This is a genomic window from Tatumella terrea (assembly GCF_039523755.1).
GTDB classification, from domain to species: domain Bacteria; phylum Pseudomonadota; class Gammaproteobacteria; order Enterobacterales; family Enterobacteriaceae; genus Tatumella; species Tatumella terrea.
The window spans coordinates 403,700-461,370 of sequence record NZ_BAAAFX010000013.1 but is presented as its reverse complement, the minus strand read 5'-3'; the positions used below and the strand labels follow the sequence as shown (position 1 = coordinate 461,370).

Genomic DNA, 57,671 nt, shown 5'->3' with positions numbered 1-57,671 from the left:
ACAACGGTATTCAGTCCGAATCTTCATTTCCGGCCTTTACGGACCGGAATTCGCTGAAGATCGCCGTCATCCGGCGATCTTCAGCCCTCAGCGAACCCCGTCAGCAGTACTAGTGACTGACGACTTCAAACCCTTCAGGCGCACGTTCCAGTGCCAGACTCAGCACTTCTTCGATACGTTTAACCGGATGAATTTTCAGGTCGGCGATCACGTTATCCGGGATCTCTTCCAGGTCTCGCTTGTTTTCATCAGGGATCAGGACGGTTTTGATACCGCCGCGATGCGCTGCCAGCAGTTTTTCCTTCAGGCCACCGATAGGTAATACCTGACCCCGCAGCGTAATTTCTCCGGTCATCGCCACATCGGCACGCACCGGGTTCCCCGTCAGGCTGGAGACCAGCGCGGTACACATGGCAATACCTGCACTCGGGCCATCTTTCGGGGTTGCACCTTCCGGAACGTGGACGTGAATGTCCCTTTTCTCGTAGAAGTCACTGCTGATCCCCAGTGAATCGGCCCGGGCACGGACAACGGTCAGCGCCGCCTGGATAGATTCCTGCATCACCTCGCCCAGAGAACCGGTATAGGTCAGTTTACCTTTACCCGGCACACTGGCCGTTTCGATGGTCAGCAGATCACCGCCGACTTCGGTCCATGCCAGACCGGTGACCTGACCGATACGGTTTTCTTCGTCGGCACGTCCGTAATCAAAGCGTTGTACCCCGAGGAAATCCTTCAGGTTTTCGCTGTTGATGGTGATGTGTTTCTGGTTTTTATCCAGTAACAATGCTTTCACTGCTTTACGACACAGTTTAGACAGTTCACGTTCCAGGCTACGCACACCGGCTTCTCGGGTGTAATAGCGGATGATGCCCATCAGCGCACTGTCTTCCACCGTAATTTCTTTCGGCTTCAGTGCATTACGCTCAATCTGTTTCGGTAACAGGTGACGCTTAGCAATATTCAGCTTTTCGTCTTCGGTATAACCGGACAGACGGATCACTTCCATACGGTCCAGCAGTGGTGCCGGGATGTTCATGGAGTTTGAGGTCGCGACAAACATCACGTCGGACAAGTCATAATCCACTTCCAGGTAGTGATCGTTAAAGGCGATATTCTGTTCCGGGTCCAGCACTTCCAGCAACGCAGAGGCCGGGTCGCCACGCATATCAGACGACATTTTGTCAATTTCATCCAGCAGGAACAGCGGGTTTTTCACCCCGACTTTCGCCATTTTCTGGATGAGTTTGCCAGGCATTGAGCCAATGTACGTCCGGCGGTGTCCACGGATTTCTGCTTCATCACGAACGCCGCCCAGTGCCATACGCACATATTTACGACCGGTCGCTTTAGCAATGGACTGTCCCAGTGAGGTCTTACCGACCCCCGGAGGCCCTACCAGACAGAGGATAGGCCCCTTGATTTTATTCACACGGCTCTGGACCGCTAAATACTCAAGGATACGATCCTTCACACGCTCAAGACCGTAGTGGTCGGTATCCAGCGTCTCCTGCGCCTTACGCAGGTCTTTTTTGACCTTGCTTCGGCCGGTCCAGGGCACCTGAACCATCCAGTCGATATAACCACGCACCACTGTCGCTTCTGCAGACATCGGTGACATCATTTTCAGTTTCTGCAGCTCAGCTTCGGTTTTTTCTTTTGCCTCTTTCGGCATTCTGGCCGCATCAATTTTACGCTGCAGTGCTTCAAATTCGTCAGGAGCGTCGTCCATCTCGCCGAGTTCTTTCTGAATCGCCTTCATCTGCTCGTTCAGATAGTACTCGCGCTGGCTTTTTTCCATCTGTTTCTTGACGCGGTTACGGATGCGTTTCTCGACCTGCAGCAGGTCAATTTCAGACTCCATCATCGCCATCAGGTATTCGAGGCGCTCTGTGATGTCAGTCATCTCAAGCACAGACTGTTTATCTGCCAGTTTCAGCGGCATATGCGCTGCAATGGTATCCGCCAGACGCGCCGCATCATCGATATTGTTCAGCGATGTCAGCACTTCCGGTGGGATCTTCTTATTCAGTTTTATGTAGCCTTCAAACTGATTGACTGCGGTACGGACCAGGACTTCCTGCTCACGTTCTTCAATCTCTGCAGACGCCAGATAGTCTGCACGGGCTACAAAATGGTCACCGTCATCGGCGAGGGTGTCGATATGTGCACGCTGTAACCCTTCAACCAGTACCTTGACCGTACCATCAGGAAGTTTCAGCATTTGCAGGACAGAAGCAACAGTACCTACTGAAAAAAGATCACCGACGCCGGGTTCATCTGTCGTGGCTTCTTTCTGAGCCACCAGCAGGATCTTTTTATCGTTGTCCATCGCTGCTTCCAGACAGCGTATCGATTTCTCGCGCCCAACAAACAACGGAATAACCATGTGCGGATAAACCACCACATCGCGTAATGGCAATACGGGGATTTCAATGCGTTCGGAACGCTCAGAAGTCATAGAGCTCTCTCTTAGTTAATTTCCGCCAGGTAACAGGCTGCCACCCCATTCGTCTGACCAGGGTGCTAAAGGCCCAAAGATAATTGAGTATATGGGGATGTTGACACCACATTCAATGTCATAAATGCGAGAAAAATGAAAGGGGAAGCAATTTTCCCCTTTCATTCGTTACCGGACTGCCGGAATTGCTGAATTATTCGCCAGAAGCCTGTGCTTCCTGCGTGCTGTAGATCAGCATAGGTTCGGATTTGCCTTCAATGACAGAATCATCAATGACGACTTTTTCAATCCCTTCCATGGACGGTAAATCGTACATGGTATCCAGTAAAGCGGCTTCCACGATAGAGCGCAGACCACGGGCACCGGTTTTACGGGCCATGGCTTTTTTGGCAATCGCCGTCAGTGCTTCATCGCGGAACTCAAGCTCTGCACCCTCGAGGCTGAATAATGCCTGATACTGCTTGGTCAGGGCATTTTTCGGCTCACGCAGGATCTGGATCAGCGCTTCTTCACTCAGTTCATTCAGCGTCGCAACCACCGGCAGACGACCGATAAACTCAGGGATCAGACCGAATTTAATTAAGTCTTCAGGTTCAACCTGGGACAGTAATTCACCTTCAGTCGCTTTCTGAGACTTATCTTTGACCGTGGCGCCAAACCCGATACCGGAGCCGGTTTCGACACGCTGAGCAATCACTTTATCCAGGCCGGCGAACGCACCGCCACAGATAAACAGGATTTTAGAGGTATCGACCTGTAAAAATTCCTGCTGCGGATGTTTACGTCCTCCCTGAGGCGGAACGGCGGCGACTGTCCCTTCGATCAGTTTCAGTAAAGCCTGCTGAACCCCTTCACCGGAGACATCACGGGTGATTGACGGGTTATCCGATTTACGGGAAATTTTGTCAATTTCGTCGATGTAGACGATACCGCGTTGTGCTTTCTGCACATCATAATCACATTTCTGCAGCAGTTTCTGGATGATGTTTTCCACATCCTCACCCACATAACCGGCTTCGGTCAGGGTGGTGGCATCGGCCATGGTGAAAGGCACATCCAGTAAACGCGCCAGGGTTTCGGCCAGTAAGGTTTTACCGCTACCGGTCGGACCAATCAGCAGAATGTTACTCTTGCCCAGTTCAACGCCATTGCTGGTATCACCATTGCGCAGACGCTTGTAGTGGTTATATACCGCTACTGACAGAACTTTCTTGGCTTTTTCCTGGCCAATCACGTAATCATCGAGATGAACGCGTATTTCGCGCGGCGTAGGCAGGGCACTACGTTCACGATGCGGTGCAACTTCTTTGATTTCCTCGCGGATAATGTCGTTGCATAAATCGACGCATTCATCACAGATATACACTGACGGTCCGGCAATCAGTTTACGCACTTCATGCTGGCTCTTGCCGCAAAAAGAGCAGTACAGCAACTTACCTGAACCGTCTTTGCGCTTCTCTGTCATCAGTTAACCTCTTTATAGTTTCGGCTGCCCGCCAGGCCCCAGGGTCAGGCGAGCGACACCCGGCAAAACACTTCCGGCTACTTCAGACTGCACGTCTGACATTGAGTGCAGTGTAGCAAAAAGTTTTATTTACGTTGCGTCAGAATTGAGTCGACCAGCCCATACTCTACCGCTTCTGAGGCTGAGAGGAAACGGTCACGCTCTGTATCATCAATGATCTGTTCCAGCGGTTTGCCGGTATGTTTCGCCATCAATTCATTCATGCGCTGTTTCACTTTCAGGATTTCACGGGCATGGATTTCGATGTCCGATGCCTGTCCCTGGAATCCGCCTAACGGCTGGTGGATCATGACACGTGAATTTGGCAGACAGAAACGTTTCCCTTCTGCCCCCGCCGTCAACAGGAATGCCCCCATTGAACATGCCTGCCCCATACAAATGGTGCTCACATCAGGCTTGATAAACTGCATGGTGTCATAAATTGACATCCCTGCGGTGATCACGCCACCGGGTGAGTTGATGTACAGGTAGATATCTTTCTCAGGATTTTCAGCTTCCAGAAAAAGCATCTGCGCCACAATCAGGTTAGCCATGTGGTCTTCCACCTGGCCGGTCAGGAAAATCACTCGCTCTTTAAGTAAGCGGGAAAAAATGTCGTATGACCGCTCACCGCGCGAGGTCTGCTCAACCACCATTGGCACCAGGGCCATCTGTGATGCTGTCATTTCACGTTCGCCACTGTATGACATAACCGTCTCCTGAATAAAGTTCGTTGGTAACACTCTGTACCGATTTTACGTTAGGAAAGCTACGATTCCCACGAAGCCTGCCTCCTTCCGACAACGTCAGGACGGTTAATCAGCCAGTTTCTTCTCACACTCCCTCATATGTGGGGATAACTGCCAGTAATTCAAGCATAACAATCTTTTGAGGATTCGCGAAGATTATGCATGAGTCTGGCCGATAATCTGCCAGTAGATGATGGAAATATAAAGAAAAAGTATGCCTGCCTGCGGGAAGCTCGCTGTATAAGTAAAAAAGCCCGTGACCATCTGGCTCACGGGCTTCATTTCAGTACACTTCAGACACCACTTATGCTGTCTGAGCCTGGTTCATCAGGTCCTGGAAGCTGGCCGCTTTTTCGGTGACTTTCGCTTTTTCCAGCAGAACGTCTACCGCCTGCTCTTCCAGAGCAACATTACGCATGTTGTCCATCAGCTCTTTATTTTTGCCGTAGAACTCGATCACTTCCTGTGGATCTTCATACGCTGAAGCCATTTCTTCGATCAGGCCTTTAACACGCTCTTCGTCAGCTTTCAGTTCGCTGGTGCGGATAACTTCGCCCAGCAGTAAGCCAACAACAACGCGACGTTTTGCCTGCTCTTCGAACAGTTCACGCGGTAATTCCAGCGCCTGCGCTTCGTTACCACCAAAACGCTGTGCCGCCTGGCGACGCAGAACATCAATTTCGCTGTCGATCAGCGCAGCCGGAACATCGATGTCATTGGCTTTGATCAGGCCATCGATAGTCTGGGTTTTGATGTTGTTACGTACGGCATTTTTCAGTTCACGTTCCATGTTCTTACGAACTTCGGTACGCAGACCGGCAACCGATCCGTCAGCCACACCGAAACGTTTCACGAACTCTTCGGTGAATTCCGGCAGTTCGCGCTGTTCTACTTTTTTCAGAACAATCGCAAACTTCGCGTCTTTACCTTTCAGGTTCTCGGCGTGGTAATCTTCCGGGAACTTAACGTCGATGGTGAATTCTTCACCGGCTTTGTGACCGACCAGGCCGTCTTCGAAACCAGGGATCATACGACCCTGGCCCATGGCCAGTACGAAGTCAGACGATTTTCCGCCTTCAAACTCTTCACCGTCAACCGAACCCGTGAAGTCGATAGTGACACGGTCTTCAGCTGCCGCGGCTTCGCTGGTTTCTTTCCAGTCAGCCTGCTGCTTGCGCAGAGTGTCCAGCATGGTATCGACATCTTCGTCTTTCACTTCTACCTGAGGTTTTTCAACCTCGATAGCGTCCAGACCCTGCAGTTCGATTTCCGGGTAGACTTCAAACTCTACCGCGTAAGTGAAATCTTCACCCGCTTTGTACTCACCCGGGACATACTTAGGTGCGCCCGCCGGATTAATTTTTTCTTTGATGATCGCATCAATAAAGTTGCGGGACATCAGTTCGCCCAGCACGTCCTGACGCACGGAAGCACCGTAACGTTGTTCGATGATGTTGGCAGGTACTTTGCCTTTACGGAAACCATCGATGCGGACTTTCTTCGCTACATCAATCAGTTCTTTCTTCACCGCAGTCTCAATGCTGTCAGCAGCGACTGTGATGGTAATGCGACGGCCCAGGCCCTGTGTGGTTTCAACTGAAACTTGCATCTTGTTACCTCAAAAAATCACGTGCTCGGTCAACTTCAGACATCACGCATTAATGAATACGCACTATCTAACAACCGGGACGGCTTCCGTGAAGAATACTCCGTTCCCTGTTACCAGAAGCGTCCCGAAGACATTCCGGAAAAATAGACGCAGCATTATAGCGGCATCGGGGGAATGAGTCGAGGTGCCACATGCAGTGGATCAGGGCACTGACGCTGATTTTTGATCCGCTCCGGATTTTTTTCATAAAAAAAACGGCCGCAGGGCCGTTACAGAGAGAGTCACCCGGGACAGATTATGCCTGTAACCCGGCCCCGCGACAGTCAGGGGACGCGGGAACCGTATCCTGCAAGCCCTGCCATTCTGCGGTGGTATACGTATGCAGTGCGAGGGCATGGACCGGGCCTGCCAGTTCCTCAGATAAGACACTGTAGATTGCGCGATGCCGGGCCAGAAAACGCTGTCCCGCAAAGCGGTCAGTGACAATCACCACTTTAAAGTGGCTTTCTGAACCGGCAGGCACGTTGTGACGATAGCTTTCATCCTGAACATCGAGGTGGACAGGCTGAAATTCGTTGCGTAATTTGTCTTCTATTATTCCCCGAATCATCTCTGTTACTCCTGGCTTGCGAGCACGCTGCCCTTCATTATCAATACTAGTTTGTTTTTCAGAATCACGGCGCTATCTGTGCAAAAAAATTACGTGCTATTTAATAGACGATTAAGCATGATAGAGCGGTAACATCCGCGGACTATGGATGAGTTATCCGCTGAAATCCAGAGGCTTTTACAGATTCATCTGACAGCCTTCCCGGGTATGCTGCCCGGGTTCTGCCGGCACACCGTGTTGCGGGCTATCTTGTTTTTATCATGTGATGAGAAAATTTGTATGTTAAAACGCGTAATCTTCCCTCTGCTGGCAGTCTTTGCCCTTGCCGGCTGCGCTACCAGCAGTAATACCCTTGATGTCACCCCGAAAATGACATTACCTCAGCAAGACCCCAGCCTGATGGGCGTGACTATCAGCGTTAACGGGGCCGACCAACGTACCAGCCAGGCGCTGGCGCAGATTAACCGTGATAACCAGCTGGTTACCCTGACGCCGTCACGTGATTTACGTTTCCTGTTGCAGGAAGTGCTGGAAAAACAGATGACCGCGCGCGGTTATATGATTGGCCCGAACGGTGCGGTTGACCTGCAGATCGTCGTCAACAAACTCTATGCGAATGTCACTCAGGGGAACCTGCGTTACAGCATTACGACTAATGCGGACATCTCCATCACGGCTACGGCGAAAAATGGTAACCGTCAGGTCAAAACCTATCGTCAGACCTACAGTGTGGAAGGTGCCTTCAATGCCACGAACGAAAAGATCACTAATGCCGTCAATGCCACAATGAGCGATGTGATTTCTGATATGGCTCAGGACACCAGCATCAATGACTTCATTAAACAAAACTCCCGCTGAATGATATGATTGCTGCATGAATTTTCATCATGCAGCAGGGTGTCATGCGTTCAGACTATTTAAAGATTTTCAGCCAGCGAAACTTTACTGTTCTGCTATTACTGGGGTTTTCGTCAGGCTTACCGCTGGCCTTAACGTCCGGTACTCTTCAGGCCTGGATGACCGTTGAAAATATCGATCTGAAAACTATCGGTATTTTCTCTCTGGTCGGACAGGCCTACGTCTTTAAGTTTCTTTGGTCTCCCTTTCTGGATCGCTATGCTCCACCGGTACTGAGCCGTCGTCGCGGGTGGTTATTAATGGCGCAATGCGCCCTGATGATCACCATTGCCGCCATGGGCTTTATTCAGCCTGCCGGTCATCTGACCTGGCTTGCTTTACTGGCAGTGATCGTCGCCTTTTGCTCAGCCTCCCAGGACATCGTCTTTGATGCCTGGAAAACGGATGTCCTTCCGGAAGAGCAACGCGGCAGCGGTGCGGCGATTACGGTGCTCGGTTACCGGCTCGCCATGCTGGTGTCCGGTGGCTTAGCCCTCTGGCTGGCGGATCGTTTTCTCGGCTGGCATGCCACTTACTGGCTGATGGCTCTGCTGATGCTGCCCGGGATCCTCGGGACCCTGATGGCAAAAGAGCCGGAGACCACGGCGGTACGTCCGCTGACCCTCCGTGAGGCCGTGGTCGCCCCCCTGCTCGACTTTTTCGGCCGCAATAATGCCTGGCTGATGATCACCCTGATCATCCTTTATAAGCTCGGTGACGCGTTTGCGGGTGCGCTGAGTACCACATTTCTGATCCGTGGCCTGGGGTTCAGTGCCGGGGATGTCGGGCTGGTAAATAAAACGCTCGGGTTACTGGCAACCATCATCGGGGCGCTGTATGGCGGCGTGCTGATGCAGCGACTGACCCTGTTCCGCGCACTGATGTGGTTTGGTATCTTTCAGACGGTATCCAATCTGGCTTACTGGCTACTGAGTGTCACGCCGGTCCATCTGTGGAGCATGGCCGGCGCGGTCTTTATCGAAAACCTGTGCGGGGGCATGGGCACCGCCGCCTTTGTCGCCCTGCTGATGGCGTTATGTAACGCATCGTTTTCAGCCACCCAGTTCGCTTTGCTGTCGGCACTCTCGGCGGTAGGCCGGGTCTATGTGGGGCCGGCCGCCGGCTGGCTGGTCGAACTGTGGGGATGGCCGTTATTTTATGCCTTTACCGTTTTTGCCGGAGTACCGGGGCTGCTGCTGCTGCTCATCAGCCGTCACAGCCTCAACGGACTCACCCGGCAAACCTCTTTTCCGCGGCGAACCGCATTTCCCTCCGCTTATCGCCTGGCTTTCCGGGTGTTTCTTGCCGGTTGCCTGGTACTTTTGGGCTGGCTGTCTACACTTATGCTGTCAGCGTTCCATTGGCTACCCGCCGGCTTTCGGGATGCGCCCATTTTTGAAACAGGAATGGCCATTCTCTGCCTCGCCGTATTATTCGGAGTGATGCTCGATTGCCGGCAGATAAAAAAGTGACATTTAATGCGTAATCTGAAATGGGGTGGCACATTATTTTAATCCCCCCCGTTTCATAGCTGTTAACAACTGGCCAAATTATAGCCAGCACATTGCCGAAATAACCGGCTAAATAGTTAACAAAAGGTTAAATGTTAATTTTCTTATAACAGCCCGTGGCCGTTATAGCTATAAGGAATATTAGCGATAAGAATATTTCAGTCTGTTCGAATAGCGACTAACTGGTTGATGTATCTTAGCTTTTTAACTCCGGGTAAACTTTGTTAAATTTTACTGAGGGTAAGGATACATTCTGATGACACAACCTCAATTTGGTTTACAGTAAAGAAACCTTACCGTAAAATGCCACCACACTTAAACGACAATAAGCCCTTTGTCATTGAGGTCGTTAAATGAGACTCAGGAAATACAATAAATGTTTGGGGATTTTGTCACTTATCACCGGCGCAGTGTTACTCAGCGGATGTGATAGTGCCTTATTAAATCCCAAAGGTCAGATTGCAATGGAGCAACGTTCACTGATCATGACAGCCTTCGGCTTGATGTTAGTGGTGGTGATCCCTGTAATCTTTATGGCTATCGTGTTTGCCTGGAAATATCGGGCGTCGAATACGAACGCTAAATATTCACCTAACTGGTCGCACTCGAATAAAGTGGAAGCGGTGGTCTGGATCGTCCCTATCCTTATCATTCTCTTCCTGGGTGTGCTGACATGGAAATCAACTCACGCACTTGAACCCGCAAAACCTATCGCTTCAGAGGTAAAACCTGTCGAGATTGACGTCATTGCCCTGGACTGGAAATGGCTGTTTATCTACCCGGAACAAGGGATAGCCACGGTTAACCAGATTGCCTTCCCGGTCAATACGCCGGTCAGTTTCAGAATCACCTCGAACTCCGTGATGAACTCCTTCTTTATTCCTACCCTTGGCAGCCAGATCTACGCGATGGCAGGAATGCAGACCAAACTGCACCTGATTGCCAATCAGCCAGGAATTTTTGACGGTATTTCGTCTAACTTCAGCGGTCGTGGTTTCTCTGGTATGAAGTTCAAAGCCATTGCCACCAAAGACAACGCGGACTTCCAGCAATGGGTAGATAAGGTGAAGGCGTCGTCAAATACGCTGACCACCCTGGATCAATTCAACCAGCTGGCCGCACCGAGTGAGAATAATCCCGTGGAGTACTTCTCTACCGCGAATCCGCAACTTTTCAACGAGGTTGTCGATAAGTTCATGGCACATGACGGGAATATGACCATGTCTCAGCACGAAGGTATGGATATGAGCCATCAGGCTACCGCCGGAGCAGGGGAATAAACCATGTTAGGAAAATTAAGTTTAGCGGCGGTTCCATTAGACGTACCAATCGTCATGGTGACCTGCTCCGCTATTATCATTGTCGGTATCGCTATTCTGGCGGCTATCACTTACTTCGGTAAGTGGCAGTACCTGTGGTCTGAATGGATTACCTCTATCGACCATAAAAAGCTCGGTATCATGTACATTATCCTGGCGTTCGTCATGCTGTTGCGTGGTTTCGCCGATGCGATAATGATGCGTAGCCAGCAGGTACTGGCCTCGGCCGGCGAGGCGGGCTTCCTGCCGCCGCATCACTACGATCAGATCTTCACCGCGCACGGCGTGATTATGATCTTCTTCGTGGCGATGCCTTTTGTCGTCGGACTGATGAACATTGCCGTGCCCCTGCAAATTGGTGCGCGTGATGTCGCCTTCCCGTTCCTGAACAACCTCAGCTTCTGGTTTACCGCGATCGGTGTGATTCTGGTTAACCTGTCGCTCGGGGTCGGGGAATTTGCACAGACTGGCTGGCTGGCCTATCCGCCGCTTTCCGGGAGTGAATACAGTCCCGGGGTCGGGGTCGACTACTGGATCTGGAGTCTGCAGTTATCCGGTATCGGGACCACACTGACCGGGATCAACTTCTTCGTCACCATTCTGAAGATGCGTGCACCTGGCATGACGATGTTCAAAATGCCGATCTTTACCTGGGCATCGCTGTGTACCAACGTACTGATTATCGCTGCGTTCCCGGTACTGACCGTTACCCTGGCACTGCTGACACTTGACCGTTATCTGGGCTTCCATTTCTTCACTAATGAAATGGGCGGCAACATGATGATGTACGTCAACCTGATCTGGGTCTGGGGACATCCGGAAGTTTACATTCTGGTTCTGCCGGTCTTCGGGGTCTTCTCTGAAGTCACCGCGACGTTCTCCAAAAAGCGGATGTTTGGCTACACCTCCATGGTGTGGGCGACCGTGGCGATTACCGTATTGTCGTTTGTTGTCTGGCTCCACCACTTCTTCACCATGGGTGCCGGCGCCAACGTTAACGCCTTCTTCGGTATTATGACCATGATCATCGCGATTCCGACCGGGGTGAAAATCTTTAACTGGCTGTTCACCATGTATCAGGGACGCGTTCAGATGACCGCGCCGATGCTCTGGACCGTGGGTTTTATTATCACCTTCTCGGTGGGCGGAATGACCGGGGTGCTGCTGGCCGTACCGGGTGCTGACTTTGTGCTGCATAACAGCCTGTTCCTGATTGCTCACTTCCATAACGTGATTATCGGTGGTGTGGTATTCGGTTGTATGGCGGGTGTCACTTACTGGTTCCCGAAAGCGTTCGGCTTCACGCTGAATGAAACCTGGGGCAAACGTTCTTTCTGGTGCTGGATCATCGGTTTCTTCGTCGCCTTTATGCCGCTGTACGCGTTAGGCTTTATGGGGATGACCCGTCGTCTGAGCCAGAACATTGACCCGCAATTCCATCCGCTACTGGTGGTGGCTGCCTGTGGTGCCGGGATTATCGCGCTGGGTATTCTGTGTCAGCTGATTATGTTCTGGGTTTCTGTCCGTGACCGCGATCAAAACCGTGATCTGACCGGTGACCCGTGGGGTGCCCGTACACTGGAGTGGTCTATCTCCTCCCCTCCTCCGGCGTATAACTTTGCCGTGATCCCTGAAATCCATGAACGTGATGCGTTCTGGGAAATGAAGGAACGCGGTGAAGCGTACCAGCAGCCTGCGCACTATGAAGCCATTCATATGCCGAAAAATAGCGGTGTTCCGGCCATTATTGCGCTGTTTGCCACCGTTTTCGGTTTTGCCATGATCTGGTGGATTTGGTGGCTGGCGGGGGTTTCTTTCGTAGCCATTATTGCGCTGTGGATTGCTAAAAGCTTCGATGAAGACGTGGATTATTATGTCTCAGTCGAAGAGGTCGAACGGACTGAACGCAAACACTTTGAAGAACTCAGCAAAGCAGGTGTGAAATAATGTCTTCTCCAACTCTGTCCAAACAGCACGACGCCCATGCAGCGCATGGGCATCACGATGCAGGAGCCAATAAAGTCTTTGGCTTCTGGATCTACCTGATGAGTGACTGCATTATCTTTGCAACACTGTTTGCTACCTATGCGGTGATGGTTCATAACACCGCCGGGGGGCCTTCAGGTAAGGATTTCTTCGAACTGCCTTATGTTCTGGGTGAAACAGCGTTGCTGTTGTTTAGCTCAATAACCTACGGCTTCTCTGTCATCGCCATGAACAGAAACAGCAAAAATGCCGTGGTCGGCTGGCTGGTGCTGACTTTCCTGTTCGGTCTTGGCTTTATCGGTATGGAGATCAATGAGTTCCACCATCTGATTGCCGAAGGCTGGGGGCCACAACGCAGCGGCTTCCTGTCGGCCTTTTTCACTCTGGTCGGCACGCATGGTCTGCACGTGACCTGCGGGCTTATCTGGATGCTGGTCCTGATGTATCAGGTCGCCACCCGTGGGCTGAGTGCAGCTAACCGTACCCGTATCATGTGTCTGAGCCTGTTCTGGCACTTCCTGGATGTGGTTTGGATCTGTGTATTTACCATTGTCTATCTGATGGGGGCCATGTAATGAGTCATACCGTAAATGAACATGGCGCGTCTCACGGAAGTCTGAAGTCTTATATTACGGGCTTTATTCTTTCCATCATCCTGACGGGGATCCCGTTCTGGATGGTGATGGAGGGTAGCGCAGAAAAAAGCACGACGTTAGTGGTGGTCGTTCTTTGTGCGGTGGTTCAGGTGATCGTTCATCTTGTCTGTTTCCTGCATCTGGACCGTAAGTCAGAGGGGGGCTGGAACCTGGTGGCCATCGTCTTCTCGGCAATCATTATCCTGATTGTTGTGGTTGGCTCACTCTGGATCATGTGGAACCTTAATTACAACATGATGCCCCACTAAGAGTTATACGTAATGATTAAGCAATACCTGCAAGTGACAAAACCAGGAATTATTTTCGGAAATCTAATTTCTGTGGTTGGTGGGTTTTTACTGGCCTCCAAAGGCAGTATTAATTACACCTTATTCCTCACCTCCATGGTCGGCGTATCATTAGTGGTGGCATCAGGTTGTGTGTTTAACAACGTGATCGACCGGGATATCGACCGGAAAATGGAGAGAACAAAGAACAGGGTTCTTGTAAAAGGACTCATTTCCGCGAAAACCAGCCTGGTGTATGCGACCTTCCTGGGTATTGCTGGCTTTATGATGTTGTACTTTGGTGCCAATCCACTGGCCATGTGGTTGTCAGTGATTGGCTTCATCGTCTACGTCGGCATCTATAGCCTCTATATGAAGCGTCATTCAGTGTACGGCACGTTAATCGGTAGTCTTTCGGGGGCTGCGCCACCGGTGATCGGTTACTGTGCCGTATCGAATGAATTCGATGCCGGTGCCCTGATCCTGCTGGCTATCTTTAGCCTCTGGCAAATGCCGCATTCCTATGCCATTGCCATCTACCGGTTTAAGGATTACCAGGCGGCTAATATTCCGGTATTGCCGGTGGTGAAGGGGATCTCTGTCGCGAAACATCATATTACCATTTATATTCTGGCATTTATGATAGCCACGTTGATGCTCTCTCTGGGCGGATACGCGGGTTACAAGTATCTGGTGGTTGCTGCGGTGGTAAGTCTCTGGTGGCTCGGTATGGCCCTTTCGGGCTATAAGCGGACCAATGATGATCGCCTCTGGGCCAGGAAATTATTCGTCTTCTCCATTGTTGCCATTACCGCTCTCAGCGTCATGATGTCGGTCGATTTTATGACCCCGACGTCCAGAGACCTGCTGACTTACGTCTGGTAAGTCCCTCCCCTGTCAGAACTAAAAGGCGCGACATACGCGCCTTTTCTTTTTTTGTTACTTCTGTTTGTAAAGTATTATTTTACCGGGCTTGTTACGCACCTTACTATAGCGTCGGTCAATAAAAAGAGGTTTTGATGAACGATAATAAAATGACGTCGCTGGAACGGAGAGCTACATGGGGGCTTGGCACCGTCTTTTCGCTACGGATGCTGGGTATGTTTATGGTGCTGCCCGTATTAACGACCTATGGTATGGCCCTGCAGGGGGCTTCCGAAGCGCTGATTGGTTTAGCCATCGGCATCTATGGTTTAGCTCAGGCCGTATTCCAGATCCCGTTCGGTTTGCTGTCTGACCGTATAGGCCGTAAACCCTTAATCGTCGGAGGGCTGTTGTTATTTGTGCTGGGTAGCGTGATAGCTGCCTGTACGCAATCTATCTGGGGGATCATTCTCGGACGCGCCTTACAGGGCTCCGGAGCCATTGCCGCGGCAGTGATGGCGCTGCTGTCTGATCTGACCCGCGAGCAGAACCGTACCAAAGCGATGGCATTTATCGGGATCAGTTTTGGGGTGACCTTTGCGATTGCCATGGTTATTGGCCCGGTCGTCACCCATATTCTTGGCCTGCACGCGCTGTTCTGGATGATTGCGCTACTGGCGACCCTCGGCATATTTATCACGCTGGCCATTGTCCCTTCCGCCAAAGATCATGTGCTGAACCGTGAATCCGGGATGGTAAAAGGCAGCTTTAAAAAGGTACTGGCCAGCCCGCGGTTACTGAAGCTGAACTTCGGTATTCTCTGCTTACACATCCTGCTGATGTCCAGTTTTGTGGCCCTGCCCGGCCAGTTTGAAAACGCAGGATTCCCGGCCTCCCAGCACTGGAAAGTCTATTTCGTTACCATGCTGATTGCGTTTGTGGTGGTGATGCCTTTTGTCATCATTGCCGAAGTCAAACGCAGGATGAAAGCCGTGTTTATCAGTTGTGTGGCCTTGCTGGTCATTGCTGAAATTATTCTCTGGGGGGCTGGCACACACTTCTGGACCCTGGTCGTCGGTGTTCAGGTGTTCTTTATCGGTTTTAATCTGATGGAGGCCATTCTTCCCTCACTGATCAGTAAAGAATCCCCCGCGGGTTATAAAGGAACGGCGATGGGTGTCTATTCCACCAGCCAGTTTATCGGCGTGGCTATCGGGGGGAGCCTGGGGGGCTGGATCTTCGGCCATATGGATGCGCAAACCGTTTTCCTGGCCGGAACCCTGCTGGCGGTGGTCTGGCTGCTGGTCAGCCTGACCATGAAAGAGCCTCCGTATGTCAGCAGCCTGCGACTGGTCTCAGATCAACTGCGCCATACTCCGGGTCTGGAGCAAAAGTTATCTGCCGTTGAAGGGGTCTCCTCGGTCATGATGGTACCGGAAGAAAACAGCATCTATGTAAAAATTGACAGTAAAGTCACCAGCCGTGAGGCACTGGAAAGGATTATTGCGGAGTATCAGCCGCTGCAGGTGTAGTCCACACACGGTTATAAAAAACGCGGCTTCTGAAAGCCGCGTTTTTTTAGGGAGGGGTTAATCGCGGAAGTTTTTAAACTGGAAAGGCTGGCCCAGATTGCCGCCGCGAACCAGTGCCATCGCACCTTGCAGGTCATCGCGGGATTTTCCGGTCACCCGCAGTGACTCGCCCTGGATCTGCGTCTGGACTTTCAGCTTGCTGTCTTTGATCAGTTTTACGATTTTTTTGGCGACATCCGTTTCGATGCCCTTTTTCAGTTTCGCGTCCACTGACCAGCTTTTGCCGCTGTGTTCGATCTCGTCAGGCACTTCCAGTGCTGCACCTTCAATTCCGCGTTTCAGTAATTTTTCACGCAGAATATCCACCAGTTGTTTCACCTGAAAATCAGATTCCGAACTGATCTTAATGGTTTCATTTTTTTCGTTTAATTCAACCGCGGCTACCACGTTACGAAAATCAAAACGGGTAGATAATTCACGGCTGGCATTTTCTACCGCATTGCGCACTTCCTGAAGTTCAACTTCAGAAACAATATCGAAAGATGGCATATTCTCTTCTCCTGAGTCGGTTTTGCCATGCATAATACGCAGATCGACGCGGTAAAAAAATGCCTGAGTCCTGAAAACATCAGACCCGGCAACGAAAACCGGTATTTTTGTCGCCGGCTATCCGGGAGTTATTATGAAGATTACGGTACTGGGGTGTGGTGCCCTGGGACAACTCTGGGTGTCAGCTTTACACCGTCAGGGACACGAGGTTCAGGGGTGGCTGCGCAGCGCACAGCCGTCGATGACGGTCCATATCACCGCCCCTGACGGAGAGAGGCATCGTCACAGTTTTCCGGCCAATGACCCGCAATGGCTGGCAGACAGTGAGTTGCTGCTAGTCACGCTAAAAGCCGCGCAGATATCGTCTGCCGTCCTGCAAATACAGCCCCTGCTGCCACCGCACTGTACTATCGTGCTGATGCATAACGGGATGGGGGTCATCGATGAGTTGCCGCCCCTGCCGCAGACCATTCTGCGGGCGATTACGACACATTCCGCCTGGCGTCATCAGGGACGCGTTATCCATGTTGCCCACGGGGTCACCCATCTCGGGCCGGTTGCCTGCGATGAAAACCTCCTCAGTCCGCTGGCTGATCTGCTGCACGAGGCATTACCGGAAGTGGCCTGGCATAACGATATTCTGCCTGCCTGCTGGAATAAACTGGCCATCAATTGTGTGATCAATCCGCTCAGCATCAAATACGATTGCCCTAACGGTGAACTCCTGCAGTACAGCGGGGAAATTACCACGCTCTGTGAGGAGATCGCGACGGTGATGAACCGTGGAGGCATGCACGCCGATGCCCGGCAACTGCAGCAGAGTGTTACCCATGTTATGCAAAACAGTGCCGCTAACTATTCCTCCATGCTGCAGGATATCCGCACCGGACGTCGCACCGAAATAGACTATATCACCGGCTATCTGCTGAGGAAGGCCGTCGGGTATGGTATTGCTGTCCCCGCTAATCGCGAATTATATCAGAGAGTAAAAACAAAGGAGTCGGCCGATGGGCACCCAAAAATCAGTGCTGGTTTGTCTGGCGCATGGCAGTGAAGAAACTGAAGCCGTTACCGTTATCGATCTGCTGGTCAGGGCCGGCATTCATGTCACCACCGCCAGTGTCGAAAGCCAGGGTGACCTGCTGATCACCTGCTCCCGTGGCGTACGATTACAGTGCGATACCACACTGGTTTCGGTGGCGGATCAGCCTTTTGATGCGCTGGTTCTGCCCGGAGGTCAGCAAGGTGCGGAGACTTTCGGTGACAGTGTTCTGCTGCTGGAAACCCTCCGTCAGTACCGGACCACCGACCGGATTGTCGCCGCCATCTGCGCCGCACCGGCGCTGGTGCTGGCGGCCCATGAGCTTTTTCCGGACGGAAATATGACCGGGTTCCCGGGCCTGCGTGAAAGTATTCCGGAAAAACAGTGGATCGAACGCAGGGTCGTCTGGGACCCGCGGGTAAATCTGCTGACCAGTCAGGGGCCGGGGACCACATTCGATTTTGCGCTGAAACTGATTGATCTGCTGGCCGGTACTGACAAAGCCCGGGAGGTGGCTGAACCGCTGGTCCTGGCCCCGGGGATCTATAACTACCAGGAAAGCTGAAATAAAAAAGCCCGCGATAATTAACATTATCACGGGCTTTATCGTTTACCGGGCGTTAAGGACGATACACTTTCACATTCGTATAGCCCTGCTCATGCAGGTAAAGCGCCTGCAGGCGGCTCATTACCCCCCGATCACAGTACAGCAGCCAGGTACGACTCTGGTCAAGATCGGCAAACTGACTACCAAGCTTATAAAACGGCAGCGATTTGATCTCGACATTTCCCGCCTGCAGCGGGCTTTCTTCGTATTCATCGACCGACCGGATATCCAGGATACTGTCGTTTTCACCGAACGCATCTACCGTTTCAATCTCAACCACGTCGCGGGCCGCTTGTTCGGCGATCTCACGGATGTCCAGATTGTTGGCCTCTTCGACCACTTTTTCCAGTATGCCGAAATCGAAGTTTTCTTCTTCGGCCAGGATCTTACTCTTCAGCGCTTTCACTGTCGGACTTTTAGAGATCACCCCACAGTATTCCGGCATGGTACGGGCAAAATCTTCTGTGCCGATCTTACGCGCCACATCAATGATTTGCTCTTTATCATGAGAGATCAGCGGGCGCAGGATCAGGGTGTCACTGGCATTATCAATTAAGCGCAGATTGGTCAGTGTCTGGCTGGAGACCTGACCGAGAGCTTCACCGGTCACCAGCGCCTGCACACCATAGCGCTCTGCCACCATGGAAGCGGCACGGACCATCATACGCTTAAGCACAACGCCCATCTGGCCGTCTTCGATATTTTCGAGGATAGCACCGACCACCGGTTCAAAGTCGATGGCAACAAAGCGGACACGGTGCGAACGACCATACCGGGTCCAGAGATAATGAGCGACCTGACGGACACCAATCTCATGGGCCGCCCCACCGAGATTGAAGAAGCAGTAGTGCACACGGCATCCGCGACGCATCAGCATATAGCTGGATACCCCGGAGTCGAACCCGCCGGAAAGCAGCGATAAGACATCGTCCTGCGTCCCGATAGGGAAACCGCCGAGACCTTCATAGCGTTCGGTCACCAGCAACAGACGATCATCATCGATCTCCAGGTTAACCGTCACTTCCGGACAGGTTAACCGGACAGAGGCTGTCGGGATATGCTGGTTCAGTCCGCCGCCGACATAACGCTCAACATCCTGCGAGCTGAACTCTTGTTTGCCGCGGCGTTTCGCACGGACGCAGAATGTTTTACCTTCCAGTCGCTCACGGTTTAATGCCAGCGTCTGCTCAAAGATATCGTGCATATCGGTGTAAGTATGTTCTTCCACCGCCAGGATATGATGGATCCCGGGGATACGCGTCAGTTCTTCGGCAATGGCCGGTTTCAGCGCTTCATTTTTAGAACGGACGACAATGTGGTCCCAGTGACGAACAACTTTAATCTCTTCGTCGACGGTTTTCAGGATATTGCGAATATTTCCGTTGAGGATTTTAATAAAACGCAGCCGTACAGACTGGCTTTTAATCGTGATTTCCGGAAACAGTTTTATGATAAACTTCATGGTGGCACAGGCTTATTCAGGGAAAATAAGTGTTAATAACTTACACACTTAACTGTTAAAATCAGAGAATGGCGGACAGCGACAGGTGGTGTCCCGCATCCAGGATGCGAGAGTATATCATCTTTGTTGCGACTCTGCTTCTGCAACCTCTGCCACATTGATCATTTTGCTAATCGTTTGTGGTCAGCTACCATAAGTGATTACAATTGAATATATAAATCGTTGAGCCGGTGTCTACTATGCCTAAAAAAACCGAACCTTCTGTCAGCTTTGAGCAAGCGCTGCAGGAGCTGGAAAGCATTGTCCGTCGTCTGGAAGGGGGGGAATTGCCATTAGAAGAAGCCCTGAACGAGTTTGAAAAAGGCGTAAAGCTTGCCAAAACCGGCCAGCAAACATTACAGAAAGCCGAACAACGGGTACAGATCTTACTGAAACCGGATGAGACTGCCGAACTGAATGCCTTCACCCCGGACAGTCACTGATGGATTTGTCGACATTACTGGCCACCTATCGTGAGCGGGTGGATAACACATTAATCCGATTACTTAATGACCTGCCCTTTCAGAGTTCTCCTCTGGTGAATGCAATGGAGCACGGCGTACTGTTAGGCGGTAAGCGCATGCGTCCGTTTCTGGTCTATGCGACCGGTCATATGCTGGGAGTTCCGCTGCCGGTACTGGATGTCCCTGCCGCAGCCATTGAATGTATCCATGCCTACTCTCTGATTCATGATGATCTGCCCGCGATGGATGATGATGCATTACGGCGGGGGCAGCCCACCTGTCATATCGCGTTCGGTGAAGATACCGCTATTCTTGCCGGTGATGCCTTACAGACACTGGCCTTTACTGCCCTGAGTACTCATCCGATGCAGGGAGTCACTGCAGACGCCCGGCTGGCGATGATTTCTGAGCTCGCCGCAGCCAGTGGTGCTGCAGGTATGTGTGGCGGACAGGCGCTGGATTTAGCGGCTGAAGGTCAGTCCGTGGGACTGGACGCGCTTGAGACTATCCACCGCCATAAAACCGGGGCATTGATCCGTGCGGCGGTCAGACTCGGTGCCTGTTGCGCCGGGGAAAAAGGTCAGGCACTGCTGCCGGAACTTGACCGCTATGCCAGTGCTATCGGACTGGCTTTTCAGGTTCAGGATGACATCCTCGATGTTGTCGGCGATACCGAGGTGATCGGTAAACGCCAGGGGGCCGATATTGCCCTGGGAAAAAGCACCTACCCGGCCCTGCTTGGCCTGGAAGGCGCACGCGAAAAGGCCCGCCTGCTCTGCCAGGAAGCCACGGATGCATTGGATAAGCTCGCCGGAAAATCTTTCGATACCGCCTCATTACGGGCGCTGGCGGGCTATATAATTGAACGTGATAAATAACATCCATAATGAGTCACTGATGAGTTTTGATACCACCCAATACCCGACACTGGCGCTGGCAAGCACAGTGCAGGAATTACGTCTATTGCCAAAAGAGAAGCTCCCTGCCCTGTGCGGGGAGCTGCGTCAATACCTGCTCGACAGTGTCAGCCAGTCCAGCGGGCATTTTGCCTCCGGACTGGGGGTCGTCGAACTGACGGTCGCTCTGCACTATGTTTACAACACCCCGTTCGATCATCTGGTCTGGGATGTTGGTCATCAGGCCTATCCGCACAAGATCCTGACCGGCCGTCGTGATCGCATCGGTACTATCCGTCAGAAAAACGGGCTGCACCCGTTTCCGTGGCGCGATGAGAGTGAACACGACGTACTGAGTGTTGGTCATTCATCAACATCGATCAGTGCCGGACTGGGCATGGCGGTGGCCGCAGAAAAAGAAGCCGCAGGACGCCGCACCGTCTGTGTGATAGGTGACGGTGCCATCACCGCAGGTATGGCCTTTGAAGCCATGAACCATGCCGGCGATATCAAACCGGATATGCTGGTGATCCTGAATGATAACGATATGTCGATTTCAGAGAATGTCGGTGCACTGAATAACCGGGTGGCTCAGATCCTCTCCGGAAAAACCTATTCACGGTTGCGGGAAAGCGGCAAACGTGTGCTGACCGGCCTTCCGCCGATCAAAGAGCTGGTGAAACGTACCGAAGAACATCTGAAAGGGATGGTTTCCCCCGGCACCTTATTCGAGGAGCTTGGCTTTAATTATATCGGTCCGGTCGACGGTCATGATGTGCTGACACTGGTCAGTACCCTGACCAATATGCGTGAGCTGACCGGCCCGCAATTTCTGCATATTATTACCCGCAAAGGGAAAGGCTACGCGCCCGCGGAGCAGGACCCTATCGCCTGGCATGCGGTGCCCAAATTCGACCCGGCCAGCGGTGCTTTGCCTGAGAGCAAAGGCGGTATACCAACCTACTCCAAAATCTTCGGCGACTGGCTGTGTGAGATGGCTGCGCAGGATGATAAGCTGATGGGGATCACCCCTGCGATGCGCGAAGGGTCCGGAATGGTCCGTTTTTCCCGCGAATATCCGCAGCAATATTTTGATGTCGCCATTGCCGAACAGCATGCGGTGACCTTTGCCGCAGGGATGGCTATCGGCGGCTATAAACCGGTGGTGGCCATTTACTCGACCTTCCTGCAGCGCGCCTACGATCAGTTGATTCATGATGTGGCTATTCAGAAATTGCCGGTGCTGTTTGCCATTGACCGCGGAGGCATTGTCGGTGCCGACGGACAGACGCACCAGGGTGCCTTCGATATCGCCTTCCTGCGCTGTATTCCTGACCTGGTGATCATGACACCGAGTGATGAAAATGAGTGCCGGAATATGCTGTATACCGGTTATCACCATCAGCAGGGGCCAAGTGCCGTGCGCTATCCGCGTGGCAATGGTCGCGGGCTGGAAAGTGAGCCACTGCAACAGCTTCCGCTGGGTAAAGGCCTCGTGAAACGTCAGGGCGGGAAAATTGCTATTCTGAACTTCGGGACGTTATTGCCTGAAGCCGAAAGCGTGGCCGAAACCCTGAATGCTACCCTGGCCGATATGCGCTTCGTGAAACCTATGGATCAGGCTCTGGTGCTGGAACTGGCGGAAAGCCATGACATGCTGGTGACGCTGGAAGAAGGCACCATCAGTGGGGGGGCCGGTAGCGGAGTGAATGAGATCCTGATGGCGGTACGTCGCATGACGCCAGTACTGAACCTGGGGCTGCCTGACCGCTTTATTTCGCAGGGGACTCAGGATGAAGTGCGTCATGACCTGGGGCTGGATGCTGAGGGGATTCTGGCGGCTATCGAACGCTGGCAGGCCCTGTAAGCGGTAAGTCAGATTCGGCAACCTGTGTGCCGAATCTGACTGCTTTCTGACCCGGTGATGCTTAATCAGAAGGGAATGAAGGCAGGAAAGTAGTGTGCCATCGCAAAGATTAACGCCGCAGAGATCACCCCGGCGACAATATCATCGACCATAATCCCCATTCCGCCCCGGACATTGCGGTCAAACCAGCGGATAGGCCAGGGTTTCCAGATATCAAAAACGCGGAACACCACGAATCCGATCGCTATCCATTGCCAGTGATGATTCGGGATCGCCACCAGCGTTATCCACATACCGATAAATTCATCCCAGACAATACTGCCATGATCGTGCACACCCATATCTTTTGCGGTTCTGTGGCAGAGATAGACCCCCAGACAGATCCCCAGTAACACGATCAGATAATAGAGTTCCTGCGGCAGCTGGATCAGAAAATACCAGAACGGGATCGCCGCCAGTGACCCGGTCGTGCCCGGCATCACCGGGCTGAGTCCGCTACCGAAACCTACGGCGAGGAGGTGCCACGGGTTACTCAGTCGCAGACGTGAGATAACTTGTTGTCTATTTCCGGCCAAAATGATCGTATCCTTTCACATGAAGCGTGGCAGGCTTACCCTGATCCAGCAGCACCAGCCCTTCACTTTCCGGCGCTATCTGGCCGATACAGTGATAGGGAACACCGAGGTGGTCAAGGGAGACCGCCAGCGCACCGCGATTGATCTCCGGTACGGTGAAACATAGCTCATAATCTTCACCACCACCGAGCGCCCAGCGTTGTGCCTGCTCTTTACCGAACCCTTCGGTCAGTGCGGTAGAGAGTGGCAAGGTATCGATGTTGATTCTGGCACCGACCCGGCTGTTCTTCAGAATATGTCCGATATCCGCCAGCAGACCGTCCGAAATATCTATCGCTGACGTGGCGAGATCACGCAGCGCCTGGCCCTGCAGGATGCGGGGGACCGGACGGAGATGGCGCTTGATCAGCGCCTCATAGATGGCCGGGTCGTCGGTACGGACATGATGCTGTAACAGTGCCAGCCCGGCGGCGCTGTCCCCCAGGGTACCGGTCACAAAGATCCAGTCACCCGGTTTGGCACCATTGCGTTTCAGTGCCCGCCCTTCCGGAACCAGCCCGTGAATACCCAGCGTCATACTGAGCGGGCCACGGGTCGTATCTCCGCCGACCAGTTGCATGTCGTAGTAATCCAGCAGTTCAAACAGGCTGTCACTGAATGCCTGTAACCACGCCTCATCGACCGATGGTAACGTCAGTGCCAGTGTCAGCCAGGCAGGGTCTGCCCCCATCGCCGCAAGATCACTGAGATTTACCGCTAAGGCTTTATAGCCAAGATCGGAAGGATGAATATCACGCAGGAAATGTATCCCTTCCACCAGCGTATCGGTACTGATCGCCAGGGTCTTTTTTTCAGGGACATTAAGAAGAGCACAATCGTCTCCGATGCCTTTGATGACATCACGACGCGAGCTGGTAACACGATTAAAATAACGAGCAATGAGCTCAAATTCGCCACAGGACATAAGCGGGATCACTCAACAGGTACGTTATTGATATAAAAAAGGCCGGAGAACCGGCCTGAGTATCATTACTTACGATTCGGACGAATTTGTGGTGCTGCTTTATCCAGAACGCCATTCACAAACTTATGGCTGTCTTCGGCACCAAAGACCTTCGCCAGTTCAATACCTTCGTTGATAGCGACTTTATAAGGCACGTCGTCACGCTTGCTCAGTTCATACAGCGCAATACGTAATGCGGCTTTTTCAACCTGGCCCAGCTCTTCCAGACGACGGGTCAGGTAAGGCTGCATCAGACCATCAAGGTAGGCACTGTTGTTCGCGACACCCGCCAGTATTTCGCGGAAATAGTTAACATCAACATCTTTGACGTCCTGTTCCGCCAGAAACTGGTATTCCACATCGGAAATGTCATTATTGGATATCTGCCAGGAATAGAGTGCCTGGAGGGCACACTCCCGGGCACGGCGGCGAGCAGCAGGTTTCACAAAATTCCCCTTAAGATCAGGCGTTAATAGCTTCTAAAACATTAATCATTTCAAGTGCGGTCAGTGCCGCTTCGGCACCTTTATTACCCGCTTTAGTACCGGCACGCTCAATAGCCTGCTCGATATTTTCGGTTGTTAACACCCCGAAAGCGACAGGAATGTCGCTGTTCATTGCCACATTGGCAATACCGGAACTGGCTTCCCCGGCCACAAATTCAAAGTGGGCTGTTCCGCCACGGATCACGGTTCCGAGCGCGATCACCGCATTATATTTACCGGTGTTGCACAGCGCGCGCGCAGCCAGAGGTAATTCGTAAGCTCCGGGAACCCAGACGACGGTAATATTTTCATCTTTCACCTGACCAATACGTTTCAGCGCATCGATAGCACCGTTCAGCAGGCTGTCATTGATAAAATTATTAAAACGGGCAATGACAATGGCAACGTTAGCTTCAGGCGTTGCTACAGCAGCTTCGATAATTTTCATACACTTCCTTTCAGGTAAAAATCGCTTTCAGGTAAAAGTCGGGTCGCCCGGCAAGGGGGGCGAATTTTAGCATACTCTTTCGCGCTCTGCTCTCGCTTTTGCGCAAACTCTTATTCAGGGCGTAAAATAACCCGCAAGTCATCACCGATACGGCGAACATCCTCAAAACAAAATGCCGGGGCATCGGCCAGCCGGGTGAGCCCCGGTAAGGCACATAGCCCGCGGGCTTCATTACCGAGAAGCTTCGGTGCCAGGTAAACAATCAGTTCATCCACCACCCCCGCGCGTATCAGCGCGCCAGCCAGTGTCGCACCGGCTTCCGTCCAGACACTGTTAATCTGCTGGCGGCCTAACTGCATCATCAGTGCCACGAGGTCAAACCCTCCGTCGTGTTCCGGCACCACTATCTGCTTCACTGTCTCCGGCCATTCTCCCTCGGGACGGGAGCGTATCAGCCAGGTGTCACCTGGCCCGGAAAACACCGACTGTGAAGGCTGTAATTGCTGCTGCCGGTCGGCTATCACACGGACAGGCTGGCGAAGGTGAGTGGCACCGCCGATGGCCGTCAGTGTCTCACTGTCCAGTGAACCCGCACGCACGGTCAGGGCCGCATTATCGGCAATGACCGTTTTAGCCGTGCTGAGAATGGCGTGGCTCTGTGCGCGGAAGTGCTGCACATCCCTGCGTGCGGCCGCGGAAGTGATCCACTGGCTCTCGCCACTCGCCATGGCCGTTCGGCCATCCAGCGAAGCCCCCAGTTTTAACTGTACCCACGGAAACCCGGTGCGCATACGTTTCAGAAAACCGCGGTTCAGGGCCTCGGCGTCCTGTTGCATCAGACCATGACTGACCTCAATGCCGGCCTGGCGCAGACGATAGAGTCCCCGCCCCGCTACTTCCGGATTCGGATCCTGCATCGCGGCCACCACACGGGAGACGCCTGCCGCAATTAAGGCATCACAACACGGGGGGGTTCGGCCAAAATGGCTGCACGGCTCCAGCGTAACATAGGCCGTGGCACCCCGGGCCGCGTCTCCGGCGGCACGCAGCGCATGGACCTCGGCGTGAGGTTCCCCGGCCCGCTGATGCCAGCCTTCCCCGACAATCTGCCCGTCCCGGACAATCACACATCCGACATTCGGGTTAGGGGCGGTGGTAAAGCGGCCGCGTCTGGCCAGCTCCAGCGCCCTGGCCATAAATACCTGATCAGTCATTCACGTTTATCCTGTAAACGGGCAATCTCTTCGCCGAATTCGCGGATATCCTCAAAACTGCGATACACAGAGGCAAAGCGGATATAGGCCACTTTATCCAGCATTTTCAGTTCATCCATCACCAGGTTACCCAGCATTTTACTGGGGACCTCTCTCTCTCCGGTGGCCCGCAGATGCGCTTTGATCCGGTGAACGGCACTGTCCAGCGCGTCTGAACTTACCGGACGCTTCTCCAGTGCCTTCATCATGCCGCGTACCAGCTTATCTTCGTCAAAGGGTTCACGCACATCGTCACTTTTTACCACTCTGGGCATCACCAGTTCTGCCACCTCAAACGTGGTAAACCGTTCATGGCAGACCAGACACTGACGACGACGACGTACCGATGAACCCTCACTGACCAGTCGGGAGTCTATGACCTTGGTATCTACGGCTGCGCAAAACGGACAATGCATCGAATTATTCCCGGGCTTAAGTAATCATTCAGTCTAGTGTAACCCGAAGACATCGTTAACTAAATGTATTCACGTGCGGTGACTTTCATTTTGCCGTAACCGCGTTATTCTTTATCACTGTTTACGACTATGCTTAATGTGTTTATCGTAAAGATCCTCAAAAAAATCAGGAGTCAATCAGTATGGGTTTATTTAGTTTTGTTAAAGAAGCTGGCGAAAAATTATGGGATTCTGTCTCTGCAGACGATGGCAGCAAGATCCAGGATCATTTAAAAAAACTGGGCCTGCCTGACAGCGATAAAGTGAATGTCAGTGTCAATGACGGGACAGCCACCGTGACCGGTGATGGCCTGAGCCAGGAACTGAAAGAAAAAATTCTGGTTGCCGTCGGTAATGTGGCGGGGATCACCCATGTGGATGACAAAGTCAGCACCGACGGCCCGGAAACGGCACCGACGATCTACACCGTAAAATCCGGAGACACCCTGAGTGCTATCTCTAAGCAGGTTTACGGGGATGCTAACCAGTACAATAAAATTTTTGAAGCGAACAAGCCTATGCTCTCCAGTCCGGACAAAATTTATCCGGGTCAGGCACTGCGCATTCCTCAGGCATAATATTCGCATGAAGAAAACCAGCCTCAGCATCATTGCCGTTTCGTTATTACTTGCGGGGTGCAGTTCGTCGCAGCCCCCGGCCCGGCTGACCGACAGTGTCGGCCAGCTGAACCGGGATCTGAGCCGGTTATCTGCTCAGTCAGAGGCTTTGGCTTATCAGCGGCAACTCAATGCGGTGTCCACCCGCGGCGCCTGGCTGCTGCCTCTGGCGGACAGTGCGGTGTCACTCGTTACCGCGCAAGGTAAGGTGCTGACAAAACTGGCTCCGGTAAGTCCCGGGGGCTTGCCGGTATTACTGGTTAAAAACCAGCAGACCTGGTCGCTGCCCCCCTTCACGATCACGGCCGAACTGGCGACGGTCTCTGATGAACAGGGATACCGGAATGCTGTCCCGGTGATTGTGAAACGCCAGGTGTTACAGCGGGCGGTTCCATTGGCGCCGTCGGAACAGGCCCGCTTTATTCTGCCGGAAATCAGGCTTAAAGAGGGCCGGGTGCTGGTGGTCAATGTGCATCAGTTTATGCCGGAAATCTCAGCCGCGGTTACGCGCCCCCGTTAACCGGGCGGGCAATCCTGAGATAGATCGACCGTTTTGTGACGGTAAAACGCCTGATGAACTTCATCGGGCGTTTTGTGGTTAAGGGACGGATGTCATCTCTCATGATGACAGTTTGCCATGACCGGGGCTTGTGTGAGGTGTGGCAGACGACTCAGACCATAAAAAAGGCAGCCCCTGCGGGCTGCCTTTTTCAGAGTTATGACGGGAAATCGTATTACGGTAACAACGATTTCTGATCCGCCCCCTCTTTTTCAACTTTCTGAACCAGCATATGTTCACGCTTCATGCCCAGCTTCAGTGCCAGGGCAGAGGCCACATAAATGGATGACACTGTACCGATGGTGACACCGATTAACATGGTCAGCGAGAAGCCACGCAGTAATTCGCCACCGAACAGGAACAACATCAGTACCACCACCAGCGTGGTCGCTGAGGTCATAATGGTACGGCTCAGTGTCTGCGTCAGCGAGACATTGACGATGTCGTACGGGGTTCCACGGCGGATCTTGCGGAAGTTCTCACGAATACGGTCAGAGACCACGATGCTGTCGTTCAGCGAGTAACCGATAACCGACATCAGTGATGCGATGATGGTCAGGTCAATCTCGATATGGAACAGCGAGAGGATCCCCATCGTGATCACCACGTCGTGCGCCAGTGCCAGCACTGCCCCCAATGCCAGTCGCCACTCAAAGCGGAAACCGACATAGACCAGGATACAGATCAGCGCGACAAGTAATGCCATGCCCCCGGCCTGGGCGAGATCACTGCCGACACTCGGTCCGACAAACTCGATACGTTTGACTATTGCCGTCTGGCTGGTGGCCTGATTTATGACAGAGACAACCTTGTTCCCCAGTTCCTGTCCGGTATTTCCGGCATGCGGGGACAAGCGCACCATCACATCACGGCTGCTGCCGAAGTTCTGGACTTCCGGCTCCATGAATCCGGCATGTTGTAATGCCTGACGCATGGTATCCAGCTCGCCGGGTTTCTCCAGAGTAATTTCAATCACCGTACCGCCGGTGAAATCCAGACCCCAGTTAAAACCACGGACACCCATCACGACGACAGACGCTATCAGCAGGATCCCGGAGATAGCGAAAGCCACATAGTCCCAGCGCATAAAGTCGTAGACTTTACGGCCATAATTTAACTGTTCAACACTATATTGCTGTGCCACTACGCGCTCCTCAAATTGACAGCTTGTTGATACGTTTGCCGCCATACAGCAGGTTCACGATGGCACGTGTCCCGACAATTGCTGTGAACATGGAGGTCGCAACACCGATGGCCGTTGTGATAGCGAATCCTTTGATGGACCCGGTACCGACGGCGTACAGGATGATTGCAGTAATCAGCGTCGTAACGTTGGCATCGACAATACTGGAGAACGCACCACGATATCCCTCGTGAATAGCCTGCTGAACACTGCGACCATTACGAAGTTCTTCTTTTATACGTTCGTTAATCAACACATTCGCATCGACGGCGACCGCGAGGGTTAATACTATCCCCGCAATACCTGGCATGGTTAAGGTTGCCCCCGGCAGCAGCGACATGATCCCGACAATCAGAACCAGGTTGGCAATCAACGCTGTGGTGGCAATCACACCAAACTTTTTATAGTACAGGACCATAAACAGGATAGAGGCAATCAGTCCCCACAGGCAGGCATGCAGACCCTGATTAATGTTCTGTTGTCCCATGGTCGGGCCGATGGTACGTTCTTCAACGATCTGAATCGGCGCAATCAGCGCTCCCGCACGTAACAGTAACGATAACTGACGCGCTTCGTTCGGATTGCTGATACCGGTAATGCGGAAGCTGTTACCCAGGCGTGACTGAATATTTGCCACGTTGATAACTTCTTCTTCTTTTTCCAGAATCGCACGACCTTTGGCATCTTTCTTACCGCTGTCTTTGTACTGCACAAACAGGGTTGCCATCGGTTTACCGATATTGTCCTTGGTATAATCAGACATCATATTTCCGCCGGCACTGTCGAGGGAAATATTAACCTGAGGCTGGTTATACTCATCCATACTGGACGTGGAATCGGTAATATGGTCACCGGTCAGGATCACACGCTTGTACAGCACCACCGGCTGGCCATCACGGGTCATCTTAACTTCAGAATCCCCTGGCACACGGCCCTGAGCTGCCGCCGCAGGATCAACAGAGGTGTTGACCGGACGGAACTCCAGCGTTGCTGTCGCGCCGAGGATCTCTTTAGCACGCGCAGTGTCCTGGATACCCGGTAACTCAACCACGATACGGTCAGTTCCCTGGCGCTGAACCAGCGGTTCTGCCACACCCAGCTGATTCACACGGTTACGCAGAATGTTAATGTTCTGTTGAACCGCATATTCACGGGCTTCGCTCATCCGTGCATCGGTCATGACTGCGGTCAGGGCGTTATTTCCTGCAGAGTTAATGACTAAGTCACTGTGACGCGGAGTGAGGTAGCTGATGGCTTTATCCCGATCAGTCCCGTTCGCGAAACCGATGGTGACACCATAGTTAGGCGCTTTACCGATCGTGGTATACGGGATGTTCTGAGCACGTAAATCACTGCGCAGGCTGTCGGAATTTTGTTCCTGCAGCTTACCCAGTGCGGTGTCCATATCCACTTCCATCAGGAAGTGAACACCACCACGCAGGTCCAGACCCAGTTTCATCGGATCGGCAGACAGCATTGCCAGCCACGCCGGGGTTGCCGGGGCGAGGTTCAGAGCCACAACGTAGTTGTCACCCAGGCCACTCACCAGAGCTTCACGGGCACGGAGCTGGATATCGGTATTATTAAAGCGGGCAAGAATGGCCCCATTTTCCAGGGCAATGGATTTGCTCTGGATATGGTCCTGCCGGAGAATATTCTGGATCTGATCCAACGTTTGCTCACTGGCGGCGGCACCCCGCGCGCCAGTGACTTGCACGGCCGGATCCTCACCATACAGGTTGGGAAGTGCATACAGCAGACCGAGCAGGAGAACCACGATCAGCATGATGTACTTCCACAAAGGATAACGGTTTAACACGGCAATTCCCTTAGGGAAGAAAAAATTACAGCGCCTTCATTGTGCCTTTCGGCAGAACGGCAGCCACGAAATCACGTTTGATCACGACTTCAGTCGTATCATTCAGAGCAATAACCACGTACCCGGTCTCTGACACTTTGCTGATACGGCCCACTAATCCGCCATTGGTTAACACTTCATCGCCTTTGGTGATTGAGTCCATCAGCTTCTTGTGTTCTTTAGAACGCTTCTGCTGCGGGCGCAGAATCATGAAGTAAAAGATCAATCCAAATACGACCAGCATGATCACCATAGAATACGGACTTCCCTGAGACGGGGCACCCGTAGCGGCAACAGCGTCAGAAATGAAAAAGCTCATTAAATTTCCCTCATTGGATTTATAGTCAAACGTTTAAGGCAGGGACGTCTTTCCCCTTCCTTTGATAAAAATCAGTGACAAATTGCTCTAAATTACCGTCTTCAATCGCCTGACGTAAACCGGCCATCAGACGCTGATAGTAACGCAAATTGTGGATAGTATTCAGCCTTGCACCTAAAATTTCATTACAACGGTCCAGATGATGCAAATAGGCACGGGTGTAATGGCGACACGTGTAACAATCACACTCTGCATCCAGCGGAGAGGTATCATCTTTATGCTTAGCATTACGGATTTTAACCACCCCGTCGGTCACAAACAGATGACCATTACGGGCATTGCGGGTTGGCATAACGCAATCAAACATATCAACACCACGACGCACGCCTTCGACCAGATCTTCAGGTTTTCCGACGCCCATCAGGTAACGTGGCTTATCTTCCGGGATTTGCGGACAGACATGCTCAAGGATGCGATGCATATCTTCTTTCGGCTCCCCGACAGCCAGACCGCCCACAGCGTACCCATCAAATCCTATCTCTACCAGTCCTTTAACAGAGACATCTCGTAAATCTTCGTAAACACTGCCCTGGATAATACCGAACAATGCGTTTTTATTCCCCAGAGAATCAAAACGGTCACGGCTACGTTTCGCCCAGCGCAACGACATTTCCATCGAACGCTTCGCATAATCGTGGTCAGCCGGGTAAGGCGTACATTCATCGAAGATCATCACGATATCGGAACCGAGATCGTACTGAATTTCCATCGACTTTTCGGGGTCCAGGAAAATGGCATCGCCGTTGATCGGGTTACGGAAATGTACCCCGGCTTCGGTGATCTTACGAATATCGCCCAGGCTGAAGACCTGGAAACCGCCGGAGTCGGTCAGGATAGGCCCCTGCCACTGCATGAAGTCATGTAAGTCACCATGTAACTTCATGATTTCCTGACCAGGACGCAGCCATAAATGGAAGGTATTCCCCAGGATAATCTGCGCGCCGGTGTCTTTGACTTCTTCCGGTGTCATTCCTTTGACCGTACCATAGGTGCCCACCGGCATAAATGCCGGGGTTTCGACCACACCGCGATCGAACACTAAACGACCGCGACGGGCACGACCTTCGGTAGTAATTAATTCAAACTTCACACAACCTCCACCAGAGAAACAGTCTGATGTTAAGAGTTAAACATCTGATCAGCGGCGGTTTCCGGACGGAAACTGCCAGCCCTTTTATTCCCCGACCTGCTGTTCAGCCGCCTGAGGATTTTTAGTAATAAACATCGCATCACCGTAACTGAAGAAACGATATTGCTCTGCGACCGCCTGCTGATATGCCTGCATCGTATTCCGGTAACCGGCAAACGCGGAGACCAGCATGATAAGCGTGGATTCAGGCAGGTGGAAGTTGGTGATCAAAGCATCAATCACCTGATATTGATATCCCGGATAAATAAATATCTGCGTATCATCAAAAAACGGCGCGATCAGGCTCTCTCCGGCGGCCTGCGCGGCGCTCTCCAGAGAACGTACAGAAGTTGTTCCGACGGCGACCACTTTATTGCCACGGGCTTTACAGGCCAGCACCGCATCCACCACGTCCTGAGGGACTTCGGCATATTCCGAGTGCATTATATGGTCTTCAATACTGTCCACCCGTACCGGCTGGAATGTGCCGGCCCCCACATGCAGGGTGACAAACGCCATCTCCACGCCTTTTGCGCGCAGAGCCTCCAGCAGACCATCATCAAAATGGAGTCCCGCGGTCGGAGCCGCCACTGCCCCCGGACGGGCGCTGTAGACCGTCTGGTAGAGCTCACGGTCAGACTCTTCATCCGGACGGTCGATATAAGGCGGCAGTGGCATATGGCCGACCTGATTGAGGATCTCCAGCACGGCACGCTCATCATCAAAAGCAATCTCGAATAAAGTGTCATGACGGGCCACCATGGTGGCTTTCACACTTTCATCATCGCCTAACAGCAATTCGCTGCCGGGCTTCGGGGCTTTTGAGGCACGGACATGGGCCAGCACCCGGTGCTCATCCAGCACCCGCTCGACCAGCATCTCAATCTTACCGCCACTGGCTTTGCGCCCGAAGACTCTGGCCGGGATCACCCGGGTATTATTGAACACCAGCAAATCCCCGGCATTCAGTTTTTCCAGCACATCGGTAAACACCCCGTGGGTGAGCTCGCCTGTCGGGCCGTCGAGGGACAGCAGGCGGCAGCTGCTTCGTTCTGCCCGCGGATAATGGGCAATCAGGGACTCAGGCAGTTCAAAATTAAAATCAGCAACGCGCATGGCGGAATATTCCGGGTAAAAAATCAGGCGGCATAGTGTAACGGAAAAGCTGGGATTACTGAACCTCTGGCTGTCAGGTCGGAGTTCGGCCTATAATACCCTATGAATTTTCTTGCACATCTGCACCTGGCCACACTGGCCGAAAGCTCGCTGCTCGGGAACCTGATGGCCGATTTTGTACGCGGTGATCCGGATACCCATTGGGATAGCGCCACCGCTGAAGGTATCCGTCTGCATCGCCGGCTGGATAGCCTGACCGACGCCTTACCGGAAGTCCGTGCCGCCCGCCTGCTCTTCCGGGAGGAGACCCGCCGCGTCGCGCCGATCACCCTCGATGTTATCTGGGACCATTTTCTGGCCCGCCACTGGGATCATTACTGTCCGGCAACCCCGCTGAGTCTCTTTTGCCGGCAGGCCGAACAGCAAATCCGTCCGTTTCTGCCCGATACCCCGGACGCTTTTCGCAAACTCAACCAGCTGATGTGGCCTGAGCGCTGGCTGGAAAAATACGGTCAGCCGGAACGGCTGGCGCTGGTACTGAATGGCATGGCGAACCGCCGCCCGAAACTTGACCAGTTACGTCATTCTTATCAGGATTTTGTGGAGAATTATTCAGCACTGGATGCGCTGTTTTCTGTTTTTTATCCACGCCTTATGCAGCTTGCCGCAGAAAAAAGGCTGTAAAAGCACGTTTCGGCTGTCATACTCTTGTCAGCAAATGAAACGATGATAATCTACAGAAAATGACATACCCCAAGGGTATGTTGTTGTTAATCCCTTAACCGATTGGAGTGATTATGGTACTGGTTACCCGTCAGGCCCCTGACTTCACGGCAGCAGCCGTACTGGGCAATGGTGAAATTGTTGAGAATTTCAACTTTAAAAAACACATTGCAGGTAAACCTGCCGTCCTGTTTTTCTGGCCAATGGACTTCACTTTTGTGTGTCCTTCAGAATTAATCGCTTTTGATAAGCGTTATGCTGAGTTTGAAAAACGTGGTGTGGAAGTCGTTGGTGTTTCTTTCGACTCCGAGTTCGTTCATAACGCATGGCGTAACACCCCTATCAATGATGGCGGTATTGGTCCGGTGAAATATGCGATGGTGGCTGATATTAAGCGTGAAGTTCAGCAGGCGTATGGCATCGAACATCCGGATGCAGGCGTTGCTCTGCGTGGTTCTTTCCTGATCGACAAAGACGGTGTTGTTCGTCATCAGGTAGTGAACGATCTGCCACTGGGCCGTAACGTTGACGAAATGCTGCGTATGGTTGATGCGCTGCAGTTCCACGAAGAGCACGGCGAAGTCTGTCCTGCACAGTGGGAAAAAGGCCAGGAAGGTATGGGCGCTTCTCCGGAAGGCGTTGCAAAATACCTGACCGCAAACGCCGGCAAGCTGTAAGTTACCTTGCTGAAATAACCCGCTGCGGCGGGTTATTTTTTTGCTCTCCCCTGCCTTATCCTCTGCCGGACTCTGCCGGTAATCACCTCCGTTTTGCCCTCCGTTTATTATCACTCTGTTCAACCGGAAACCCTTTCATTTATCCCGCGATGCTGAATCACGGCGCAGAATATTGTTAGAGCACAGCAATAGCCTGATACATTCTTCAGTACTATATCCCGCCCCCCGCTATGCATGACAAACAGATACCCCGTCACTCACTGTTTCAAATTGAGTCACATCGCTCAAAAGAACCGATACAGATCACATTAGATCGTGCCCATTAGCATGGAAAAGGAGTATTATCGCCCCGTAACACACACAATTATCAAATTCTGTCATTTTATGCGGACTGCCGGATCTTAGCCGCCAGATTGCTGGCAGTTTATTCGGATGCATAACACTTTATCCCCTCCGGAAAAGCCAAAGCGTTTCAGATAGTTTTACAAACGGCACGGTATCGCGTTCTTCGGGTTACGCTTTAGAATCACTTTGATGTCTGCCAACACTACGCGGAAGAGAAATACAGGGAAATTGGAACAGCAAACGTATAACCTCAATAGATTGTTTACTTTTAAAATAAAAAGTATATAGTTTTACAATACTTTTTATTGGGAAGGTCTAAGCATGAAAGATTCGGCAATAGTTGTATTCACCGCTCGTGGTAAAGATTGTTTAATCGCTGACGGTGGATCTGGTTCCTGGGTCCTGAATGAAAAAAGAGCATCGGCCTGTAAGTATCTTGTCTGCGTTCAAAACCGGGGACCGGCTGATTATCACAATGATGATTGGGGAAATGTATCTGCTCCCCATAAAAATGCTTTTTTTGTAGGCAAAATTTCCGATGTCGTTCTTGCCCCTGATTGGGATGGAGAACGCCCCAAACGCTGGTTAATCAGAGTCGATGAATATGCAGAAATCGCGTACGAAAACATGTGGGATGGTGCCAGAAACCCTGTTGCATATACTTCGTTAAAAGGACTGGGTATTGATGAAGAAAAGCTTCAATTCAATAAAATGCCTTATGTTGAAGTCGTATCCCCTAAGATTACTGAGAATAAAAATAGTGATACTGAGGGCATTACTATTCGGCAGGCAAAAATACTTTTATCAAAAAAGTATGATGTACCTCAAGAAAGTATAGAGATAATTATCAGGGCGTAGTCGTGCTTTGATTTGAGCCGCGCAGTTGACAGGAGATACGTTATTGGGGCAATAAAAGCATTCCTGAAGGTATTAAGGTAAATATTCCTGTTATTCCAATCGATAACGTTAAGTCAGTCAATCCATCGGGGTGGTTTCCCCGATAAAAAATAAAAATGCCAGAGGGGCCAGACACTTTAAAAACCATACTGCAGAGTAAAGTGTTTTCACCGTATTGGTGCAAAAGTCACCTTATCAGGTGACTTCCTCTATGGTATGCATCGCAGGCCCCGGCCGCCTTACAGGTAAAGTTTTGTATTCACGGCCGTTAATTTTGTTTGTCATTCGCACTCCCCTGCTGAAACCCTTAAGCTAAGAGAGTTGAGATAATTAACGCAGGGAGCTTTATGCAACAGCAAATCATCGAATGGCTGCAATCACTGGGCCTGACTCATTATACCAATGCATTGTCGGTCGTCGCGGTACTGGTCGCCATCGTGTTTATTTCACTGGTCATACACCTTCTGCTGCACAAATTGATGCTGCCGATGTTCAAGCGACGTGCCGAAGCCAGCCCCTACCAGTGGCCAAAGGCGCTATTGCGCCACAAGCTGTTCCACCGTGTCACCTGGCTATTACAGGGGATTTTATTCCAGTTACTGACCCAGGCGTGTCTGGATAATAATTCGGCCCTGTTCAGCACACTGATGACAGCGGTCCAGCTCTGGATGATCCTGTTCACCTTGCTGATTGGTTTTTCACTGCTGGATGTGGTGCAGTCGGTCACTGCCCGCAGTATGCTGGCCCGACAACTCCCGCTGCGGGGCATTCTGCAAAGTATTAAGCTGGTTGCTGCTATTCTTATCAGTATTCTGATGATCTCCGTCCTGCTCGGGAAATCCCCCGGCGTGTTACTGACCGGACTGGGGGCGATGACCGCCGTCCTGATGCTGGTCTTTAAAGATCCTATCCTCGGTCTGGTCGCGGGGATCCAGCTTGCCGCCAACGATATGCTGAAGCTGAATGACTGGCTGGATATGCCAAAGTACGGCGCGAACGGTGCCGTCATAGATATCAACCTGACGACCGTGAAAGTTCAGAACTTTGATAACACTATCGTGACCATCCCGGCCTATGCCCTGATATCGGATTCCTTTAAGAACTGGCGTGGGATGTCAGAGTCCGGTGGCCGCCGGATTATGCGCAGCCTGAATATCGATGCCACCAGCATCCACTTTCTGTCAGAGCAGGAAGCTGAACAGCTGAGTCAGGCCCATTTTCTGGTCCCTTACATGAACAAAAAGCGCCAGGAAGTGACCGACTGGAATAAGAAAAATGCCGAAGGCAGCGCCTCGGCTCTTAATTACCGGGCACTGACAAATGTCGGCACGTTCCGGATCTGGCTGGAAAACTGGTTGCGTAACCATCCGCAAATCCGCCAGGACATGACGCTGATGGTCAGACAACTGGCACCGACGGAAAACGGCTTGCCGATTGAGATCTACGCCTTTACTAACACTACCGACTGGAATGAGTACGAGAATATTCAGTCTGATATTTTCGATTATATTTATGCCGCCCTTCCGGCGTTCAGTCTGCAGGTGTTTCAGAATCCGACCGGGAGTGATATGCGGGCACTGGGGGGTGGCTTAGCCGGGGCGGTCACCGCCGCACGTAGCTCGTCGGCGGAGAGCTCAGCCCCTTAGCCGATGGCCGGACCGGTGAAACCCGGTCCGGCGGGCAGATTAGCCTTGTGAAGAGGTATGACTTTTCTTTTTAAACAGACGGTAACTTACCAGCAGTAACACCACCCAAATCGCTCCGGCATAGAGTGACAACCGTGTATCCGGGAAGTAACCGATCAGCGCGATGATAAAGACCAGGAACAGGATCCCGATAACCGACATCACTGAGCCACCCGGTAGCGGGAACCTGATCTGGTGGCGTCCTTCCGCACCCAGTTTCCTGCGGAAACCAATCTGCGCCAGTAAAATCATGATCCAGACCCAGACCGTGGCAAAGGTCGCCAGCGAGGCAATGACCAGGAAAACTTTTTCCGGCATCAGGTAGTTCAGCAAGACGGCAATCAGCAGCGCGACCATCATCACCACCACGGTCAGCCACGGGGTACCGCGTTTGGAGACAGCGGTGAACATCTTAGGTGCATCGCCCTGTTCAGCCATGCCATGCAGCATACGACCGACCCCAAAAATATCGCTGTTAATCGCCGATAACGAGGCGGTGATCACTACAAAGTTCAGTACCGCGGCGGCGGCGGCGACGCCCAGATGCTGGAAGGTCAGCACAAACGGGCTGCCATTGGTCCCCACCTGGTCCCAGGGATAGATGGACATAATGACAAACAGCGTACCCACGTAGAACACCAGAATACGCCACGGAACGGAGTTGATGGCTTTCGGGATGGTGTTTTCCGGTTTGTCCGCTTCACCGGCGGTAATGCCGATAATCTCAATTCCGCCGTACGCAAACATCACCATCTGCAGGGACAGCAGCATTCCGGTCAGCCCGTGCGCAAAAAATCCGCCATGGCTCCACAGATTACTGATACCGGTCGGATGACCGCCGTTACCAATACCCCAGATAATGATCCCCAGGCCAGCCAGAATCATCAATACAATGGTGGCGACTTTAAAGAACGAGAACCAGAACTCAAGCTCACCGAACACTTTGACGCTCATCATATTGATGGCACCGATGATCAGCACCACACTGAGCACCCATATCCAGTGAGGTACATCCGGGAACCAGACGCCCATATACACCCCGAAGGCAGTCACATCGGCAATGGCCACGATCAGGATTTCAAAGCAGTAGGTCCAGCCCGTAATATACCCTGCCATCGGGCCAAGGTAGTCTCTGGCATAACGGGAAAACGAGCCGGCATTCGGATTATTCACCGACATTTCACCCAGCGCGCGCATAATAATATAGGCGACAGCCCCGCCAATAATGTAGGCCAGCAGAACACTCGGTCCCGCCATGCGGATAGCATCCGCCGAGCCATAAAATAATCCGGTCCCGATAGCGGAACCCAAAGCCATAAACCTGATATGTCTGGTGCTGAGCCCCCGACGCAGTGTATTTGTTTTTTGCATAACGACCTGTACCTGTAAAAAAGAAAACCACGGGCAGGCCCGTGGTTTATACTTCAGTATTCCGGTTTACTGACGTACTTCTACCGGATGGCTCCCTTTTATCCGGTCAATGACCATAGAGACCACCAGAATCACCAATGTCGGTGGCAGCCATGACAATCCCTGATCGGCCAGCGGCAGATTCTGACAGAATCCCGGTAACAAGTCTTTAAATTCGCTGCCTTTAATCGCATCTATTGCCCCGAAAAACAGGCTGACCAGCATGGCCGGCGCAATAATCCGCGTGCTGCGGTTCCACCAGCGCAGGGTAAAGCTCAATACCACCAGCACAATACACGGCGGGTAAATGGCGGTCAGTACCGGAATGGATAACTGGATCAGATGGCTCAGTCCCAGGTTGGAGACCAGCATCGAAAAGCCGCCCAGAATGAATACCAGTGCACGGTAGGAAAGTGGCAGCAGCTGTGCAAAAAACTCAGCACAGGCACAGGTCAGTCCGACCGCCGTCACCATACAGGCAACAAAGATCAACGCACCGAGGAACAGGCTGCCTGCCCCGCCGAAAGTATGTTGTACATACGCATGCAGGATAGTCGCACCGTTAGCACCGGCCGGTACCAGCTGACCACTGCCGGACCCGAGGCGGAACAGCGCCAGATAAACCAGCGTCAGACCGATACCGGCAATAATTCCTGCCAGCATGGTATAGCGGGTCAACAGTCCGGAGTCTTCAATGCCGCGTGAACGTGCCGCATTGACGATAACAATCCCGAAGACCAGCGCACCGAGGGTGTCCATGGTCAGATAACCGTTAACAAAGCCGTTCGAAAATGCTGCCGTCTGATAAACATCTACCGCCGGAATCTCAGCGCCCGCCGGCCAGAGTAATGCCGCAACGCCGAGGATAGCCAGTGCCACAATTTTCAGCGGCGCCAGGAAATGCCCTACCGTGTCCAGCAGTTTACCCGGATAGAGGGAAATCAGAATGACCAGCGCAAAATAGATCAGGCTGTAGATGAATAAGGGCATCGCCCCTTCGCCGGCCAGTGGCGCAATGCCAATTTCAAAGGAAACGGTGGCGGTACGCGGGGTCGCAAACAGCGGACCGACGGCCAGGTAACAGACTGTCGCCAGCACCAGCCCCGCCGCTTTACCGATGGGCGAGCTGAGGGCATCAATGCCACCCCCGACGCGTGCCAGGGCAATCACCGTCAGCACCGGAAGTCCGACCGCGGTGATCAGGAAGCCACCGGCCGCCGTCCAGACATGTTCCCCGGCCTGAACACCCACCATCGGCGGGAAGATTATATTGCCGGCGCCGACAAACAGGGCAAAAGTCATAAAGCCCAGCGCAAGGATATCTTTAGTAGTTAAACGTTTAGTCATAAATCACTCTGCACATCATGTGCTGACAGAAGCAGGAAGTTGGGTTTGGTTATCATCCATCCACGAATAATTTTTCACCCGATACTGACACCCTGCCGGGCGCCGGACTGAAAACAGCGAAATATTCGGTTTATTATTTTTCACCAGAGGATTTGATGATAACGGTCATAAGTAAAACTTTTATAGGGAAGAAAGGCAATAACGGATCGTCAAACCAGTAGGATATGTCATATTTATTCTGAAAAGCAGTGGATATGAGGGTGTTTGCTGCAGGCAGGCGGGGATGATGTGTTTATTATTTGTCCGGAGCATAAGGATATATACATTTTTCATATGACGGACAACGAAAAGGCGCGGGATCCGCGCCTTTTCTGACAGGGTCAGGCCATCGTTACCAGACTTCTCCGGCAATCGCGACCACACTGCGGATCTTCTGCCATTGTTCGTCTTCGGTAATACTATTCCCTTCCTCGGTCGAGGCAAAACCACACTGCGGGCTCAGACAGAGCTGTTCCGGGCTGAGGAACTCCGAGGCTTCTGCAATGCGGGCTTTCACCTGTGCAGGATCCTCCGGCGTCCCGTTTTTAGTCGTGATCAGACCCAGCACCGCCTGTTGATGTCCGGGGCGGATAAAACGCAGCGGTTCAAAGCCTCCGGAACGCTCATTGTCATATTCCAGGAAGAAGGCATCGACATTCACCTGACCAAATAAAATTTCGGCCACCGGCTCGTAGCCCCCTTCGGAAATCCAGGTAGAACGGAAATTTCCGCGACACACATGTAAGCCGACGGTGAGATCAGACGGTTTACCGATCAGCGCCTGGTTCAGGACTCTGGCATAAGTTTCTGCCAGCGTATCCGGATTATCACCACGGGCCCTGACCTGCGCTTTCTGGTCTTCGGAACATAAATAGGCCCAGACCGTATCATCGAGCTGCAGATAACGGCATCCGGCCTGATAGAAGGCGTGGATAGCCTCGCGCCATGTGGCGGCCAGATCATCAAAATAGTCATTCAGATCCGGGTAGACCGTTTCATCGATATATTCCCGTCCGCCACGGAAATGCAGCACGCTCGGGCTGGGGATGGTCATTTTAGCCACGGCATCACCGGCAATACTCTGCAGGTAACGGAAATCTTCCAGCATCGGGTGGTCTTTGAATCCCAGTTTGCCGGTCACACGCACCCCACGGGCTTTGGTTTCTACCCCGTTAAAACGGATACCGTGAGCCGCTTCGAAAGGCTCCACCCCTTCCAGTCCTTCAAAAAAGTCAAAATGCCACCAGGCACGACGAAATTCACCGTCGGTAACGACCTGTAATCCGGCTGCGCGTTGTTTCTCTACCACATCCAGGATAGCGGCATCTTCAATTTTTCTGAGTTCTTCTGCGCTCAGCGTGCCGTTAGCAAATTCTGAACGAGCCTGTTTAATGGAGGCAGGACGTAAAAAGCTACCTACAGTTTCTGCACGAAATGGGGCGTGTTCTCTTTGCATTATTATTCTCCGGGTCCGCTATCGTTCCGGCGACTGGTCATAAAAAGCCATCCGGACGGCTAAATGTCTTTCTGTAGCATGACATGAGGAAAATTCCTCATCAACTGATGAAATTTCAGTATAGATGAATTTTTCTCATTATTGACTTCAGGAAACTTCATTATCCGCGGGAACGGCCTTGCCGGAAGGAACGGGGCACAGACACTGCGCCCCTGGAAAGACTTCAGGAGGTGAGTGTCTCCGCAGCGTTCTCTTTAGCGACAATCAGCCGCGAGGGAAGCTGAAAACTGAAACAGGTGGCTTTTCCGGGGATGCTGGTGACCGACAGCCGGCTGCCGTGATGCCCCAGCGCATGCTTGACTATCGCCAGGCCCAGGCCGCTGCCGCCGGTTTGCCGGGAGCGGGCCTTATCCACCCGGTAAAAGCGTTCGGTCAGATGAGGAATATGCTCGGCGGCAATCCCCGGACCGTTATCGGTCACTGAGAAGAGAGCCCCCTGTGCGTCCCGCTGCCAGGCGATATCAATACGTGTATTTTCAGGCGTGTGGCTGAGCGCATTGTAAACCAGGTTAGAGATCGCACTGCGCAACTGTTCATCATTGCCGGATACCCGCAGATCGCTGTCCACCGAGAAACTGACCACCTGTCCCGGATGCTTCAGACTGTCAGCTTCCTGTTGCAGCATCGACAGCATCCCCGGAACATCGACAATCTCCCGGGTATTCATGGCCGGGGCGGCTTCTATCCGGGTCAGGGTCATAAGCTGTCGGATAAGCCCTTCCATTCGCCGTGACTGTTCCTGCATGGTGCCTACCGCTTTCATCCGCAACGGCGCATTCATCTGGTCGTCTTCCATCATCTCCAGATACCCCTGGATAACCGTCAACGGGGTACGTAATTCATGGCTGACATTGGCAAAAAAGTGGCTGCGCATATTTTCCAGCTGACGCATCTGTGTCATATCCCGCGCGCTGATCATCCATTGGCCTTCGGTATAAGGTACAATTCTGAACTCCATATGATGACCATTATTCAGTAATTGCGTCAGTGGTTTATCGAAATCGGCGGTCTGTAAATAGCGGCTGAATTCGGGGTAACGCAGTAAATTCAGGATATTTTGCCCGTTATCCTCCGGCCAGCGCAGTCCCAGATATTGCTGAGCCAGACCGTTGCACCAGAAGATATTCCCCTCTTCGGTAGTCAGCACTAACGCATCCGGCAGCGACTCGGCCCCACTGCGGAAACGTTTGATCAGGCTTCTCAGTTCACGACGCCGATGCCGGTTGCGCGCCTGCATAAGGTACAGACCGTGAAATAACGGTTCCCAGCTCCCCTTGCCGGTCGGCGGGGTCATACTTTTATCCACCCATAACCAGTGGGACAGCCGCATCAGTTGGAAAAAATGCCAGAACAGTAATAAAGCAACCGCCAGAAACAGACACAAGCCCGGATGACCACTCACCAGCCCGGCAATCCCCCCGGCGAGGCAGACCAGCAGAAATTCTGACAGCAAGGTACGCCACGAAAGTTTGTCCAGCAAAAGTCACACTCCTATCAGAAACGGGCAGAAAACCGGTAACCGGTGCCCCGGACAGTCTGAACCATACGTTCATAACCACTGACTTCAAGCGCTTTACGTAAACGGCGGATATGCACATCCACTGTTCTGTCTTCCACGTAGACGTTGGTTCCCCAGACATGATTCAGTAATTGCTCGCGACTGTAAACACGCTCAGGATGGGTCATAAAGAAATGCAGGAGTTTATATTCGGTTGGCCCCATATCCAGCGGGGTTTCGCCGGCCATCACCCGGTGGGAGGTCGGGTCTAAGGTCAGGCCCTGAATATCGATGAGTTCATCATCGGCCATCGGTGAGATACGACGGATCACGGCCTTGATCCTGGCAATCAGTTCCCGGGGAGAAAAGGGCTTGGTAATATAGTCATCAGCTCCCGCATCCAGACCGCGCACCCGATCTTCTTCTTCCCCACGCGCTGTCAGCATCACGACCGGGATATCCCGGGTCATCGCTTCTTTTTTCATATATTTGATCAGCTGAACACCCGTGCCTCCCGGCAGCATCCAGTCAAGCAGGATCAGATCGGGCCAGGGTTCAATCAGATGCTTCACCGCGCTGTCATAATCTTCAGCCTCGATGGGATGGTAACCATTCTGCTCCAGCACAAAACATAACATTTCACGGATTGGAGCTTCATCTTCCACGACAAGAATGCGTTTAGCCATTGTTTCTCCAGAGGATATTTCCGGATTCTTCCGGTATACGCGGCACATTATGAGACAGTTTTATGACAGATTTATGAAGGAATGTCAGGGATATCTTTACTGACGACCCCGCCTGACACCCGCAGAAAGATACTTTTTTATCCCTGCACCGTCTGCAGGTATACTGCGGGCAGCAGGCACTCTCGGGAGCATTATGAAAATTATCCATACCTCGGACTGGCACCTGGGCCAGTTTTTTTATTCCCGGAGCCGGGCGAAGGAACATCAGGCTTTCCTTGACTGGCTTCTCTCGCAGATCACTCTGCATCAGGTTAATGCCCTGATAGTAGCCGGAGATATTTTTGATACCGGATCCCCGCCCAGTTATGCCAGGGAGATGTATAACCAGTTTATTGTTGAGCTGCAAAAAACCGGATGCCAGTTGGTGATCCTGGCCGGTAATCATGATTCAGTGGCGGTGCTGAACGAGTCACGGGCACTGCTGGCCTGTCTGAATACACGGGTGATCGCCAGCGCCAGCCCTGACGTCGATGATCAACTGGTGGTTCTGAACGATGCTCAGGATCGCCCTGCCGCCATTGTCTGTGCGATCCCGTATTTACGTCCGCGTGATATCCAGCTCAGTCAGGCCGGTCTGGACAGTCAGCAAAAACAGCAAAATCTGCTGCAGGCGATTGCCGGCCATTACCGGCACTGTTATCAGGCCGCCCTGCGGCTGCGCGAAACCCTGGGGTCTCCGGCGCTGCCGATCATCGCGACCGGGCACCTGACGGCCCTGGGGGTCAGTAAAAGCGATTCGGTGCGTGATATTTATATCGGTACCCTGGATGCTTTCCCGGCTTCCGCCTTTCCGCCCGCGGATTATATCGCTTTAGGCCATATCCACCGTCCGCAACAGGTCGGCGGTCAGCCCCATATCCGTTACAGCGGCTCACCCATCGCACTCAGTTTTGATGAGTCCGCCACGGAGAAGAGCGTATGTCTGGTGGAGTTCAGCCCGCAATCCGCCCCGGTCATCACCCCGTTACCCGTGCCCTGCGTTCAGCCACTGAAAACGCTGAAAGGGTCACTGGCAGACATCGAACAGCAACTGGCGTCACTGACGCCGCTGGCAGACGGCACCCCGGTCTGGCTGGATATCGAAGTCACGCAGCAGGAGTACCTCAGTGACCTGCAGCAACGGATAGAAACACTGACGGAAGGCCGCCCGGCGGAAGTCCTGCTGTTACGACGCAGCCGGACGGGCGCGGCCCGCGGTATCGACTGCGAAAATAATGAAACCCTGAGCGAGCTGACCGCTGAAGAGGTGTTTCTGCGTCGTCTGAGTCGTGAAGAAGCGTTACCGGAAGAAGAACAGCAGCGACTCCTGACGCTGTTTCTTCAGACCCTGGAACAGGTCCGGGATACCGGCACGGAGAGTGAATGAAAATACTGACATTGCGGTTTAAAAACCTGAATGCCCTGCGTGGGGAATGGTTTATTGATTTCCGGCGTGAACCCTTTGCCGGTAACGGACTGTTTGCCATCACCGGAGATACCGGGGCGGGGAAAACTACCCTGCTCGATGCTATCTGCCTGGCACTCTATCACCAGACCCCAAGACTGCCGAATATCAGTCAGTCGCAGAATGCACTGATGAGCCGCGGTTGCAGCGACTGCCTTGCCGAAGTCGAATTTGAAATTCGCGGCGAAGCCTGGCGGGCGTTCTGGAGCCAGAACCGTGCCCGCAACCAGCCGGACGGTAAACTGCAGCCCCCGCGGGCAGAACTGGCACGCTGTGCGGATAACGTGATTGTTGCGGATAAACTTCAGGATAAGCTGCGCTACACCGAACAGCTCTCCGGGCTCAATTTCCAGCGATTTACCCGCTCGATGATGCTCTCGCAGGGGCAGTTCGCGGCTTTCCTGAATGCCCCGCCGGGCGAACGGGCTGAGCTGCTGGAAGAACTGACCGGCACCGAAATCTACGGGCAGATCTCCCGCAGTGTGTTTGAACAACATAAAGCCTTACGGCAGCAACTCGACACATTGCGGGCCGGATTATCAGGGGTGGTCTTACTGGATGAGGTAGCCCGCCAGCAGATCCTGGACCGGCAACAGGGACTGCAAACCACAGAACAGCAACTGCAGCAGGCAGTGACCCGTCATGAGCAGGCCCTGCACTGGCTGAACCAGACCCGGCAACTCACAGAGCAGCACCGGCAACGTGAACAGGCGCACCGGGAGACCCGGGAGCGTCTGGTAGAGGCAGAACCCCGTCGCCTGCGTCTGCAGCGCAGTGAGCCGGCGGAAAAAATCAGACCGCAGTGGCAGCAGTTACAGAGCCGCCGGCAGTCACAGCAGGCACTGGTCACCGAACAGGCCCTGTCGGCCGAACGCCTGAAACAAACAGAGTCCGGATACCGGCAGGCCCACGAACGGTGGCAGACCGCTGAACAAGGCTATCGCCATCAACAGATGCAGCAGCAGCAACTGGAGACCCTGCTCAGTGAACAGGTGATCCCGCTGGACCACACGATCGCCAGCGAAGAACAGCAACTGACCCGGTATCTGAAACAACTGAACGAACAGCAGCAGCAACAGGCAGATACCCGTCAGTCCGTCACTCAGACTGAGCAGCAATTGCAACAACTGAACGGTCAGCGTGAACAGTGGCTGAGCTGGCGTCAGCAGTATATGAGCCTGGCAGAGTGGGGCCCTGCCCTGCCCCTGTGGCGCGAGAGACTGACTCAATGGCAGCAGCATACGCTGACGGCCCGGACACTGCATGAGCGCATGACGCAGCAGCAACAGGAACTCAGCCAGCAGGCACAGGTACTGAACGGCCTGAACGACCATCTTCCGCCCCTCCAGCAGGCAGAAGCGGCCGCCGTCACAAAACTTGAACATCTGACGCAGCAGCAACAGTCCCTGGAAAATGCACATAGCAGCGACTCATTACGTCAGGCACTGGAGGATGCACAATCCCGCCGCGCCCGTCAGCAGCAACTGCTGTTACTGGCCACCAAAGCTGAGCCGTTACAGCTTCAGCTGAACAAGCTGCATCCTCTGGCAACCGCGCTGCAGCAAAAGATCGCTGCCGATGAACAGTCGCTGACACAGTTTCGTGAGCTGTTCCAGACTGAACGAAAACAACTGCAGGCGCTGATCACTCTTTGTGAACTGGAGGCGAGGATCACCGATCTTGCGACATTGCGCGAGACCCTTGAGGCCGGACACCCCTGCCCACTGTGTGGCTCCTGTGAGCATCCGTCGGTCGCGGAATATAAACAACTGCAGCCCGCCGAAAATCAGCAACTGAAACTCGCGCAGGATAAACGGGTGGCCGAACTTCAGGAGCAAGGTGTTCAGCGTAAAGAACAACTGGCCCAGGCCCGGCAGCAGCACGGGCAAATGACGGAGGAGATCTCCACCCTGACGGCGGCACTGGCGGAGTCTGAGGCACAATGGCAGTCGCTGTGCCTGGCCGAGGGGCTGACGCTGAAACTCACTGAGATGCCACGGCTGCAACAGTATCTGCAGGAGACAGAAGCCCGGGAACAACAGGTCCGCCGGCAGTTACAGCAACGTGAACAGGCCGCCCTGGCCTGTCAGCAGGCCAGGGAACACTATTATCAATGCCATGACCGCTTACTGCGCCACCAGCAACAAACTGCATTGATGACGGAGCAGCAGAATACCCGTCAGGCCGCCGTTGAAGAAAGCAGCAATAATTACCGGCAGACAGCCGGGCAGGCGGAAAAACTACTGGCCGCATTACGGGAAGAGACGGCCCGCTACGCATTGTCGCTGCCGGAAGAGATCCGGGCAGCGGAAACGTGGCTGGATACGCAGCAGGCGCTATGGAAGCACTGGCAACATAATGAACAGCAACTTCGCGACAGTGAGCCGGAACAGATCCGCCTGACCACCTCGCGGGAAAAATTACAGCAGGACCTCCGTCAGCAACTTACAACCCTCTCGCAGACAGAACAGACTATCACACAGCAACGGGCGCAGCTGTCTGCATTGCGGGAAAAACGCCATGCCTTATTTGCCGATAAAGACGTCAGCGTGGCACGACAGGCCATGCAGCATGAGTTACAACAGCAGCAAAAGCAGCAACAGGCGTTACTGGAACAGTCTCATGCCTTACAGCGTGAACTCAGCCTGCAGGATGGTCAGCACCGTCAGCTCGAACAGCAGTGCCGCCAGCTGGCAGAACAACGACAGAACGACGAGCTGGCATTCAGCGATGCCCTGCAGCAACAGGGATTCAGCGATAGCGAGGCTTTCTCTGCTGCCCTGCTGGAAGAAGAAACCGCCACTGCCCTGCGCCGGCAACTGCAGGAACTGGAACAGGCCAGCGATCAGACCGGCACCCTGTTACAACAGGCGCATGAGAGCCTGCAGCAGCATCTGCAACAGCGGCCGGAGGGGATTCCGGAAGAGAGCGAAGCCCTGACAGAGATGACCGCTGCCCTGAAACAGCGACTGAAAGAAACGGTCTGGCAGCAGGGAGAACTTCGCGAACAGCTTCAGGCCGATGATCGTTATCGTCAGCAGCAACAGCAGCTGATCGAAAAGATCAATCAGCAACAGCGCCTGCTGGCTGACTGGGATCACCTGAACCATCTGATTGGATCGGCCAGCGGGGATCGGTTCCGCCGGTTTGCCCAGGGCCTGACGCTGGATCATCTGGTCTGGCTGGCCAACAAGCAACTGACACGCCTTCACGGACGCTATCTGTTGCAGCGTCAGTCGGATGACACCCTGGAGCTGGCGGTGATTGATAGCTGGCAGGCGGACAATTGCCGGGATACACGCACCTTATCCGGCGGGGAAAGTTTCCTGGTCAGCCTCGCCCTGGCGCTGGCGTTATCCGATCTGGTAAGCGAGAAGAACCGGATAGAGTCACTGTTCCTTGATGAAGGTTTCGGGACACTGGATGCGGAAACGCTGGATGTGGCGCTCGATGCGCTGGATAGCCTGAACGCCAGCGGAAAAATCATCGGTGTGATTAGCCATGTTGACGCCATGAAAGAGCGGATCCCGTTACAAATCCGGGTCATCAAAAATAACGGTCTGGGTTACAGCACTCTCGAACTGCCGCCGGAATAAGGTCAGACCGCCGGCCATACGGCTTTACAGCATGGCCGGGGTCAGGCCTGCGGGTTCTCCTGCTGACGCCACTGGCGGGGACTGATGCCATACCAGCGGCGGCAGGCGCGCGAGAAAGCACTGACCTCAGAGTACCCCAGCAGCATCGCCATCGCGGAAACGGACAGCGACTGCTGTTGCAGATAATGAGCTGCCAGTTCACTGCGTACAGCATCCAGCAGACGTGAGAAACTGACCTCCTGCTCACGTAATCGGCGCTGTAAGGTCCATTCAGATAACCCCATATTCTTTGCCACCTGTTCCAGGGTAGGTTCGCCATTGCTCAGCAGCAGATGAATACAGGCTCTGACTTTACCGGTCAATCCCTGACTTTCACGGGTAGTGTTCAGGCGTTGCAGCGCGTCTTTCACGACCATCAGTAGCATAGGATCGTTGTCCGGCATCGCCCGCTGTAACTCGCGGCGGCCAATCAGCAGCGAATTGTAAGGCTGATCGAAGTAGACCGGGGCATCAAAAATTTTACAGTGTTCGTGCCAGTTTTCCGGGCGGGAGTGTTCAAAATGGACTTCACGGGGAGCCCAGTGCTGACCGGCAGAGTGGCGGATCAGGTTCATAAACATCCCCAGCGTCAGTTCTGCATCCTGACGACGCGATAAAATGGCCCCGTGGCGTACCTGATAATCCAGCCGCCAGTAATCCCCTTTATCGACCATACGGGTCAGGGTATCGTGCTGATGGCAGGGGAAAAACTGCACCACATTCTGTAATGCTGACTCCAGCGTCGGTGAACAGAGACCGATATAGCCAATCAGCCCCAGCGACTGCGGCTTAAACTGACGGCCATAATGCAGACCAAAATTATTGGTGGAAGAGTGCCGGGCCGCTTCTTCCAGCACACGGCAATAGTTCGCCAGACCGAGACTCAGGGTCGGGCTGCCCAGCAGTTCCGGATCCACACCACTCAGCCCGAAGATGCGATCACTGTCGCCGCCCTGGCTGCCAATAAAATCACTCAATCCGGTCGCTGCCGCTGCCAGAACACCCCGGTTGCCGGAAGCGCCCCCGGCCATGGACTGAGATGCTGTGGTTAAAAGAGTCATTGCACTGTTCATACCTGCTCCGGAATTTGCCTGCATTAAACCTGTCAGGGGTTATTATGCAAAATCCGTACCAGTCTCTGTGTCAGTTCTGTGACAGCCCCGGGGCCACCTGGCAGCAGGAGCCATGCACCAGCAGCGGGCACTGCGACGGTGCAACTCAGGATCACGCCCCGACAGGCCAGCGATCGGTTTCCAGATACCGCCGGCAGAGGCGCACCGTGTCTGCCGACCACTGAGCCTCCAGGCTTTGTGCCATCTCAGTTCCGGCATGCGACCCCATCCAGGCACTGAGTTGCAGACGCCGCTGCATCAGCAGGTCTGGCAATACCGCCAGATCGTCATCACTGACATGCGCAATTTTTTCATAGCCGGTCAGCCAGTTTTCGATCCATTCTGCGGCACGCGGATGATGCTCAAAGAAACTGACCGCGGCTGCCAGGTCATGCATATACCAGCCGAAACCGCAGTCGTCGAAATCAATGATCCGGGTTTGCCCCTGATGATGTAATAAGTTAGTCAGTCGCAGATCCGCATGGATCAGACCGTAACGATCTGCAGATTGTCCGTATACGGCCAGTTTACGGTCAATGTTTTCTATGGCCCCGGTGATCAGCCCATGATCATCGCGGTTCAGTCGCGGGGCATCCTGCCAGCGTCCCCAGTGCCCGGACGCACCCACCATGGTCTGGTGATCCCAGATGATGCGCTGAAAGGTGGCCGGACGCTGCCACTGGCGGCTGTGCTGATGCAGGCGGGCGGTCACTTCTCCCAGCGCCTGAAAGGCCACCGGGTCCACATTGGTGGTCGGCATTTCACCGTCCATCCAGTTGAAAATGACCACATGGCGGACACTGCCTTCCTCTGTGACCACGGTCTGAACCGTCTCCCCTTCCCCGTCTTTGACGGCTTCCGGCACTTCGATCCCGCTTTCCCTTAACGCGTCCAGCCAGAGAAGTTCACTCAGGATATCGGCTTTCTGGTGGTAATCCGCGCGATGCAGTCGTAACGCATAACGGCTGTCAGCTGTTTTCAGTAAAAAGGTCGCGTTTTCCGAACGGCAGATCAGTGATAACTCCCCCTGGCAGAGAGCCGGATAACGGCTGAGGGCCTGATGTGCAACCCGGTAAATCTGTGCATCGGTCATTGGATCATTCTGTTTTACTTCCATCATGCGCCCCTCTTTACTCAATAGTGTCCGTCGGTCTTTGACTCAGCATGCCCGTGGTCAACGACGTATTTCCTGACCCGGCAATAGCAAAACCTGGCTTCAGACGACAATATCAGTCCGCCCGCCGCCGGAGTTGACTTCAGACGACAAACTCTGACCGGCAAGGTCAGGTATTTATCCGATAGCCCACGGCATTATGCCAATGACAGATCATTCTGCAGGCCACCGGCCGGGCAGAGGGTTAATTCACGATGGGGATACTAAGATGACAACAAAACTAAAACCCACACTTGGCACATTCTCCCTGTGGGGGATCGCTGTTGGTCTGGTGATATCCGGCGAGTATTTTGGCTGGAGCTATGGGTGGGGCGTGGCCGGGACTCTGGGATTCCTGATCACGACGCTGCTGATTGCGTTAATGTATGGCTGCTTTATTTTCAGTTTTACCGAACTCACCACCGCTATCCCGCATGCGGGCGGACCGTTCGCTTACAGTCGCCGGGCATTTGGCGAAACCGGCGGCCTGATCGCCGGGCTTGCCACACTGATTGAGTTTGTTTTTGCACCTCCGGCCATCGCTCTGGCTATCGGGGCGTATCTGAACATCCAGTTCCCGGCACTTGACCCGAAAGTGGCGGCTGTCGGTGCCTATATCATTTTTATGGGACTGAATATCCTTGGCGTGAAACTGGCGGCGATGTTTGAACTGATTGTGACCATCCTGGCCGTCATTGAACTGCTGGTATTTATGGGCGTGGTCTCTCCGGGCTTCAGCATGGCAAACTTTACCGCCCACGGCTGGGCCGGTGACCATGGTTTCGGCCTGCAGGCACTGAGCGGTGTTTTTGCGGCGATCCCTTTTGCCATCTGGTTTTTCCTGGCTATCGAAGGGGCTGCCATGGCCGCTGAGGAAGCCAAAGATCCCCGTAAAAACATTCCGCGCGCCTATATCTCCGGTATTCTGACGCTGGTCGTGCTGGCTATCGGGGTAATGCTGCTGGCGGGCGGTGCCGGTGACTGGCGTAAACTCTCTGATATCAATGACCCGTTGCCTCAGGCGATGAAAATGATTGTCGGGGAACATTCGCGCTGGATGCATATGCTGGTCTGGATCGGATTATTTGGCCTGATTGCCAGCTTCCACGGCATTATTCTGGGCTTCTCACGTCAGTTCTTTGCTCTGTCCCGCGCCGGCTATTTACCCCCGGCACTGGCAAAGTTATCCCGTCATCAGACCCCGTATCGTGCCACCCTCGCCGGAGGTGTGATCGGTATCCTGGCTATCTTCAGCGATAACTGGATCCACCTGCAGGGGATGTCGCTGACCGCAGCCATGATCACACTCGCCGTCTTTGGTGCCATTGTCATGTATATCATGAGCATGCTCAGTCTGTTCCGGTTACGTCGCACCGCACCGGACATGCCGCGCAGCTTCCGGGCTCCGGGGTATCCGCTGGTGCCGGGCATTGCGCTGGTACTGGCCGTGCTCTGCCTGGTCTCGATGGTCTGGTTTAATCCGGTGATCGCCCTGCTATTTGTGGCCATCATGCTGGCAGGTTACGGGTATTTCCGACTGACCACCGCCCAGCGTGCACAGGCACCTCATGATGAGTTACTGATGGATAGCGAGTAATCTCCTGGCGCAACACAGGGAAGTCTCTCTGTGTTGCCTTTTCCTGCCCTGATGCTTCCCCGGGGCCATTGTTCTGTCCTGCCTGCCGCCGCCGTTTTCGCCCTCTCTGACCGCCACGGTTGTTAATTGTTATCCCGGTTGCTGAAACCCGGCCCCTGATTGGGTATCATCTGCCCTCTGTCCGGAAATGCTGGCTTAAGGAATTAAGATGCTGTGGTTTAAAAATATGATGGTGTATCGTCTGAACCGGGAAATCCCGCTGTCTGTTGACGATATGGAACGACAACTCAGTGCCTGCAGTTTCACCCCCTGCGGAAGCCAGGACCTGTCCAAATCCGGCTGGGTCTCTCCTCTGAACGATAACAGTGATTCCCTGCTGCACGTGAGTCAGGGCCAGCTCCTGCTGTGCGCACGCAAAGAAGAGAAAATTCTGCCGGCCCCGGTGATCAAACAGGCACTGGAAGCAAAAATCCATCATCTGGAAACAGAACAACAGCGTAAGCTGAAAAAAACCGAAAAAGATGCCCTGAAAGATGAGGTGATCCATAGCCTGTTACCGCGGGCCTTCAGCCGTTACAGCCAGACATGGTTGTGGATCGACCCGCAGCATCAGCTGATTATGGTCGACAGTGCCAGTGCGAAAAAGGCCGAGGATCTGCTGGCCCTGCTGCGTAAAAGCCTGGGGTCATTACCTGTCGTGCCGCTGGCGCTGGAAACCCCGATCGAACTGACCCTGACCGAATGGGTTCGCTCCGGCACCCTGCCGGCAGGGTTTGCGCTGCTGGACGAAGCTGAGCTGAAAGCCACCCTGGAAGAAGGCGGTGTGATCCGTTGTAAACAGCAGGAGCTGGTCAGTGATGAAATTGCGCATCATATTGAAGCCGGAAAGCGGGTGACTAAGCTGGCCATTGACTGGCAGGAACGTCTGCAATGTATCGTGAGTGATGACGGCTCACTGAAACGCCTGAAATTCAGTGATACCCTGCGTGAACAGAACGATGATATTGACCGGGAAGATTTCGCGCTGCGTTTTGATGCCGATTTCTCGCTGATGACCGGCGAGCTGGCCGCCTTTACGGAAGCCTTAATTTCCGCGCTGGGCGGCGAAGCACAGCACTGAGGCTAACGCTCATGCCCTGCTCAGCAGGGCATGACCGCGACAGAATTACAGATAACGGCAGAGGTAGGCGCTTTCTTCCGCCACCTGTAAATAAAACTCACTGTTGCCCGGGACATTAAAGACCTGACCCGCCTCAAACCACTGCCATTCGGTTTCCCCCGGCAGCAGGACTTTTAATGCGCCGCTGACCACGGTCATTTCTTCAGGCTTCCCGGTTCCAAAGGTATATTCTCCGGCCGACATCACCCCGACGCTCGCTTCACCTGACAGCGAGTTTTCAAAACCAATAGATTTTACTTTACCTTCAAAATACTCATTCGATTTCAGCATCTTTTTTCCTTTGTCGTTCGCAGGGGTATGCTGACAGTGTAAAAGCAGTCCGATCTCCTTGTCACGTGAATAATCAGCCGCATCATCAGGTTAGCGTTTTCCTCTCCTCACCTGCCCCGCCACCGGACAACTCACCGCGATAACAGGTGCCGGAGGGCGCTCTGCACTAAGCCATTTTCAGCGTCAGGTCAGTCTTTTTCAGAATGTTGAGGTTATGGCCGGGGATGGGAACGTCAGGCTACGTCGGTGTGAGGCCTATCCTCTTCCCCGGGGAGCTCAGGAGTGCAACCCTGTTCCCCGGAAAGACCGCTATTCTTGCCCCGGCCTGACTGACACTGAAGGCTCCGGTGACCACGACAGACGATGCCTGCCACTCGCAGGTGTTATCTTTCTCTGTGCGTTCCTTCGCTTTTATCAGTCAGAGGAGCGGAGTATGCCCGCGAGTCAGGCACAGATATCCCCTTAAAAGGGTATCCGCGCAGGTACTGCCTGATACGGCAACCTGATAACCAGCGTCTTTTATAAGACAGTTCACAGTCCTGAGGCTCAATATGCGGGAGATGTCTCCCGGCCGGCAGGCTTTCCGGAAAACGGACTGAGGCGTTAACCGCCTTCATTATCAGTATGACGACGGATAACCGGTCAGGTCCCGGTCCGGTAATGCGGTAGCGGCAACCGTCGCCGCTTCAGGGCGTATGCAGATTCAGCCCGCACGCTGCTGTGACAAAACCTGCAGAATATTGTCGACCACCTCCTGAGGAGGCAGAGTGGCATCAATAATATGGTGGGCGGTTGATGAATAAAGCGGGCTACGGACTTTCAGGATATCGCTCATCTCTTCGGTGATAGGGCGCCCTGTCAGTGTGGGACGTTGTTCATTTTCAGGCTCCGCATCCAGGCGCTTTGCCAGTTCATCCGGCTCGACACTCAGCCAGAAGACCCGGCCGTTATCCCGCATAAACTGACAGTTTTCCGGACGCAGAATGATCCCGCCGCCGGTAGCGACCACCGAGGAGTCCGCGGTCACCGCGACCAGTGAATCACTTTCCTTCGTCCTGAAGCTTTCCCATCCCTCTTCCGCGACAATCTGTGCAATCGTACACTGCAGTGACGTTTGCAAATGATGGTCCGTATCATGGAATGCATAGCCCAATGTCTTTGATAACAGATGTCCGACGGTTGTTTTTCCACAACCCCGGGCACCTATCAGATAAATGGGTAATGACATAAAGGCTAATCCTCCGCCGGAATATTCGCAAAGTGACTGAAAATAAAAACCCGTGCATGATAACCGGAATTCACGCTGACAGCCACCCGCACATCGGTGATCAGGCCGGAGAGACCAACGGAGCCTGGCCGGCGGATGATTCGCAATATTTTTTTACTGCACCCTCATTTACTTTGCGCTGAGCTATCCCCATATATAATGAGGCTGACGCGGGTGTGAAGCAGAAGTGCCGGCGCTATAATTTCAGGATACAGGCTTTTGTCGTGACGACGGCCTGTGTCAGTTGCTATGAAATGTCAGAAACATTGTTTCCGGACCTCCGGCGATAATGTCTTAAAAGATGATGAGAGGTTTCACCATGCAGAGCGAAGAGCAAAAAATAATTGATGGCTTGTTCAGCCGGTTACAGCAGGCAGAAAGCCAGTCCGGTCCGCGTGATGCGGGCGCTGAACAGTTGATCAGAAATCATCTGCAAAATCAGCCGGCAGCCGCCTATTACATGGCGCAGGCTATTCTTATCCAGGAAGCGGCGCTGAAAAAACTGAATGAACAGGTTAACAGCCTGGAAAACCAGTTAAAACAGCAGCAGCAACCTCAGCAAAGCAGCGGCGGCTTTCTGTCCGGGTTGTTTGGCGGGGGCAACTCACAGCCTCGCCAGACGGCACCGGCCCAGCCGGCATGGGGCTCACAGCCACAACAGCCGGCACAGCAACCGGGCTATACGTCTGCACCTGCCGCTGCACCGCGCGGTACCGGGTTCCTGGGCGGCGCATTACAAACTGCGGCCGGTGTTGCCGGGGGTGTCGTACTGGCGGATATGCTGACCAGCATGTTCCACCATTCACAGCCGGAAGAGATCGTGAATATCATTAACGAACCGCCGCTGGAAAGCCCGGATTACGATCAGGGGCTGGATACCTTTAACCAGGGCGACAATGCCTTCCCGGCCGATGATAACCGCTGGGATGACAACAGTTCCGGTGGGTTTGACAGCTTCCTGGGCGACGACAGCTTTAACGATGACGACGACAGCTTCCTGTAAACACTCCGCTGTCCTCCCCTTCAGGCAGCATTATTGCTGCCTGAACCATTTATCCAGTTCATTGGCAAATAACTGCCGGTCCTTCTGATTCAGTGCCGCCGGTCCGCCGGAAGCCATCCCACTGGCCCGTAAGGTCTCCATAAAATCCCTCATGGTCAGCCGCTCACGGATCGTTGC

At 53.2% G+C, this 57,671-nt stretch carries 52 protein-coding genes (1 of these 52 cut by a window edge); 24 read left to right on the top strand and 28 right to left on the bottom strand.

Features of this window, described 5'->3' with window-relative positions; genetic code table 11:
• Nucleotides 1–109: 109 nt before the first annotated feature.
• From lon to bolA, 5 genes are all read right to left on the bottom strand, one after another.
• Nucleotides 110–2,461, bottom strand: coding sequence for an endopeptidase La (gene lon, locus ABD035_RS10265; RefSeq protein WP_343869850.1), 2,352 nt, complete (start codon nucleotides 2,459–2,461; stop codon nucleotides 110–112).
• Between the two features lie 193 nt (nucleotides 2,462–2,654).
• Nucleotides 2,655–3,926: an ATP-dependent protease ATP-binding subunit ClpX gene (clpX, locus tag ABD035_RS10260; RefSeq protein WP_212714292.1), complete on the bottom strand. Its 1,272-nt coding sequence runs from the start codon at nucleotides 3,924–3,926 to the stop codon at nucleotides 2,655–2,657.
• Between the two features lie 125 nt (nucleotides 3,927–4,051).
• Nucleotides 4,052–4,675 carry an ATP-dependent Clp endopeptidase proteolytic subunit ClpP gene (gene clpP / locus ABD035_RS10255; protein WP_212714291.1) on the bottom strand — a complete coding sequence of 208 codons (624 nt, stop codon included), beginning with the start codon at nucleotides 4,673–4,675 and terminating at the stop codon, nucleotides 4,052–4,054.
• Between the two features lie 343 nt (nucleotides 4,676–5,018).
• Complete coding sequence (gene tig, locus ABD035_RS10250; protein ID WP_212714290.1) at nucleotides 5,019–6,323, bottom strand: trigger factor; 1,305 nt, start codon at nucleotides 6,321–6,323, stop codon at nucleotides 5,019–5,021.
• Nucleotides 6,324–6,618: 295 nt separating this feature from the next.
• Complete coding sequence (gene bolA, locus ABD035_RS10245; protein WP_212714289.1) at nucleotides 6,619–6,933, bottom strand: transcriptional regulator BolA; 315 nt, start codon at nucleotides 6,931–6,933, stop codon at nucleotides 6,619–6,621.
• A 279-nt stretch (nucleotides 6,934–7,212) separates the two neighbouring features.
• On the opposite strand from bolA, the gene ABD035_RS10240 reads away from it, so the two are divergent.
• The 8 genes from ABD035_RS10240 (at nucleotide 7,213) to ABD035_RS10205 (ending at nucleotide 15,964) form a co-directional block, all read left to right on the top strand.
• Nucleotides 7,213–7,791, top strand: a complete 579-nt coding sequence (locus tag ABD035_RS10240; protein ID WP_343869846.1) for a lipoprotein — start codon at nucleotides 7,213–7,215, stop codon at nucleotides 7,789–7,791.
• Nucleotides 7,792–7,835: 44 nt separating this feature from the next.
• A complete protein-coding gene (ampG, locus tag ABD035_RS10235) occupies nucleotides 7,836–9,302 on the top strand; it encodes a muropeptide MFS transporter AmpG (RefSeq protein ID WP_343869844.1) in 1,467 nt (488 codons plus the stop codon).
• A gap of 392 nt (nucleotides 9,303–9,694) precedes the next feature.
• Nucleotides 9,695–10,621, top strand: a complete 927-nt coding sequence (cyoA, locus tag ABD035_RS10230) for a cytochrome o ubiquinol oxidase subunit II (protein ID WP_212714287.1) — start codon at nucleotides 9,695–9,697, stop codon at nucleotides 10,619–10,621.
• Between the two features lie 3 nt (nucleotides 10,622–10,624).
• On the top strand, nucleotides 10,625–12,607 hold the full coding sequence (gene cyoB / locus ABD035_RS10225) for a cytochrome o ubiquinol oxidase subunit I (RefSeq protein WP_212714286.1): 1,983 nt from the start codon (nucleotides 10,625–10,627) through the stop codon (nucleotides 12,605–12,607).
• A complete protein-coding gene (locus ABD035_RS10220; RefSeq protein WP_212714285.1) occupies nucleotides 12,607–13,221 on the top strand; it encodes a cytochrome o ubiquinol oxidase subunit III in 615 nt (204 codons plus the stop codon). Before cyoB ends, ABD035_RS10220 begins: the two co-directional genes overlap by 1 nt.
• Nucleotides 13,221–13,550: a cytochrome o ubiquinol oxidase subunit IV gene (locus ABD035_RS10215; protein ID WP_212714284.1), complete on the top strand. Its 330-nt coding sequence runs from the start codon at nucleotides 13,221–13,223 to the stop codon at nucleotides 13,548–13,550. Before ABD035_RS10220 ends, ABD035_RS10215 begins: the two co-directional genes overlap by 1 nt.
• 12 nt (nucleotides 13,551–13,562) lie before the next feature.
• Complete coding sequence (cyoE, locus tag ABD035_RS10210) at nucleotides 13,563–14,453, top strand: heme o synthase (RefSeq protein ID WP_212714283.1); 891 nt, start codon at nucleotides 13,563–13,565, stop codon at nucleotides 14,451–14,453.
• A gap of 134 nt (nucleotides 14,454–14,587) precedes the next feature.
• Nucleotides 14,588–15,964: an MFS transporter gene (locus ABD035_RS10205; protein ID WP_343869839.1), complete on the top strand. Its 1,377-nt coding sequence runs from the start codon at nucleotides 14,588–14,590 to the stop codon at nucleotides 15,962–15,964.
• A gap of 57 nt (nucleotides 15,965–16,021) precedes the next feature.
• Here ABD035_RS10205 and ABD035_RS10200 read toward each other — a convergent pair whose 3' ends face one another.
• On the bottom strand, nucleotides 16,022–16,513 hold the full coding sequence (locus tag ABD035_RS10200) for a YajQ family cyclic di-GMP-binding protein (RefSeq protein WP_212714281.1): 492 nt from the start codon (nucleotides 16,511–16,513) through the stop codon (nucleotides 16,022–16,024).
• Between the two features lie 133 nt (nucleotides 16,514–16,646).
• Here ABD035_RS10200 and panE point away from each other — a divergent pair, with 133 nt between their 5' ends.
• The gene (panE, locus tag ABD035_RS10195) at nucleotides 16,647–17,567 is read left to right on the top strand and encodes a 2-dehydropantoate 2-reductase (RefSeq protein ID WP_343869836.1); all 921 of its coding nucleotides are present in this window, start codon (nucleotides 16,647–16,649) and stop codon (nucleotides 17,565–17,567) included.
• Complete coding sequence (gene yajL / locus ABD035_RS10190) at nucleotides 17,521–18,120, top strand: protein deglycase YajL (RefSeq protein WP_343869834.1); 600 nt, start codon at nucleotides 17,521–17,523, stop codon at nucleotides 18,118–18,120. Before panE ends, yajL begins: the two co-directional genes overlap by 47 nt.
• A 55-nt stretch (nucleotides 18,121–18,175) precedes the next feature.
• Here the strand turns inward: yajL and thiI are convergent, their stop codons facing one another.
• Nucleotides 18,176–19,624 (bottom strand): tRNA uracil 4-sulfurtransferase ThiI, encoded by a 1,449-nt coding sequence (thiI, locus tag ABD035_RS10185; RefSeq protein WP_343869832.1) that lies wholly within the window; start codon nucleotides 19,622–19,624, stop codon nucleotides 18,176–18,178.
• A 239-nt stretch (nucleotides 19,625–19,863) separates the two neighbouring features.
• Here thiI and xseB point away from each other — a divergent pair, with 239 nt between their 5' ends.
• The 3 genes from xseB to dxs are packed head-to-tail and all read left to right on the top strand — an operon-like array spanning nucleotide 19,864 to nucleotide 22,890.
• The gene (xseB, locus tag ABD035_RS10180) at nucleotides 19,864–20,106 is read left to right on the top strand and encodes an exodeoxyribonuclease VII small subunit (protein WP_343869830.1); all 243 of its coding nucleotides are present in this window, start codon (nucleotides 19,864–19,866) and stop codon (nucleotides 20,104–20,106) included.
• The gene (ispA, locus tag ABD035_RS10175; RefSeq protein ID WP_343869828.1) at nucleotides 20,106–21,005 is read left to right on the top strand and encodes a (2E,6E)-farnesyl diphosphate synthase; all 900 of its coding nucleotides are present in this window, start codon (nucleotides 20,106–20,108) and stop codon (nucleotides 21,003–21,005) included. Before xseB ends, ispA begins: the two co-directional genes overlap by 1 nt.
• Nucleotides 21,006–21,024: 19 nt before the next feature.
• A complete protein-coding gene (dxs, locus tag ABD035_RS10170; RefSeq protein WP_343869826.1) occupies nucleotides 21,025–22,890 on the top strand; it encodes a 1-deoxy-D-xylulose-5-phosphate synthase in 1,866 nt (621 codons plus the stop codon).
• A 65-nt stretch (nucleotides 22,891–22,955) separates the two neighbouring features.
• On the opposite strand, the gene pgpA is transcribed toward dxs, so the two are convergent.
• The 6 genes from pgpA to nrdR all read right to left on the bottom strand — a co-directional run bounded on the left by pgpA (nucleotide 22,956) and on the right by nrdR (nucleotide 27,070).
• Complete coding sequence (pgpA, locus tag ABD035_RS10165) at nucleotides 22,956–23,471, bottom strand: phosphatidylglycerophosphatase A (RefSeq protein ID WP_343869916.1); 516 nt, start codon at nucleotides 23,469–23,471, stop codon at nucleotides 22,956–22,958.
• The gene (gene thiL / locus ABD035_RS10160) at nucleotides 23,452–24,429 is read right to left on the bottom strand and encodes a thiamine-phosphate kinase (protein ID WP_212714274.1); all 978 of its coding nucleotides are present in this window, start codon (nucleotides 24,427–24,429) and stop codon (nucleotides 23,452–23,454) included. The genes pgpA and thiL overlap by 20 nt, the downstream gene beginning before the upstream one ends.
• Nucleotides 24,430–24,494: 65 nt before the next feature.
• Entirely contained in the window at nucleotides 24,495–24,914 is a 420-nt protein-coding gene (gene nusB / locus ABD035_RS10155) for a transcription antitermination factor NusB (RefSeq protein WP_343869823.1), read from the bottom strand.
• Nucleotides 24,915–24,930: 16 nt separating this feature from the next.
• Nucleotides 24,931–25,401 carry a 6,7-dimethyl-8-ribityllumazine synthase gene (gene ribH / locus ABD035_RS10150; protein WP_212714273.1) on the bottom strand — a complete coding sequence of 157 codons (471 nt, stop codon included), beginning with the start codon at nucleotides 25,399–25,401 and terminating at the stop codon, nucleotides 24,931–24,933.
• Nucleotides 25,402–25,511: 110 nt separating this feature from the next.
• Nucleotides 25,512–26,615 (bottom strand): bifunctional diaminohydroxyphosphoribosylaminopyrimidine deaminase/5-amino-6-(5-phosphoribosylamino)uracil reductase RibD, encoded by a 1,104-nt coding sequence (ribD, locus tag ABD035_RS10145; RefSeq protein ID WP_343869820.1) that lies wholly within the window; start codon nucleotides 26,613–26,615, stop codon nucleotides 25,512–25,514.
• Nucleotides 26,612–27,070: a transcriptional regulator NrdR gene (nrdR, locus tag ABD035_RS10140; RefSeq protein WP_212714271.1), complete on the bottom strand. Its 459-nt coding sequence runs from the start codon at nucleotides 27,068–27,070 to the stop codon at nucleotides 26,612–26,614. Before nrdR ends, ribD begins: the two co-directional genes overlap by 4 nt.
• 182 nt (nucleotides 27,071–27,252) lie before the next feature.
• Between nrdR and lysM the strand changes: the two genes are divergently transcribed.
• Both lysM and ABD035_RS10130 read left to right on the top strand, forming a co-directional pair.
• Entirely contained in the window at nucleotides 27,253–27,687 is a 435-nt protein-coding gene (gene lysM / locus ABD035_RS10135; protein WP_212714270.1) for a peptidoglycan-binding protein LysM, read from the top strand.
• A 7-nt stretch (nucleotides 27,688–27,694) separates the two neighbouring features.
• Nucleotides 27,695–28,246: a DUF3251 domain-containing protein gene (locus tag ABD035_RS10130; RefSeq protein ID WP_343869815.1), complete on the top strand. Its 552-nt coding sequence runs from the start codon at nucleotides 27,695–27,697 to the stop codon at nucleotides 28,244–28,246.
• A gap of 214 nt (nucleotides 28,247–28,460) precedes the next feature.
• On the opposite strand, the gene secF is transcribed toward ABD035_RS10130, so the two are convergent.
• The 5 genes from secF to queA all read right to left on the bottom strand — a co-directional run bounded on the left by secF (nucleotide 28,461) and on the right by queA (nucleotide 33,950).
• Entirely contained in the window at nucleotides 28,461–29,429 is a 969-nt protein-coding gene (gene secF, locus ABD035_RS10125) for a protein translocase subunit SecF (protein WP_212714268.1), read from the bottom strand.
• A 10-nt stretch (nucleotides 29,430–29,439) separates the two neighbouring features.
• A complete protein-coding gene (gene secD / locus ABD035_RS10120) occupies nucleotides 29,440–31,287 on the bottom strand; it encodes a protein translocase subunit SecD (protein ID WP_343869812.1) in 1,848 nt (615 codons plus the stop codon).
• A gap of 25 nt (nucleotides 31,288–31,312) precedes the next feature.
• On the bottom strand, nucleotides 31,313–31,645 hold the full coding sequence (gene yajC, locus ABD035_RS10115) for a preprotein translocase subunit YajC (RefSeq protein ID WP_025902503.1): 333 nt from the start codon (nucleotides 31,643–31,645) through the stop codon (nucleotides 31,313–31,315).
• Nucleotides 31,646–31,670: 25 nt separating this feature from the next.
• The gene (tgt, locus tag ABD035_RS10110; RefSeq protein ID WP_025902504.1) at nucleotides 31,671–32,795 is read right to left on the bottom strand and encodes a tRNA guanosine(34) transglycosylase Tgt; all 1,125 of its coding nucleotides are present in this window, start codon (nucleotides 32,793–32,795) and stop codon (nucleotides 31,671–31,673) included.
• Between the two features lie 84 nt (nucleotides 32,796–32,879).
• Nucleotides 32,880–33,950: a tRNA preQ1(34) S-adenosylmethionine ribosyltransferase-isomerase QueA gene (gene queA / locus ABD035_RS10105; protein ID WP_343869808.1), complete on the bottom strand. Its 1,071-nt coding sequence runs from the start codon at nucleotides 33,948–33,950 to the stop codon at nucleotides 32,880–32,882.
• A 102-nt stretch (nucleotides 33,951–34,052) separates the two neighbouring features.
• On the opposite strand from queA, the gene ABD035_RS10100 reads away from it, so the two are divergent.
• The 4 genes from ABD035_RS10100 (at nucleotide 34,053) to ABD035_RS10085 (ending at nucleotide 38,238) form a co-directional block, all read left to right on the top strand.
• Nucleotides 34,053–34,634 carry an acyl carrier protein phosphodiesterase gene (locus ABD035_RS10100; RefSeq protein WP_343869806.1) on the top strand — a complete coding sequence of 194 codons (582 nt, stop codon included), beginning with the start codon at nucleotides 34,053–34,055 and terminating at the stop codon, nucleotides 34,632–34,634.
• A gap of 113 nt (nucleotides 34,635–34,747) precedes the next feature.
• Nucleotides 34,748–35,350 (top strand): peroxiredoxin C, encoded by a 603-nt coding sequence (locus tag ABD035_RS10095; RefSeq protein ID WP_212714264.1) that lies wholly within the window; start codon nucleotides 34,748–34,750, stop codon nucleotides 35,348–35,350.
• A gap of 666 nt (nucleotides 35,351–36,016) precedes the next feature.
• Complete coding sequence (locus tag ABD035_RS10090; RefSeq protein ID WP_343869803.1) at nucleotides 36,017–36,553, top strand: hypothetical protein; 537 nt, start codon at nucleotides 36,017–36,019, stop codon at nucleotides 36,551–36,553.
• A 386-nt stretch (nucleotides 36,554–36,939) separates the two neighbouring features.
• Nucleotides 36,940–38,238, top strand: coding sequence for a mechanosensitive ion channel family protein (locus tag ABD035_RS10085; RefSeq protein WP_212714262.1), 1,299 nt, complete (start codon nucleotides 36,940–36,942; stop codon nucleotides 38,236–38,238).
• A 39-nt stretch (nucleotides 38,239–38,277) separates the two neighbouring features.
• Here the strand turns inward: ABD035_RS10085 and proY are convergent, their stop codons facing one another.
• From proY to phoB, 5 genes are all read right to left on the bottom strand, one after another.
• The gene (gene proY / locus ABD035_RS10080) at nucleotides 38,278–39,648 is read right to left on the bottom strand and encodes a proline-specific permease ProY (RefSeq protein WP_212714261.1); all 1,371 of its coding nucleotides are present in this window, start codon (nucleotides 39,646–39,648) and stop codon (nucleotides 38,278–38,280) included.
• Between the two features lie 66 nt (nucleotides 39,649–39,714).
• A complete protein-coding gene (gene brnQ, locus ABD035_RS10075; RefSeq protein WP_212714260.1) occupies nucleotides 39,715–41,034 on the bottom strand; it encodes a branched-chain amino acid transport system II carrier protein in 1,320 nt (439 codons plus the stop codon).
• Nucleotides 41,035–41,425: 391 nt separating this feature from the next.
• Complete coding sequence (locus tag ABD035_RS10070) at nucleotides 41,426–42,529, bottom strand: cobalamin-independent methionine synthase II family protein (protein WP_212714259.1); 1,104 nt, start codon at nucleotides 42,527–42,529, stop codon at nucleotides 41,426–41,428.
• Nucleotides 42,530–42,752: 223 nt separating this feature from the next.
• Complete coding sequence (phoR, locus tag ABD035_RS10065; RefSeq protein WP_343869799.1) at nucleotides 42,753–44,069, bottom strand: phosphate regulon sensor histidine kinase PhoR; 1,317 nt, start codon at nucleotides 44,067–44,069, stop codon at nucleotides 42,753–42,755.
• A gap of 14 nt (nucleotides 44,070–44,083) precedes the next feature.
• Nucleotides 44,084–44,773: a phosphate response regulator transcription factor PhoB gene (gene phoB / locus ABD035_RS10060; protein ID WP_212714257.1), complete on the bottom strand. Its 690-nt coding sequence runs from the start codon at nucleotides 44,771–44,773 to the stop codon at nucleotides 44,084–44,086.
• 193 nt (nucleotides 44,774–44,966) lie between these two features.
• On the opposite strand from phoB, the gene sbcD reads away from it, so the two are divergent.
• Together sbcD and ABD035_RS10050 are read left to right on the top strand one after the other, a co-directional pair.
• A complete protein-coding gene (sbcD, locus tag ABD035_RS10055) occupies nucleotides 44,967–46,199 on the top strand; it encodes an exonuclease subunit SbcD (protein WP_343869796.1) in 1,233 nt (410 codons plus the stop codon).
• Nucleotides 46,196–49,873, top strand: a complete 3,678-nt coding sequence (locus tag ABD035_RS10050; RefSeq protein ID WP_343869793.1) for an SbcC/MukB-like Walker B domain-containing protein — start codon at nucleotides 46,196–46,198, stop codon at nucleotides 49,871–49,873. Before sbcD ends, ABD035_RS10050 begins: the two co-directional genes overlap by 4 nt.
• A gap of 41 nt (nucleotides 49,874–49,914) precedes the next feature.
• Here ABD035_RS10050 and qhpR read toward each other — a convergent pair whose 3' ends face one another.
• Together qhpR and ABD035_RS10040 are read right to left on the bottom strand one after the other, a co-directional pair.
• Nucleotides 49,915–50,985 carry an AraC-like transcriptional regulator QhpR gene (qhpR, locus tag ABD035_RS10045; RefSeq protein ID WP_343869791.1) on the bottom strand — a complete coding sequence of 357 codons (1,071 nt, stop codon included), beginning with the start codon at nucleotides 50,983–50,985 and terminating at the stop codon, nucleotides 49,915–49,917.
• Between the two features lie 151 nt (nucleotides 50,986–51,136).
• Nucleotides 51,137–52,141 carry a phosphotransferase enzyme family protein gene (locus ABD035_RS10040; protein WP_212714336.1) on the bottom strand — a complete coding sequence of 335 codons (1,005 nt, stop codon included), beginning with the start codon at nucleotides 52,139–52,141 and terminating at the stop codon, nucleotides 51,137–51,139.
• A gap of 265 nt (nucleotides 52,142–52,406) precedes the next feature.
• Between ABD035_RS10040 and eat the strand changes: the two genes are divergently transcribed.
• Both eat and rdgC read left to right on the top strand, forming a co-directional pair.
• Nucleotides 52,407–53,774, top strand: coding sequence for an ethanolamine permease (gene eat / locus ABD035_RS10035; protein ID WP_343869789.1), 1,368 nt, complete (start codon nucleotides 52,407–52,409; stop codon nucleotides 53,772–53,774).
• 208 nt (nucleotides 53,775–53,982) lie between these two features.
• Nucleotides 53,983–54,894 (top strand): recombination-associated protein RdgC, encoded by a 912-nt coding sequence (gene rdgC / locus ABD035_RS10030; protein ID WP_343869787.1) that lies wholly within the window; start codon nucleotides 53,983–53,985, stop codon nucleotides 54,892–54,894.
• A gap of 45 nt (nucleotides 54,895–54,939) precedes the next feature.
• Here rdgC and ppnP read toward each other — a convergent pair whose 3' ends face one another.
• Together ppnP and aroL are read right to left on the bottom strand one after the other, a co-directional pair.
• Entirely contained in the window at nucleotides 54,940–55,224 is a 285-nt protein-coding gene (ppnP, locus tag ABD035_RS10025; protein ID WP_212714252.1) for a pyrimidine/purine nucleoside phosphorylase, read from the bottom strand.
• A gap of 703 nt (nucleotides 55,225–55,927) precedes the next feature.
• Complete coding sequence (aroL, locus tag ABD035_RS10020; RefSeq protein ID WP_212714251.1) at nucleotides 55,928–56,452, bottom strand: shikimate kinase AroL; 525 nt, start codon at nucleotides 56,450–56,452, stop codon at nucleotides 55,928–55,930.
• A gap of 358 nt (nucleotides 56,453–56,810) precedes the next feature.
• Between aroL and ABD035_RS10015 the strand changes: the two genes are divergently transcribed.
• Nucleotides 56,811–57,494 carry a DUF2076 domain-containing protein gene (locus tag ABD035_RS10015; RefSeq protein ID WP_343869784.1) on the top strand — a complete coding sequence of 228 codons (684 nt, stop codon included), beginning with the start codon at nucleotides 56,811–56,813 and terminating at the stop codon, nucleotides 57,492–57,494.
• Nucleotides 57,495–57,524: 30 nt separating this feature from the next.
• Here the strand turns inward: ABD035_RS10015 and ABD035_RS10010 are convergent, their stop codons facing one another.
• Nucleotides 57,525–57,671 carry the 3' portion of a YaiI/YqxD family protein gene (locus ABD035_RS10010; protein ID WP_212714250.1) on the bottom strand. 297 nt of this gene lie beyond the right edge of the window, so only the last 147 of its 444 coding nucleotides appear in the window; its start codon lies off the right edge, out of view — the gene reads right to left on this strand; its stop codon occupies nucleotides 57,525–57,527.

What these genes read in the sequence shown, in the direction of transcription:
- queA (WP_343869808.1), bottom strand. Translation starts at nt 33,950, where the DNA reads ATGCGCGTTGCTGATTTTAATTTTGAACTGCCTGAGTCCCTGATTGCC.
- ABD035_RS10205 (WP_343869839.1), top strand. Translation starts at nt 14,588, where the DNA reads ATGAACGATAATAAAATGACGTCGCTGGAACGGAGAGCTACATGGGGG.
- ribH (WP_212714273.1), bottom strand. Translation starts at nt 25,401, where the DNA reads ATGAAAATTATCGAAGCTGCTGTAGCAACGCCTGAAGCTAACGTTGCC.
- brnQ (WP_212714260.1), bottom strand. Translation starts at nt 41,034, where the DNA reads ATGACTAAACGTTTAACTACTAAAGATATCCTTGCGCTGGGCTTTATG.
- ampG (WP_343869844.1), top strand. Translation starts at nt 7,836, where the DNA reads ATGCGTTCAGACTATTTAAAGATTTTCAGCCAGCGAAACTTTACTGTT.
- cyoE (WP_212714283.1), top strand. Translation starts at nt 13,563, where the DNA reads ATGATTAAGCAATACCTGCAAGTGACAAAACCAGGAATTATTTTCGGA.
- yajC (WP_025902503.1), bottom strand. Translation starts at nt 31,645, where the DNA reads ATGAGCTTTTTCATTTCTGACGCTGTTGCCGCTACGGGTGCCCCGTCT.
- ABD035_RS10215 (WP_212714284.1), top strand. Translation starts at nt 13,221, where the DNA reads ATGAGTCATACCGTAAATGAACATGGCGCGTCTCACGGAAGTCTGAAG.
- ABD035_RS10130 (WP_343869815.1), top strand. Translation starts at nt 27,695, where the DNA reads ATGAAGAAAACCAGCCTCAGCATCATTGCCGTTTCGTTATTACTTGCG.
- cyoA (WP_212714287.1), top strand. Translation starts at nt 9,695, where the DNA reads ATGAGACTCAGGAAATACAATAAATGTTTGGGGATTTTGTCACTTATC.
- sbcD (WP_343869796.1), top strand. Translation starts at nt 44,967, where the DNA reads ATGAAAATTATCCATACCTCGGACTGGCACCTGGGCCAGTTTTTTTAT.
- aroL (WP_212714251.1), bottom strand. Translation starts at nt 56,452, where the DNA reads ATGTCATTACCCATTTATCTGATAGGTGCCCGGGGTTGTGGAAAAACA.
- ABD035_RS10050 (WP_343869793.1), top strand. Translation starts at nt 46,196, where the DNA reads ATGAAAATACTGACATTGCGGTTTAAAAACCTGAATGCCCTGCGTGGG.
- ABD035_RS10095 (WP_212714264.1), top strand. Translation starts at nt 34,748, where the DNA reads ATGGTACTGGTTACCCGTCAGGCCCCTGACTTCACGGCAGCAGCCGTA.
- ABD035_RS10090 (WP_343869803.1), top strand. Translation starts at nt 36,017, where the DNA reads ATGAAAGATTCGGCAATAGTTGTATTCACCGCTCGTGGTAAAGATTGT.
- nrdR (WP_212714271.1), bottom strand. Translation starts at nt 27,070, where the DNA reads ATGCATTGTCCGTTTTGCGCAGCCGTAGATACCAAGGTCATAGACTCC.
- bolA (WP_212714289.1), bottom strand. Translation starts at nt 6,933, where the DNA reads ATGATTCGGGGAATAATAGAAGACAAATTACGCAACGAATTTCAGCCT.
- proY (WP_212714261.1), bottom strand. Translation starts at nt 39,648, where the DNA reads ATGCAAAAAACAAATACACTGCGTCGGGGGCTCAGCACCAGACATATC.
- rdgC (WP_343869787.1), top strand. Translation starts at nt 53,983, where the DNA reads ATGCTGTGGTTTAAAAATATGATGGTGTATCGTCTGAACCGGGAAATC.
- panE (WP_343869836.1), top strand. Translation starts at nt 16,647, where the DNA reads ATGAAGATTACGGTACTGGGGTGTGGTGCCCTGGGACAACTCTGGGTG.
- lysM (WP_212714270.1), top strand. Translation starts at nt 27,253, where the DNA reads ATGGGTTTATTTAGTTTTGTTAAAGAAGCTGGCGAAAAATTATGGGAT.
- ABD035_RS10240 (WP_343869846.1), top strand. Translation starts at nt 7,213, where the DNA reads ATGTTAAAACGCGTAATCTTCCCTCTGCTGGCAGTCTTTGCCCTTGCC.
- ABD035_RS10040 (WP_212714336.1), bottom strand. Translation starts at nt 52,141, where the DNA reads ATGGAAGTAAAACAGAATGATCCAATGACCGATGCACAGATTTACCGG.
- ispA (WP_343869828.1), top strand. Translation starts at nt 20,106, where the DNA reads ATGGATTTGTCGACATTACTGGCCACCTATCGTGAGCGGGTGGATAAC.
- ABD035_RS10220 (WP_212714285.1), top strand. Translation starts at nt 12,607, where the DNA reads ATGTCTTCTCCAACTCTGTCCAAACAGCACGACGCCCATGCAGCGCAT.
- xseB (WP_343869830.1), top strand. Translation starts at nt 19,864, where the DNA reads ATGCCTAAAAAAACCGAACCTTCTGTCAGCTTTGAGCAAGCGCTGCAG.
- clpX (WP_212714292.1), bottom strand. Translation starts at nt 3,926, where the DNA reads ATGACAGAGAAGCGCAAAGACGGTTCAGGTAAGTTGCTGTACTGCTCT.
- ABD035_RS10070 (WP_212714259.1), bottom strand. Translation starts at nt 42,529, where the DNA reads ATGCAAAGAGAACACGCCCCATTTCGTGCAGAAACTGTAGGTAGCTTT.
- tig (WP_212714290.1), bottom strand. Translation starts at nt 6,323, where the DNA reads ATGCAAGTTTCAGTTGAAACCACACAGGGCCTGGGCCGTCGCATTACC.
- thiL (WP_212714274.1), bottom strand. Translation starts at nt 24,429, where the DNA reads ATGTCCTGTGGCGAATTTGAGCTCATTGCTCGTTATTTTAATCGTGTT.
- ABD035_RS10085 (WP_212714262.1), top strand. Translation starts at nt 36,940, where the DNA reads ATGCAACAGCAAATCATCGAATGGCTGCAATCACTGGGCCTGACTCAT.
- clpP (WP_212714291.1), bottom strand. Translation starts at nt 4,675, where the DNA reads ATGTCATACAGTGGCGAACGTGAAATGACAGCATCACAGATGGCCCTG.
- qhpR (WP_343869791.1), bottom strand. Translation starts at nt 50,985, where the DNA reads ATGAACAGTGCAATGACTCTTTTAACCACAGCATCTCAGTCCATGGCC.
- phoB (WP_212714257.1), bottom strand. Translation starts at nt 44,773, where the DNA reads ATGGCTAAACGCATTCTTGTCGTGGAAGATGAAGCTCCAATCCGTGAA.
- ABD035_RS10200 (WP_212714281.1), bottom strand. Translation starts at nt 16,513, where the DNA reads ATGCCATCTTTCGATATTGTTTCTGAAGTTGAACTTCAGGAAGTGCGC.
- ribD (WP_343869820.1), bottom strand. Translation starts at nt 26,615, where the DNA reads ATGACTGATCAGGTATTTATGGCCAGGGCGCTGGAGCTGGCCAGACGC.
- lon (WP_343869850.1), bottom strand. Translation starts at nt 2,461, where the DNA reads ATGACTTCTGAGCGTTCCGAACGCATTGAAATCCCCGTATTGCCATTA.
- eat (WP_343869789.1), top strand. Translation starts at nt 52,407, where the DNA reads ATGACAACAAAACTAAAACCCACACTTGGCACATTCTCCCTGTGGGGG.
- yajL (WP_343869834.1), top strand. Translation starts at nt 17,521, where the DNA reads ATGGGCACCCAAAAATCAGTGCTGGTTTGTCTGGCGCATGGCAGTGAA.
- cyoB (WP_212714286.1), top strand. Translation starts at nt 10,625, where the DNA reads ATGTTAGGAAAATTAAGTTTAGCGGCGGTTCCATTAGACGTACCAATC.
- thiI (WP_343869832.1), bottom strand. Translation starts at nt 19,624, where the DNA reads ATGAAGTTTATCATAAAACTGTTTCCGGAAATCACGATTAAAAGCCAG.
- ABD035_RS10015 (WP_343869784.1), top strand. Translation starts at nt 56,811, where the DNA reads ATGCAGAGCGAAGAGCAAAAAATAATTGATGGCTTGTTCAGCCGGTTA.
- dxs (WP_343869826.1), top strand. Translation starts at nt 21,025, where the DNA reads ATGAGTTTTGATACCACCCAATACCCGACACTGGCGCTGGCAAGCACA.
- ppnP (WP_212714252.1), bottom strand. Translation starts at nt 55,224, where the DNA reads ATGCTGAAATCGAATGAGTATTTTGAAGGTAAAGTAAAATCTATTGGT.
- ABD035_RS10100 (WP_343869806.1), top strand. Translation starts at nt 34,053, where the DNA reads ATGAATTTTCTTGCACATCTGCACCTGGCCACACTGGCCGAAAGCTCG.